Raw genomic sequence first — 57,671 nt, forward strand, 5'->3', positions numbered from 1 at the left:
GGGTGGCGGGGGCCCTGCGCGCGTACCGCGGTCGTCCCGATCACCTGCCCGTCATGGACGGCGACGAACAGCGCGTGGCGCGGCCGCCGCAGGTAGACCTCCTCCAGTTCGATGACGTCCCGGTGCCATTCGGGCCGGTAGCCGTAGCCGAGGTCGTGGTAGAAGGTGTCGAGCATGACGCTGCGCGCGCCGTCGAGGTCCTCGGCGCGTGCGGGGCGTACGTCATAGGTCATGGGGTGACTCCTGTTCCGGCCGATTCGCCCAGCAGGGCCTTGGTCAGCGGGTGGCCGGGCGACCGCAGGATCTGGGCGGCGGGCCCGTGCTCGACGAGCCGGCCCTGGTCGATGACGGCGACCCGGTCGGCGATCCTGGCGACCACGCCGAGGTCGTGGCTGATGAAGATGAGGATGAGGTCCAGGCCGGCGAGCAGGTCGAGGATGGCGGCCTGGTTGAGCGTGTCGAGCCCCGAGGTGATCTCGTCGCAGATGAGCACCTGGGGCCGGGCCAGGAGGGCGCGGGCGAGCGCCGCGCGCTGGAGTTCGCCGCCGGACAGGCGATGCGGGCGGTGCCGCGCCACCTGCTCGCCCACCCCCATGCGTTCCAGGTTCTCCAGCGCCTCCGTCCTGGCCTGGTCGGGCGGCAGGTTCCGCAGTCGCACGGCGGTGCGCGCGACCTGCTCGCCGACAGGGCGCCACGAGTCGAACGAGGCGCGCGCGTCCTGGAAGACGTACTGCACCAGGGCGCGGTGGGCCCGGGTGCGCCGCCGGGGTTGCGGCGGCAGCGGGGCGGCGTCGAGGATCACGTCGCCGCCCGTCCAGGAGTGGAGGCCGGAGACGCAACGCGCCAGGGTCGTCTTGCCGCTGCCCGATCTGCCGACGATTCCCAGCCGTTCACCCGCGGCCACGTCGAGGGTGACCTGGTGCACGGTGGGACGACCTCGATGCCCGGCGGTCAGCGCACGGACCTCCAGCCGGGGTGTCTCCGGGAGGGCCCGGGCCGCCACGGCGGCCCGGGGATCGGGCTGGGCGGCCACCAGGGCCCTGGCGTAGTCGCTGCGCGGTGCGTCCAGGAGGACGGGACCGGATTCGACGACCCTGCCGTCGCGCAGCACGACGATGTCGTCGGCCAGCGCGCGGACGACATCGAGGTCGTGGCTGAGCAGGACCAGCGTCACCCCGATGCCGCCCAGCGTGGTGACCAGCTCGCCGCGGGTGATGGCGTCCTGCCCCGTGGTTGGCTCGTCTGCCACGATCACCTTGGGGGCGGCGAGCAGGGCCTGTGCGAGGACGAGCCGCTGCTGCTGCCCGCCGGACAGCTGGTGCGGGAAACGGCGCAGGAAGGCCCGGTCTGCGGGAAGCCGCGCGGCCTCCAGCGCGTCGGGCACGGCCGTGCCGTGCAGCCGCGCCACCTCCCCGAGCGCCGAGCCGATCCTGCGCACGGGATTGAGCACGGACGAGGGGTGCTGCGGGATGTAGCCGACGGTGCCGGGCGGCGCGGGCCATGCTCCCGCGACCCGGATCGTCCCGGTGACCTCGGTTCCCGGCGGGTGCTCGCCAAGCAGGGCCAATCCCGTGGTGGTCTTGCCGCTTCCCGACGCTCCCACCAGAGCCAGCACGCCGCCTTCTGGAGCGGTGAAGCTCACCCCGTCCACGAGCGTCCGGGTGGACGAGCGGACCCGCAGGTCCGACACCTCGATCATCACTTCACCGCCTCCTGGGCCGGTGGCGCCGCGACTTTCCGCCTGCCGTCCAGCGCGCGGTCGAAGGTCAGGTTCAGCCCGACGGTGAGCATGACGATCAGCGTCACGGGGGCGAGCACTGACCAGGGATTGAGGAACAGGCCCGAGCGGTTGCGGTCGATCATCACAGCCCAGTCGGCGGCGTCGGGCGAAACCCCGATGCCCAGGAACGCGGCGGCGGCCACCAGGTAGAGGGTGCCGGTCAGGCGGGTGCCGAGGTCGGTGACCAGAGTGCGCAGCGCCGATCGGCCGACGAACAGCACGCCGGTACGCCACCGGCCCTCCCCCTGCAGCCGCATCGCCTCGATCGCCGTACCGCTGGCGGACTCCAGCGCCGCGGCCCGCGTCACGCGGGCGACGTCGGGCAGGTGGACGAGCATCAGCGCCCACACCAGGACCGAGCCGGACCCGGTGCTGGCCAGCAGGATCAGCAGGAGCAGCGACGGGATGGCCAGCAGCAGGTCCAGCGGGCGCATCAGCAGCTCGTCGACGGCACGTCGCCGGGCGGTCGCGGCGGCCAGCCCCCACGGCACCCCCAGCAGGTAGGCGCCCCCGGTCGCGGTCAGCGCGACCAGCATGAGGTTCTGGCCGCCGAGCAGCACCTGCCGCCAGACGTCCCGCCCCGCGAAGTCGGTGCCCAGCGGGCCGTCCTGGGCGAACGCCGGCCCGTTTCCCGCCGCGTCGGGCGCCAGCCACGGGCCCGCCACGGCCAGCACGAGCGGAACCGCCACCAGCAGCAACGGGATCGAGATCGTCAGCCGCCTCATGCGCGGGGCACCAGTCGGAACGCCACCAGGTCGGCGGCCAGGTTGACCAGGACGGTGGTGGTGGCGAACAGCACCGCCAGCCCCTGGATGACGGGCAGGTCGCGGTCGGCGACCGCGTCGACCAGCACGGTGCCCAGTCCCGGGATCACGAAGGCCGCCTCGACGACGATGACCCCGCCCAGCAGCCAGTCGACGGTGCGTGCCAGCTGCTGAACCGCCGGCGCCAGCGCGTTGGGCAGGGCGTGCGCGTACCGGGCGCGTCGCGTCGAGACGCCCAGCCGGAGCGCGTGGCGGGTGTAGCCGGCGCGCAGCGCGTCGATCATTCCGGCGCGGACCAGCCGGCCGGTCGACGACAGCGGCCGGGCCAGCAGCACGAGCAGCGGCAGCACGAGAACCGCCGGTCCGAGCCCGTCGATCGCCGTCGCGGGTAGCCAGCCCAGATAGGCGCTGAACACGGCGATCAACACCATGGCCAGGGCGAATTCGGGCACCGAGTACAGGGCGACGCCGGTGGAGGTCAGCGCCCGGTCCAGCAGGCCGCCCTCCCGGATCGCCGCGCTCACGCCGGCCACCACCGCCAGCGGCATCAGCAGCGCCAGCGTGAGCCCGGCCAGCAGCAGCGTGGGCTCCAGCGCACCCAGGACGATCTGCGACACCGGCAGCCCGGACACGATCGAGCTGCCCAGATCCAGTCGCGCGAGCCCCGCCGCCCATTCGGCGAACCGCTCGGGCAGAGGACGGTCCAGACCGAGCTCGGCGCGGATCTGCTCGACCCGGGCGGGGTCGGGCGCGTCACCCGCCAGGATCACCGCGGCGTCCCCTGGCAGCAGCTCCACCAGCAGGAAGATCAGCGTCGTGACCGCCGCCACCTGCGCGCCTGCCAGGGGCAGTCGTCGTACGGCGTAACGGGGCAGGCTCATGCCAGGCGGACCTTGTCGAAGCGCGCCCAGTCGAGCGTGTTGAAGGGGGCGCCGCGCACGCCGGTCACGTTCTCGGCGGTCGCGACGATCCCGTCGGAGAATCCCCAGATCAGCAGCCCGCCTTCGGCGTGCAGGATGCGCTGCATCTCGTGGAAGGCGTCCTCGCGGTCCTCCTCGCGGGGCGAGGAGACGGCCTTGTCGTAGAGGGCGTCGAACTCGGGGCGGGCCCACCTCGTGGCGTTGGTGGTCGAGTTCGACAGCAGGCGCTGGGAGATGTGCGTCTCGATCGGCATGGCGCCCGACCGGAAGCTGACCAGTGTGCCCTTGGTGAGGATGTCGGACCAGTAGGTGTCCTTGTTCCCGGTGATGAGCCTCACCTCCAGCCCTGCGGCGCGGATCTGGTCGGCGAACACGGTGGCGGCCTCCACGAAACCGGCCGACGCCTGGGACGTCGTCAGCTCGATGACCGTCCCCTCGGCCCCGGCCTTCCTGATCAGCGCCCTGGCGCGGTCGAGGTCCGGCTCGCGCTGCGGGATGTCGGCCGCGTAGTGCAGGTAGTCCTTGCCGAACAGGTCGTTGCCGATCTGCCCGGCGCCCTGCATCGTCGTGTTCACCAGTTGCGTGCGGTCGGCGAGCAGGAACATCGCCTCCCGCAGGTCACGGTCGTCGAACGGCGGCCGGTCGACCTTCATCGCGAACGCCTGGGTGTTGCTGTTGGGCGAGTGCACGAACCGGGCGCGGGAGCCGTGCTGGCGCGCGGTGGCCGACGTCAGGTCGTGGGCGTACTCCACCTGCCCGCTCAGCAGCGCGTTGATCCGGGCGGACTCCTCGTTGGCGATCAGGAACTCCAGCTCCTCAATCTGCGGGGCTCCTTCCCAGTAGCCGGGGTTGCGGGCGAGCACCACCGACCGGCCGGGTGTCCACGACTTGAACCGGAACGGCCCCGAGCCGACCGGCTGGGAGAAGTCGCGCAGCCCTTCCGGGATGATGTACGCCCCGAACGCGGCCATGACGTTGGGGAACTCGGCGAACGGCCGTTTGAGCACGAACTCCACGGTGCGGTCGTCCACCGCCCTGCTGGCGCCCAGGTCGATCAGGGCCAAGCTGGACTTCGCGCGGAAGGTGGCCGTCGGGTCGAGGATGCGCGCGTAGCTGGCCAGTACGTCCTGCGCCCGCACGGGCTCGCCGCCGTGGAAGCTCGCCTGCCGCAGCGTGATCCGCCATCTGCGCAGGTCGTCGCTCGGCTCCCAGCTCTCGGCCAGCCGCGGCCGCGGGGCGACGTCGTCCCCCAGGTCGGCGAGCTTGTCGAACATGGCCTTCGACCGGGCGGCCTCCACGAACAGGTTGGCCCGGTGCGGATCGAGCACCTCGGTGGCGCCGCCGCCCGCGAACGCAGCGCGCAGCCTCGCGCCGCCGCCGGACGACGAGCCCGTCCCGCATCCGGCGAGGAGGGCGGCGCCGGCGGTGGCTCCAAGGAAACCGCGTCGGCTGAGGTGGTCGTGCATGAGTGCTGCTCACTTTCAGTGATGACGTACGTCAAGGACCGGCAGTGGCCCGCGGCGCGGGGACAAGAGGAGTCGGGACATGCGGGGCGGAGGAGGTCACGAAGGCTCCGGCGCGCGGCGGCGGGCGTGTGCCGCGGCGCCGGCCGCGCACGTCAGGCCGATGGCCGCGCACACCAGCGGCCCGCGCGGCCCGGCCCAGCCGATCACGACGGTGCTCACGGCGGCGACGACCCCGGAGACCATGTAGAACATCCCGAAGTACGTCCCCGACCGGCTCGGCCCACCGGAGGAGCCGACCACGTCGTACACGAACGGCTGGGCCATCATCACGCCCACGGCCAGCGCGAGCACGGCCACCAGCACCGGCACGGGACCCGGCAGCAGCGCCGGCGCCAGGAAACCGAGCCCCATCACCGCCATGCCGCCCGCGATCGCCCCTCCTCTGCGCCGGTCCAGGAACCGGGTAATGGGCACCTGCAGGACCAGCGTGACCACGGTGGAGATCACGAACACCGCCGCCACCGCCTCTGGCCTGCCGGTGGTGCGCTCGGCCTCCAGAGGGAGCACCAGGTAGAGCTGGTTCTGCAACGCGTACATCCCGCTGAGTGCGAGGGCGAAGCCCAGGAAACGGCGGTCGGCCAGGCACGCCCGCCAGTCGCCGAGCAGGGAGGTGCCGCTCGGCGGGACGTCGCGCGCGGGCAGCACCAGCGCCTGCGCGACGGTGAGCACCAGGAAGATCAGCGCGGCGGTCACCGCGACGACGCGGAAGTCGGCGAGCAGCAGCACCGCGCCCAGCACAGGACCGCACAGCGCGCCCGCCTGCGCGAACACGTTGAACAGCGCGAACGCGCGAGCCCGGTCGGGAGCCTCCACCGCGATGTAGGCCCGCACTGCGGGATTGAACAGCGCACCCGCCAACCCGCTGAGCACCGCCGCCGCCACCAGCACCGCGAGGCCGTCGCCGAAAGCGAACAACCCGAAACCGGCGGCGCGGAGCCCGCAGCCCGCGATGATCACACGACGTGCTCCCAGCCGGTCGGCCGCCGTCCCGCCGATGATGAACAGCCCCTGCTGGGCCAGGTTCCTGACGCCCAGGACGATCGCCGTGGCGGCGACCGACATGCGCAGGTCTCCGGTCAGATGTGTGGCCAGGTAGGGCACCAGCAGGTAGAAGCCCACGTTGACGCCGAACTGGTTGACCAGCAGCAGCCGTACGGCCACGGGAAGATCGGCCGTCTCGCGAACCCTCCGCAGGCGGCGAGGCGCCGTCCACGGAACCTGCATCCGCCCGCCCTCTCCGTATACGTCATGGTCGCGCTCGGCGGATCCCGCCAAACGGCTGACATGCTAGCGAATATGGAAACCATTATCAATTTCTCGCGCAATGGTACATATGCCGCACATCGGTACCGGCGCTGATGACCTCGATGGGGCTTGGCTGCGGGTTACGCCGGACGCAGACCAAGCTGCACCAATGGGCGTATCACCCCCGATTTCCTGGCACTGCGGACGGATACACGGTCCCCACCAGCTCGAGGTGCCCCAGCACGGCACTCAACCAGAAGAGCCCCGCCACCGCGACCATACCGAGCGTCATCACGAGGGCGTCGAGCCAGGTGAAGCGGGTGGGGACGCGATCTTCGCGGGTCGGATGGGCGCCGAATCCGCGGGCGTCCATGGCGAGCGAGATCCTCTCGGCGTGCCGAATGGTTCCGGCCATCAAGGGGATGAGCATGTGGGACGCGCGGGTCAAGGCGCCCAACGGTCCCCGCCGCTCACGAACGCCACGGATCCGGTGTGCCGCGTTGATGATCGCGATGTCCCGGCGCAGCCGGGGCACGAAGCGCAGCGCCACCAGCGCGGGATACACGTACCGGTAGGGGATCTTGAGCTGGTTGACCAGCGCACCGGCGAGCTCCGGCCCCGGGGTTCCCGCGCCACCCAGTACGGTCAACGAGATCAGCCCGGTGACGCGCAGCACCGTCGCCGCGCCCGACTCGAGCGCGCCGGCGTGCACGGTCAGCGGCCCCACTTCCAGAACCACCTGAGTTCCAACGGAGATCTGCGGGGCAGTGGTCAGCGCGAACACGAGGACGGTCCACGTGAAGACCATGGCTGCGACGGCGGCGCCGATCAGGAACCTCAGCGGCCGGGGCCGCGTCACGGCGACGGCGGCCGTCAGGGCGAGCACGGTGAAGACCAGAGGCGTGAAGACGTCCCGGACGAACAGCAGCACCACCATCGGCGGCAGCACGATCGCAATCTTGGCCAGCGGGTTGATCCGGAGCCGGGGCCGTTGGCCCGGATGTCCCGCCGTTCCCCGGTCGGGAGCGGTCTGGGAGGCGTGGCCGGTGGCGATGGACTGTCCCGTCATCGCAGCCGCGGACTGAGGTCGGTGAGCCGGAACGCTGTCTCCCACCGGGGCCGGCCGGGGGCCACCGCGGTGGCAAGCCGGCGCACCGGCGGGGGAAGCAGCCCTGCCCTTTCCAGCAGCGCGTCATCGCGGAGTACGCCTTCGACCGGGGCATGAGCGAGCAGCTCGCCGTCGGCCAGCACCGCGACGTGGGTGGCGTGTTCCGCAACCAGTTGCAGGTCGTGGCTGACGATGATCACGGTGGTGCCCGCGGTGTGCAACGCGTCGAGCAGGGAGAGCAGCTCCGCCGCCCGCGCCCGGTCCTGGCCGAACGTGGGCTCGTCCAGCACCAGCAGCTCGGGCCCGCAGATCAGCGCCGTGGCCACCGACAGGCGGCGCTTCTCTCCGTGCGAGAGCATGAACGGGTTCACATCCTTGTATCGGGCCAGGTCGAAGCGCTCAAGCATCAGGGCGACCCGCTCGGTCACCTCGTCGCCGGGAAGGCCACGCACGAACAGCCCGTGGGCGAGTTCCTCGGCGACGGAACCGGTGACGAACTGGTGCTCGGGGTTCTGGAAGACGTATCCCACGCGATCACTCAGCTCCCGCGCCGAGAGCCTGGAAATGTCTGCCCCGTCGATGCGGACTCGCCCCGGGGGCGGCCGTAGCACGCCCGCCAGGCATCCTGCGAGCGTGCTCTTGCCTGCGCCGTTCAGCCCGATCACCGCGAGATAGGCACCGCGCGCAACCGAGAGCGAGACGCGGCGAAGCACGTCCGCGCCGCCCAGCCGGACGGTCAGGTCGTCCACTCCCACCAGGGTGGTAGCCATGATCTCGGTGGGGGACGACTGCGCGTCCCGCTCATCGACCTGTCCCCGTGAGAGATCGGTCACGGGTTCCTCACGCAGGACCGAGGCAAGGCCCTCCAGGGTCAGCGGGGCATCCCGCGGCGCGTCGCCGTACAGCCCGAGCCGCCGGGCGGCCTGCACGGCCGTGGGCCCGTACACCCCGAGTGCGTCGAGTTCGTCGGCACGCCCGGCGAGAACCTCGGCCGGGGTGCCCCTCAGCCGCACCTTTCCCTCCGCGTCGAGGACGACGACCCGGTCCGCGATGACGACGGCGTCGTCCAGGTCATGCTCGATCAGGATCACGCTCGTCCCGTGCTCCGCCACTCTCCCCAGAAGGTGGTAGAAGTCGCGGGTACTCCTGGGATCGAGGTTGGCGGTCGGCTCGTCAAACACCAGGACGTTCGGCCGGGTCGCCAGCGCACAGGCGAGCGCCAGCTTCTGCCGCTCGCCGCCGGACAACCGCGTCGGATCCCGCAGCGCCAGCTCCGAGGTATCAGCCAGCCCGACCTCGGCGAGGACGGCCATGGCACGCGGCTCGATCTCCGCTCGGGGGGTCAGCAGGTTCTCCAGGCCGAAGCACACCTCGTCCAGCAGAGTCGCGCAGACGATCTGGGCATCGGGATTCTGGAACACCATTCCCACCACGTCACACAGCCGTCCGGGCGGATGATGGGCGGTGTCCCGTCCAGCCACGCGAACCCTGCCGCGCAACTCGGCCGGGACGCTGTGCGGGACGAGCCCGTTCAGTGTGAGGGCGAGGGTGGACTTCCCGCACCCGGACGGCCCCAGCAACAGCACGACCTCTCCGACGGAGACGTCCAGGTCCAGCCCGCCTCCCACCCATCCGTCCGACGTGTCGTAACGGACCGCGACGCCTTCGGCCTCGATCAGGGTCATGGCGTCCGGCTCCGGCGGGGGCCGACCCCGATTCCCGCGGCAGCGAGGCGACCAACGGACAGGTACGACAGCCAGGCGCACAGGACGCAACTCGCCACCGCGCCGCCGACCACAAGGGCGACGATCACGGGCCGCATCTGCCCGAGCCCCAGCGGCCCCCACCCCATCGCGGCGTTGGCGAGGCCGATGAACGCACCGGTTCCCAGGAAGATGGCGACGGGAAACCGCCGGTATCGGGTGATCAGAAAGGGGAGTTCGATGACGAGTCCCCAGAAGAGCATTGTCGCCGCCAGCGCCCAGCCGTACCCGGTAAGCGGTCCGGAGACCAGCCCTGCGACGACGTTCGCCAGAATCCCCACGCCGAATCGGCGCAGCAATCCAACGGCCACGTATGCGGCCATCCCCCAGAGCCCCCACGTCACCGCCCCGAGTAACGGGTAGGTCATGGTCATCGCGAGGGTGTAGATATTGGCCGGGATGAGCAGCAGGCCGAACACCACTCCCACCGCAGCCGCGATCATGATGGTGCGTGTCGAGTAGCCGGTCATGAGTCTCTTTCGTTTGGTTGGATGTGGTGACCTTCAGAGCGCGCCTTCGTCCATGAGGTCGGCCCCCATGTCCAGGTCGTCGATCACTTCGAAGGCGGCCAGAGCGCCGGAATGCCGTACCCCATCGATGACCGTCTCGGGATCGAGTACATCGGCCGCGTAGTGCACGCCGGGCGGGATCCGGCCTTCGGCCACCGCGTGGGTCGTCAGGCCGGCGACCACGGCGATCAGCCGGTAGGCCTCCTCCGTCCGCAGCGCCACGGTGCGGACGGAGTGCCGGCCGGCGACGTCGCCCGCCATCCTGAACAGCAGGGCGTAGTACGGCAGGCGCCCGAACATGTCGAGATCGGCCGCGCGGGTGAGCTCGGCGACAGCCGCCTCCATCTCCTCGTCTGTCCACGGCGGCCGGCCACGCATGCCGGTGAAGGCGCTGAGCAGCCGGTCGCCAGCGAAGACGTTCCAGAAGTCCATCGACGCGGCTCCGATCGCGGAGGCCAGCCGTTCCGACTCACCGCCGAAGAACGGCTGCAGGGTGACTCGGTCGGGGAAGAAGGGCAGTTCAACGTCCGTGACGGGACGCAGCACCCCCACCTCGATCTTGCCGTTCCGCCAGCCGGCGAGGGCCTGACCGTAATGGTCCCCTGAGTCCCCCCGCATGCTGAGGATCATGTCGGTCGCGCTGCCTGGGCTGCACCGTTCGAGGCCCCCGATGTAGGTGGTCAGCGCGTCCACGCGATCGAAGCCGGCGGCCATCCAGCGGGGGATCAGCCCGGACAGCCCAGGCAGGACGCCCGCGGAGAGCACCGCACGGCGAGACGCAAGTCCGAGCACGGAGAGCCGTTCGTGCACCGGCTCGTCGCCCGAGACGTCGACGTAGTCCGCTCCCCCGCGCAGGGCCGCCCGCGCGAGGGCATCGAGGATCAGATACGAAGGGCCGGCACAGTTGAGCACGGTGTGGCAGCCCGAGCAGAACCGGTCCATGCTCTCCGGGTCGTCGAGATCGAGCCGGTGCACGCTCGCATCCGGGAGTGTGGCCGCGATCCGCTCCAGCTCGGCGGGGCGACGACCGCCCAGCCGGAGCGGTCCGGCACCAAGCCCGGCCAGCACCGAGACCGCGCGCCTTCCGACGGTCCCGGTCACGCCGGCCACACCGATCATCCGCCCGCCCGCAGGAGACCCGCCTGGAGCGTGAGCCGCTCGGCGGTCAGTCCGGTCTCGCGGGCGAGGTCGTCGAGGCCGAAGGTGTGCCACTGACTGGTTCCATGGACGGTGCGGACCTCACCCTCCTCACCGGTGATCCGCCAGGTGGTGTTCAGCACCATGAGGTCGTCCTCACCGGGCTCCCCGCGCAGCGTGGCCTCGTAGAGATGCTCCCCGATACGTTCTTTCGCGTACGGCATCGGCGGCAGCGTCTGTGGTTTCTCGATGGGAAGCAGCTCGACGACGACCGGGGCGCCGGGAGCGAGACGGGGCAGCAGCCTGTCCCACAGGCGCGCCCGCTCGTCGCGGTCGAGCATGCCCAGGACTCCGTAGAGCACGACGGCCGACAGCGTCTCCGGGATCGCCATCCCCTGTGCGTCATCGGCGAGGATGGTGACGCGGGACCGCAGATCGTCGTCGGCGACGACGCGGTGCGTGAGGACGGTTCGCATCACGAGGTCGGGTTCGACGGCGACGATCCGGGCGCCGGGCACCGCCTCGGCGATGATCTGGACTGTCCTGCCTGTTCCCGCGCCGACGTCGAGGATCGCACCGGCCGACGGGTCGACCTCGGCCAGGACCGAGCGCAGCGCGTCGCCTCCCTCCGAATGCGTGCGGGTGACGACGTCGTAGAACTCGACGGCCGGGGAAATGAGCGTGTCTTTCATGGAAGTCCGCCAATCATGGGGCCGGGGGCAGGGGGTCGGCGATCGGGCTGAGCGTCTCGGCGATGAGACCGGTCACGGCCCTGCGGTGTTCGTTCAGGAAGAAGTGGTCACCGGGAAATGTGCGCAGGCGCATCTCCCGATCGGTGTAGCGCGACCAGTCGCGCGCCTCGACCAGGCTGAGTTCCCCGTCGTCGATGCCGGCCAGCACGGTGATCCGAACGGGCAGCACGACGTCCGCGCCCGGTCGGTAGGACTCGATGAGCCGGTAGTCGCTCCGGATGATCGGCAGCACGAGCGCCGCCAGTTCCGGCTCGGCCAGCAGCTCCTTGTTGGACGGGCTCAGCCGGATCAGCTCGGCGGCGATCCCCTCGTCGTCCAGGCTGTGGACGGTGCCGTCGCGGTGATGGACGGGGGGCTCCCGTCCCGAGACGAACAGGTGCACCGGTGGCGGCAGGCCACGCTGGAGCAGCATGACCGCGACCTCGTAGGCGATGGCCCCGCCCATGCTGTGGCCGAACAGGGCGTACCGGCCCCGGGTGAGGGGGGCGACCTCGTCGGCGATCCTGGCCGCTGCCGTGGGGAGGTCGTGGACATGGGGCTCGGCGTATCGGTCCTCCCTGCCGGGGTACTGCGCGATGTGCACCTCGATCCGCTCGCCGACCAACGCGGGCCAGGCCCGGTAGGCGCTCGCCGAGCCGCCGGCGTGCGGCAGGCAGATCAGCCGGCAGCCCACTGCCTGGCGCGGCTGGTAACAGCGCAGCCACCGGCCCGCAGGCTCCGTCATCCTCCTCACCGTCCCTCCTCCTGCAGTTCGGCGAGCAGTTCCGGCAGCGGCAGCGGTTGGGGCTCCGGCGGGTGGATCGGCTCCGGCGGCCCGAGCCGGGCCGACAGGTCCTGCCACTGTGCGGTGAGGCTGAGCGCCCACTGCGACCACTTCGCCGGCTGGGGGGCATCCGCCGAGCCGGCGATGTCCTGCTGGAACTCTCGCAGGGCGTGCACCACGGCGTCCGGCCAGACCCGATCGAAGATCTCGAGAAAGGTCGGGTCCTGTGCCCCGGGCGCCATGGCACCGTCGAGGCGCTGCGTACTGGACACACCGAGGCGACCGGTCTCCGGGCCGCTGAGGACCAGGCGTCCGGTGGCGTCGCGTTCACCGTGCAGGCGCGGGCTCCACAGCACGGGCCCGTGGGTGTCGGCCAGAGAGAGCACACCGCCTTCGAAGCCCACACTGACCCGGTGCAGCAGCAGCGCATGGTTGTCGAGGTCGGAGGGGTTTATCTGGTTCTGCACGCGGAGCGTCACGGGCACTTCGCCGATCACCCCGTGGACGGTGGTGTAAGGAGCGGGCGTTCCCGCGAGCGCCGCCAGCTCCGGTGGGACGGTGTCGGGGTCGGCGAAGCGCCATGGCCGCAGCCCGCCCACCGCGCGCCCGACGATGTCCAACAGCGAGGGGAGCACCTGGATCGCGCAGGCCGCGTCGACGAAGAGCGGTCGCTGACGCCGCCGGGCCACCTCTGCGGCGTCCAGGAAACGGCGGACGGGCGCGAGGTGCGGGTGGAAGGCGTTCACCCGGTAGTGCACCCCGTGCTCACGGGCCGCCCGCAGGCACGACTCCAGTTCGTGGCGGTGCAAGGGAAGTTCCTGCATGACGTGGATCCCGCGGGCCAGCAGCCGCAGGGCCAGCTCGGTGCCGTCGCCGCCGCCGGTCCCGCCTGTAACGACCACGCAGGCGATGTCCACGTCTCCGGGGAGATCGTCGACGTCGGTGAAACAGGTGACGCCGTGCTCCGAGGCGATACGCCGGGACTGGTCGCTGCCCCGCGCCAGCACCCCCGCGAGCTCCACGTCCGGCGAGCTCTGCACGGCCCGCAGGTGAATGCGGCCGAACCCCGTGCCGCACACGATGACTTTCGGGCGCCGGGTCATCGCCCGGCCCTCGCGAGCAGGTGGGCGAGCTCAGGCGCGTTCGACGCGGACATGCAGCCGAAGTGATCGCCGGGGAGGTCGTGCACGGAGATGCCGCCCATACCGATTCGCTCCCAGAAGCGGCCTACATCGGCCCTCGAACCGGGCAGCAGGGTCGACGAGCCGCTGTTGCGCAGCAGCGTCATCGGTCCGGCGTAGGGGTCGGCGCGATGGCGGCTGACGGCGAGCATGCTCTGCCGGAAGACCTCGAAGAGGCGGGCGAACTCCGCGAGGGTATAGCTCCCGGAGTTGTAGGCGCCCTCGGGGGTGGCGACCCGGTGGATCGCGGCGAGCCGCCGCGGCCGGTCGTCTCGGGCGAAAGCCCTGAACGACGAGCCCACCGCGGCGTGCTCACCGTTCAGGGAGGTGAGGCAGCCGTCCGGGAGTCGCTCCGGCGTCGTCGCCAGGATCTCGCGCACCGCCCGGCCGATCACCTCGGCGTCATGCGGCAGCCCGAGGGCTTCGAGGTCGGCGCCCATCGATTGGGCGAACAGGTACTCCACCATCAACTCGTCGTCCACCGCCGGTGGCTGGTATGAGCTGATCACCATCAGCCCCTCGACGGTGGCACCCGCCTCGATGAGCGTGCGGGCCACCTCGGTCGCGAGCAGCCCACCGAGGCAGTATCCGACCACGGTGAAGGTGGAGCCGTGACCCAGCAGTTCGCGCGTGTAGTCGGCGGCCAGCCGGTCGATCACCGCCTCGGGAGGCAGCGCGAGGTAGCGATCGAAATCGGTGATCTCCAATCCGAGCAGCCCATCGCGGCCGACGGCTCGCAGCCTCGCCAGCAGCGGCTGGTACGGCTGGAGCGTGCCGGTTCCCGCGTGCACGAAGACGCACAGAGGCTCGCCGGATCCGGCGCTCTCGCTCAGCACGACGACGGGGCATTCCCGCTTCTCGGCCACCGCACCGGCGCCACCGGACGAGCGCAGGTAGCCGGCGAGACCCCGGACCGTGGGGTCATGCAGCATCCGGCGGGTCAGCAGTGCCCACTCCACTCCTGCGGCCTCGGGCACCTGTTCGCGGAGGCGTCCGACCATGCGTGACAGCAGGAGTGAATCGCCGCCGAGGGAGTAGAAGTCCTGTTCGCGGCCGACATGCTGGACGCCGAGCAGCTCACCCCACAGCTCGGCGATACCCCGCTCCAGGTCGTCGGCGAGCGTCTGGCCGGTGTCGATCACCTGGTCCCCTTGGCTCGCGGGGAGCAGGCTCGCGAGCGCGGATCTGTCGAGCTTTCCGTTCGCCGAGCGTGGCAGGGCGTTCACCAGCTGCACCGTCGCCGGCACCATGTACTCCGGCACCTGGGCCGTGAGGTGCGCCGTGACCTGCTCCGCCGTCGTATAAGCACGGCCTGCGTCGAACCGGGCGAGAAAGGCGCCCTGCCCCGCCAGGCCCAGCGCGCTGTCCTCCGGAGGGAGGCAGATCAGATCCTCTGCCCCCGTCTCAGCCAGAAGGTCCAGCCACTGGTCCCGTGTGAAGAACGCCCGCCCCGTGCGGACGCGGTCATCGGTGAAGCCCTCGCCCGTGAACTCGAACTCCATCGACACGAGCTGCGGATAGTTGTGCGGCCGGGTCGGCTCGATGAACACCAGCCAGCCGCCGGGGGCGAGCATCTCCCGCAGCCGTGCCAGCACCTCCGCCGCGTTCAGGGCGTTGTGCAGCACGTTGGCGCAGAGAATGACGTCCGCGCTGTTGGACGAATAGCCCTGGGCCCGGAAGTCGGCGTTGACGTCGAAAAGTCCGTACCGCATCCAGGGATGCTCGCCGAACGTCCCGCGCGCCTCGCTCAGGAAGAACTCCGAGATGTCAGTGAACAGGTAGTCGGGTGCGAGATCGGCCACAGCCGGCACCACGTCCGCCGTCGTCCCGGCTATGCCGGCGCCCACCTCCAGGATCCGCAGAGGGCCCGCACCGGCGGATCGCCGACCGTGCCGTTCGGCGATCCGCCGGAGGGCCGCCGCGACGATGCCGTTGATCCCCCGCGCGACCAGGTTCTCGCGGTAGACCGCCCTGGCGGCGCCGAACTCGCCGTCAGGGAAAAGGGCCTCGCGCACGTCGAAGTCCCCGCGGAGCAGGTCGCCGAGGCGGTCTCCACAGGTGCGGATCAACCGCATGAGGCCATCCCCGTAACCGACGCGCTCCTCCAGCTCGCTCACCCGATCCCAGGCCATCGCCACCGATCCCTGGTCGGCGGGGACGAGGTCGTGGAACGTGCCCGCCTCCTCGTCGAATCTCACGGCCTCCGCGGCGACCAGGGCGTCGAGCCAGCGCCGCAGGAGTCTCCGGTGCCGGTCCGCGACTCCGGTGGCGTCGGCGATCTCAGCTGCCGTGTGCCCGGCTCCGGGCGTGGCGAAGAGCCCGCTCGCGCGCAGCTGCGCTGCCATGGCCTGAACCGCGGCCGTGTCGGTCTCTTGCATGAGGACGGTGAACGCCTCGGCGTCCAACGCCTCCTCGACCGTTCGCCATGCCGTGGCTGCCGCGTCGATGACGACTGTGAACTCCTCAGTGCTTCCGGCCGCCTGATCGAGCACGTCGGCGGGCCCGAGCTCGGCGAAGGCGGCGAGCCTTCTGGCGTCGCCGTCGCCCACGGCGAGCACGGCCGCGTCGGCGAGGGCCGGATGGGACCGCAGCACCGCCTCGATCTCCCCGAGTTCCACCCGATGTCCCCGCACCTTGACCTGGGTGTCCTCCCGCCCCAGGAATTCGATCACGCCATCCGGCAGGTAACGTCCGAGATCACCGGTGCGATAGAGCCGGTCGCCGGTGACCGGATGGGTGATGAAGCGCGACGCGGTCTTCTCCGGATCTCCGAGATACCCCTGCGCCAGGCCGGCGCCGCCGATGTAGAGCTCACCGGCCACCCAGTCCGGGCGGTCACGCAGGGCGTCGTCGAGGACGTGGAACGTCTGATTGGCCAGCGGCCTGCCGTACGGGATGCTTCGCCAGCCGGGCCTGACCTCGTCGATCGGGTAGACGATCGACCAGATGGACGCCTCCGTGGCGCCGCCGAGCGCCACGATGCGCAGGCCGGGCAGATGTTCCCAGACCCGGCTGGGCAGACTCACCGGAATCCAGTCTCCCGACAGCATCGCCAGCCGCAACGTGGCGGCGCGCCCCCCTGCGTCGGCCAGATACTCCTGGAACATGCGCAGCTGGGACGGCACCGAGTTCCACAGCGTGACGCCGTGCATATCGATGAGATCCGCCCAGTGCGAGGGGTCGGCGCGCCGGTCAGCGTCCGGAATGACGACCGTGCCACCCGCGGCGAGGACGCCGAAGATGTCGTAGACGGACAGGTCGAAGCCGAGGTTCACGATGCTGAGCACGCGGTCCTGCGGCGCGACGGCGAATCGGGCGTTGATGTCCGCGATGGTGTTGGCCGCTGCCCGATGGCTGATCACGACGCCCTTGGGCGCGCCGGTCGACCCGGACGTGTAGATCACATAGGCCGGGTCGTCCGGCGAGGCCAGGCGGGCGGGAAGCTCGGGTGATGCGTCGTCCAGGCCGATCGCGTCGACGGCGATGGTGCTCATCTCGGCCGGCAGCTGATCGCCCGCCTCGCTCCACGACTGGGTCAGCGCGAACCGGACCCCTCCGTCGGCGAGGATCCGGTCGCGGCGCGCTCGCGGCTGCCCGTGGTCGAGCGGCAGGTAAACGCCGCCGACGAGCAGCGCGCCCAACACCCCGGCCACCTGCTCCACGCCCTTGCTCATGACCACTGCGACCCTGTCGCCGGGTTCGCATCCGGCGGCCCGCAGCCGGGAGGCGATGGCGGCCGCCCTCGCGTACAGCTCCCCGTAACTGAGCGTCGTCCGCGCGTCGGCGACAGCCGTACGGTCCGGCGTGTCCCGGGCATGGTTCAGGATCGGCTCATGCAGAAGGTGGTCGGGCAAGGGCGCGGAGGCGTCGTTCGCCTCGGTCCTGCGCACGCGCTGGCCGGGCGGCAACCGCACGGGGTCACCGTCCTCCCATGCCTGCTCCGTGGTGGCGAGTGCGGCGACCAGGGTGGTGAACGCCTCGAACGCGTCTTCGGCGAGCCCTTCCGGCAGCACGTCCCACCGGACATCCCAGACGAGCAGCGGCGGGCCGCCCTGCTGCACGACCTGGCAGTCGATCCACACCTGCGGCGTCTGCGTCAGGCCGTTCAGGAACCGGCCCATCGGCTCCCGTTCCGGAGAGGCGCCTGAACCCAGGGTGCTGGTGAACACGACGGGCATCAATGCCGGTCGGCCCCGCCGCCTGGTCAGCTCGGCCAGCACGTCCAGCCCGGTGAAGAGGCGATGGTCGAGGTCGTCGAAGAGCCGGGAGGTGAGGGCCTTGGCACGTTCGGCGAAGGACGGCCCCGCGTCCAGGTCGACGGCGAGCAGGCTCACGGTGGTGAAGTCGCCGACGACGGACTCGATCCGTTCGTGCAGCGGAAGACGGTTGAAGATCGGCAGGTTCAGGGTGAACCGGCGATTGCGGGCCCACCGGCCGATGGTCTCCGCGTAGGCGGCGAGCAGGGTCCCCGACTCGGTGACGCCGTGCCGCCGCGCACGTTCGCGCAGGCCTGTCCATTCGTCCTGGAACAGTTGCCGGCTCAGGCGGCGGAACCGGGCCGGGCCGACCTCCTGCCATGGTTCTGAACGCGGAAGCAGGTCGCCCAGCATCGGCAACTCGGGCGCCGGAGGCAGGTCGTCGATCCGGTCGAGCCAGTAAGCCCGGTCCCGGTGGAAAGAGGGGCCGTCGCGCAGCGACCGCTCCGCCATGACGTAGTCGCGGAACGTGGCCGCCGGTGCTCGTGGCGGCTTCTCGCCGAGCAGGAGCTGATCCAGCTCCGCGAGGAGAAGCTGCAGGCTCGCGGAGTCGACGACCAGGAGCTCGATCAGCAGGTGCAGCACGGTGACGCGATCGGTCACCGTGGTGTGCAGGGCGAACAGCGGCCAGGTGCCAGTGTCGCCGACGCTGTCATGCAGCTCTCGTCGGATGGCGGCGACATGGTCCTCGGCCCGGGCATCGGGCGCCCCGCTCAGGTCGGTGACCGGAATCGCGTAGTCGTCGACGGACGGGAGGATCCTCTGGTGTCCTTCGCCGTCCACGACCGCGCGCAGCATGTCGTGGCGCCGGACGAGCTCGTTCCAGGCACGTTCGAGGTGCTCAGGCGCGACCCCCTCGTAGGCGATCTCGAGATATCCGGTACAGGCGACACCGCCGTACTCGAACGTCTGGTGCCGTCCGAGCAGGTAGGCCGACTGCATCTGGGTCAGAGGAAACGGCTCGTACCGGGCCGCGGGGTCGGTGACCAGCGTGGCCGTGTCCGCCTGGAGGTAGGCCAGTAACTCGGCCTTACACGCGATGAGCCGGGCCTTGCGCTCTTCGGTGAGGACCCCGCGCGGTGCCCGATAACGAAGCCGGCCGTCCTCGGCCCACAGCCGGACACCGAGCTGGCCCAGCTCGGTGACCAGGTCACTGACTGTCATAGCGTTCCGTCCTCCAGAGCGTCCGATGCGATGAGCTGCTCGTCGATGTCGCGGGCGAGGACGGCGAGCACGGGAGCGGCGAAGAACGCACGCAGCGAGAGATCGACCCCGAACTTCTGGGCGGCTCGCTGGAGCATCCGGGTGCCGCCCAGCGAATCGCCACCCAGCACGAAGAAGTTGTCGGTCCGGCTCTCGGGGGCGCGGCCGAGCAGCTCGCCCCACAGCACGGCCAGACTTTGCTCCACCTCACCTTGCGGCGGGCCGTCGGGCCCCACGTCGTGCGCGGTCCTTACGTCCGCGTCGACCGGAGCGGGCTCAGCCATGGGTTCGAGCGCGCCGGGCATCGATGGATCGATCGGCCGCGTCCAGTCCGCCCTGGTCAGCCGTTCCACCAGCTCCAGGTAGGCGGTGAACGCGGTGTCCACCAGGCCGCTGGGGAACAGTTCGTCGACGCTGTCCCAGCTCAGCAACACGCCGTCCGGTAGCTCGACGGCTTGGTGGTCGAGCCAGACCTGAGGGGTCTGGGATCGGGTGTGGTCGGGCCACCGGACCGTGCGGGCCAGGGCGTCGTCGATGCCGAGCATGCTGGTGAAGACCACCGGAACCGCCTGCGTGAGCCCGGCGTTCTGGCGGGCCATCTCGCGCAGCACGCGCACGCCCGAGATCTCCTGGTGGTCGAGGTCGCGCCAGACCTGCTCCTGGAGGCGGCGCACCCGTTCCAGCCAGCTCTCCTCCGGCCGCCGGCGGTAGGCCACCAGCAGCAGCGAGGTGAAGTCGCCGACGACGTGGCCGATGTCGGGGTGGACGTCGCGCCGGTCGAACAGGGTGAGGTTGACGGTCAGGTCCGGCTGCCCGCTCCAGGCCGAGAGCACCTCGGCGAAACAAGCGAGCAGCAGCACCGACGGTGTGAGCCCGTTGAGCCTCGCCTGCTCGGTGAGGGCGTGCCAGGCCGCCCCGTCGATCTTGCTCTCTCGGCGGTGGAAGCGGGGGATCTCGACCTGGCCGGGGTCCTTCAGGACCGGCAGCCGCGGACCGGGCGGCAACTCGGCGGCCCGCCTCAGCCAATACGCCTCGGCCGCGGCGAGCCGGCTCTCGTCGGGTTGTGCCTGGAGCACGTAATCGCGGAAGGTGATGCCGATCGCAGGAAGCTCGACGTCCGGATCGGCGGTCAGGCGCTCCCACTCAGCGAAAATGATCAACATGGACAGCCCGTCCACCACCAGGTTGTCCAACGTCACACACAGCCGAACCGACCCGCCGCACCGCACAGCACGGATGTCGAACAACGGCCACGACCCCGGATCCAGCAGCCGCCGCGACATCTCCTCCCGGACCCGCTCCACCACCCGCGCGTCACCGTCCACGACCGCGAACCGATAGCGCGGCACCCGCGGCAGCACCCGCTGCGTACCGTCCTCCTCGACGACCGCCCGCAGCATGTCATGCCGGACCACCAGCCGATTCCAGGCCTCCTCCAACCGGCCCAGATCCCCCTCCGCATGCTCGTACTCCACATAGAACTGCGCGCCGACCCCACCCAGCACGAAATCCGACTGCCGCCCCAGCCAGTACGCCTGCTGCACCTCCGTCAACCCGAACGACTCGAACCGGCCCTCACGATCAGCCACGACCGACTTCGCCGGCGACGCCTCACCCCACTCCAACGTCGCGGCGAAATCCGCCAGCCCCGGCGACACGAACAACGCGGCCAGCTCCGCACCGCCCAACCCCGCCCGCCGCAACCGATCCACCAGCCGCGTCGCCAGCAAACTGTCCCCACCCAAGGCGAAGAACCCATCATGACGACCCACCCGCGACACTCCCAGCAGATCACCCCAGATCCCCGCCACCGTCTCCTCCACCACCCCGACCGGCGCCTCGAAACCGCGTTCCGGGGCACGGTCGGCCCTGCTGGTCAGCGCCGCCCTGTCCACCTTGCCGTTGGCCGTCAGGGGGAAAGAGGCGACCGAGATGATCTGCGCGGGTATGGCATGCGTGGGCAGTCGCTCGGCAAGGAACTCCGCCAAACCGTCGAGGCCACCGCTCCCTTGCACGAACGCGACCAGACGCCTGCGGTTCCGTTCTCCCGGAGCGACGCACACGGCCTGCGCCACTGCCGGGTGCGCCGCCAGGGCGGCCTCGATCTCCCCGAGTTCGATCCGGTGCCCGCGCACCTTGACCTGTGTGTCCCTGCGGCCAAGGAACTCCAGCGTGCCGTCAGGCCAGTACCGGCCCAGATCACCGGTCCGGTACCAGCGCCCCGCGTCGTCCTCGACGAACTTGTCCGCCGTCCGCCCCTCGTCGCCCCGGTATCCGGCGGCGACGCCGATTCCGCCGATCCACAACTCACCGGGCACCCAGTCCGGGCAGTCACGATCCTCCTGGTCCATCACGCGGAACCGCTGGTTGCGCAGCGGATAGCCGTACGGAATCGACGACCATTCCGGGTCCACGTACGTCACCTCGAAGGCGTTCGACCAGATCGACGCCTCGGTCGCTCCTCCCAGCGCGACGAAGTCGCAGCCCGGCACCAGCGAACGGAGCCGGCCGGGCAGGTCCAGGCCGACCCAATCTCCCGACACCATGGCCAGCCGGAGTGAGCCGGGCAGCGAGCGGTCCATCTCCGCCACGGTCACCAGCATCTCCAGCAACGCGGGCACGGTGTTCCACACCGTCACCCTGTGCCGGCGCACCAGTTCCACCCAGCGTTGCGCGTCGCGGCGATCGTCCTCACCGATCAGCACCAGCGCGCCTCCGGCGCCGAGCAGCCCGAAGACATCGAACACGGACAGGTCGAAGTCCAGTGCCGAGACGGCCAGGACCCGGTCAGCGGGGCCGACCCCATAACGCTCCACGATGTCGTCGACCGTGTTGACCGCACTGCGGTGGGAGATTTCCACCCCCTTCGGCTCACCCGTGGAGCCGGAGGTGAAGATCACGTACGCGAGTGCCTCAGGGGCGACCGCCACCGGGCTGGACAGCGGCTCGCACTGGTCCGCCCCGGCGAGGTCGTCGAGCACGGTGACGACCCCGGCTCTCTCCATCAGACTCCGGCGGCGCAACTCGGGCTGGTCCACCCCCACCGGCACATAGACTCCGCCGGCGGCGAGCGTTCCCAGGACCGCTGCGATCTGGTCCGGCCCTTTCGGCAGGCTGACCGCCACCGGATCCCCGGGCCTCACTCCTCGACCGGCCAGCAACGCCGCCACCCGCAGGGCCCGATCGGCGAGGACACCGTAGGACACCTGCTCCCCGTCGCGGCACAGCAGCGCCGTATGCCCGGGATCGGCCGCGGCGCGTTCGAAGAACGCCTCGTGGAGCAACCGCCCCGATTCCTGGCCGGTCGTCGCGTTCACCCGCTCCCGGGCCAGGCGCTGTTCCACGGGGAGAGCCATGACCGGACGCCGCGACCAATCCTCTTCGTCGCCCAGCCACACCAGCAGGTCCCGGTACGCGGCGAACATGGCGTCGAGCACGCCTGGCGGAAACAGCTCGTCGACGGCGTCCCACACCAGCTGGAGTTCACCTTCGTGTTCGAAGAGCTGGTGGTCCAGCCATACCTGCGGGGTCTGCGAGGCGCCCCCCACCCAGCGCGGAAACGCCTCGGGCAGCCCGGAGAACGGCTCCCCTCCCAGGCCGAGCGTGCTGGTGAAGACGACGGGGAACGCCGCGGAGGGGGCATCCGTGCCACGGGCCAGCTCGCGCTGCACCCAGATCGAGGACACCGCCCGATGCTCCAGGTCCCGGCCGAGCCGCGCCTGAAGCCGACGCGCCGCCACCAGCCATCCCTCCCCCTTCACGGGCCGGTACTCCAGAGGCAGCAAGGTGGTGAAGTCGCCGAGCACCCGGCCGATGTCGGGGTGGACGTCGTGCCGGTCGAACAGAGTGAGGTTGACGGTCAGGTCCTGCCGGTCGCTCCACCTGGACAGCACCCGTCCGTAGCATTCCAGCAGCACCACCGACGGTGTCAGGCCGTGCTCCCGCGCCCGCTCCTTGATCTTTTTCCACCGGCCGGCCGGCACGCCGGCCGCGCGTCGCGTGAACCGCGGGCGGACCGCGGCGGGATCGGCGTCGAGAGGCAGCTGAGGGCCGGGCGGCAATTCGGCCAGGCGCTCCCGCCAGTAGGCCTCGGCCGCCGTCCGGTCCGAGGGGGGTGTGTTCATCACGTAATCGCGGAAGGTCACCCCTATCGGGGGAAGCTCCGCGGCGGGCTCGGCATAGAGCTGCGCGAGTTCGGCGATCATGGTGTTGACGCTGAGCGCGTCGAACGCGACCGCGTCCACGCTCACGGCCAGCCTGGTACGGCCGTCACCGTAACGGACCGCGCGCACGTCGAACAGCGGCCACCGTCCGGGCTCACCGGCCCATCCGTACAGGAACTCCGGATCGGGGACGGCCGCGTCAAGGACCTGGATGGTGACCGGGGGCGTCTCGGGCAGGATCCTCTGGGTGCCGTCGTCCCCGATGACGGCTCGCAGCATGTCATGCCGGGCGACCAGCCGCTCCAGGGCCTGGCGCAGCCGGTCCAGGTCCACGCCCGCCCCGTCGAAGGTGAGCCGGAAGACCGCGGGAACGCCGCCGAGCGCGAGCCCCTCCGAGCGGCCCAGCCAGTACGCCTGCTGCACCTCGGTCAGCGGGAACGGATCGAAGCGGCGGCCGGCATCGGGGACGAGCACCGGCGGCGCCTCGCCCGCACCTGGGGTCAGGGCCTCGGCGAACTCGGCGAGTGCAGGCGTCTCGAACAGGTGGGCGATTTCAGCGCCCCTCATCCCTGCCTCGCGGAGCCTGTTCACGAGCCGGGTGGCGAGCAGGCTGTCCCCGCCCAGCGCGAAGAAGCCGTCCCGGCGGCCGACCCGTTCCGCACCGAGCAGCTCGCGCCAGAGCGCCGCCACCGTCTCCTCGACCACCCCCACGGGCGGCTCGAACCCGTCGTCCCGTCCGGCGAAGGCGAACGCCGCGTGGATGGCCTTGCGGTCGATCTTCCCGTTCCCGGTCAGGGGGAGGCCTTCCAGGACGCGAATCACTTCGGGAACCATGTATCGGGGAACCCGCTCACCGAGCCAGTGGCGCAGGGAATCCGCTTCCAGCCGACCCGGCGTTTCGGGGTCGGATGCCACGACGGCCGCGGCGAGCCGGGGGCCCGCCGCCACTTGCACGACAGTGGCGATCGCCCTGCCCACGCCCGGGTGGGCGGCCAGATGCGCCTCGATCTCCCCCAGTTCGATCCGATGCCCGCGGATCTTCACTTGGTGATCGGAGCGGCCCAGGAACTCCAGCGTTCCATCGGGCAGGTAGCGGGCCAGGTCACCGGTGCGATACCAGCGTCGGCCGTCCACCTCGACGAATTTCTCCGCTGTCCGTTCCGGATCACCCCGGTATCCCCTCGCGACGCCGGGGCCCGAGACCCACAGTTCCCCCGGCACCCAGTCAGGACGGTCCTCCCCTCGCGCATCAGCGACCCGGCACCGCATGTTGCGCAGCGGACGCCCGTACGGCACGGCCCGCCACGCCGGGTCCACCTGATCGACTTCGCGGACCGTGGTGTGAATCGCCGCCTCGGTCATCCCGCCGAGCCCGGCGAACCGGCAGCCAGGGACAAGTTCGCGCAGGCGCCCGGGCAGGTCGACGGTGACCCAGTCGCCCCCCAGCATGACCAGCCTCAGCCGCGATCCCGGAAGGTCCCGTGAGCCGGCCACGAGCAGCATGTCCAGCAGCGCCGGCACACAACTCACCACCGTCACGTCCCATCGGCGCAGCATTCGCGCCCACGCGCGTGCGTCCCGGCGCTGCTCCTCATGGAGTACGGCCACACTGCCTCCGCGGGAAAGGAAGGCGAACATGTCGTAGGCGGACAGATCGAAGTCGAGCGACGAAAGCGCCATGGTCCGGTCCGAACCGTCCACGCCGAACACGTCATTGACCGCGTCGATCGTGTTGGCGACGGCTCGGTGCGGCACCTCCACGCCCTTGGGCACGCCGGTCGAGCCGGAGGTGAACAGCACGTACATGACCGACTCGGGGTCGACGTGTGCGATGTCCGGCAGCGGCGCGAACCTGACCGCGTCCTCCATGGGGATCGATGTGATACCCGGCGGCCAGTCATGTTCCTGGTCGGTCAGAACATGCGTGACACCCGCCGCGCCGTACACCTGAGCGCGTCGCGCCGGAGGAACGTCGAGCCCGGAGGGCACGTACGCCGCCCCGGCGGCGAGCGCCCCGAGCACGGCGATCACCTGGTCCGGGCCCTTCGACAGGGTTATCCCGACCGTGTCCCCTGGCCGGATCCCACGGGCGTGGAGCAGGCCGGCGACCCGGCGGGCCCGCAGCGACAGCTCCCCGTAGGTCATCGATCCGTCCGTGCCGCCGTCCCCCGGCGTGGTCCAGACCAGGGCGATCCGGTCGGGCCCATCCTCGGCGAGCCGGAAGAACCGCTCCTGGAGGGGGACTCCGACGGTGGGACCGTCGTTGTCGTTGACCCGCTCGCGCACCGGCCGCTGGGCGGCGGGCAGACCGCGCGGAGCCGGCGCGTCCCACGAGGTGCGATCCACGATCAGCGCCTCGACCAGATCGACGAACGCCTTGAACATCTCGTCGAGGAGGCCGGGCGGGAACACCGATTCGCGGGCGTCCCAGTTGACCAGTAGCCCTTCGTCGAGTTCGGTCGCCTGCGCGTCCAGCCAGACCTGCGGCCCCTGCGAGATGATCCATGACGGCTGCCCGAAGCACCGCCGTACATCAGGTGCGAACAACTCGCCGAGCTCCAGCGCGCTGGTGAACACCACGGGCGCGAGCACGACCTCGCCGCCGTTCGCCCTGGTCAGATCGCGCAGCACCTCCACCCCGGTGTAGGCGGCGTGGCCCATCGCCTCCCGGAGGTCCTTCTGCACGCGGGCGGCCCGGGCGGAGAACGGCATCGCCTCGGCCAGGTCCACATCGAGCAGCACCGAGCTGGAGAAGTCCCCGACGAGCCGGCCCACGTCGTCGTGAAGAGGCTCGCGGTCGAAGGTCGGCAGGTTGAGCAGAAACCGGTCGGTGGCGCTCCACCGGGCGATCACCTCGGCGAACGCCGTCGCGAGGACCATCGCGGGGGTGAGCCCGCGCTGGTGTGCCCACTCGCGTAGCCGCTGCCGACCGGCCGGTGCGATCCAGTGATGCCTGCGTACCACAGTCGGCCTCGCACCCGCGCTGTCGTCGGGGACGACGGGGAGGGCCGGCGGCCCGGGAAGGTCGGCGAGCCGCTTCCGCCACCATGCGGCGGCCTGCTCGCGCTCCTGGCGGCTGGTCGCGGCACGTTCCGCGCGATACCGGGGATAGCTGTAGCCGAGCGGGGGCAGGTCGGCGTCCGCCCCGTTGGTGTACAGCTCGGACAGGTCCGCCAGCAGAACCCTCAGGCTGAGCGCGTCGGCCGCCACCATGTCGAGGTTCACGTGCAACCGGCTGCCGCCGTCGAAGAGGCTGAGCTGGATGTCGAAGACCTCGCCGGACGCGATGTCCATGATCCGGTGGGAGAGCGACTCCCTGGTGGCGGCGAGCCGCCGCTCGGCCTCGGCCGTCTCCATGCCTCGCAGGTCGTGAACGCGCAGGCCGGGCCAGTTCGGCTGCTCGCCGATCCGCTGACGCCCGTCGTCGCCGATCCTGACCCTGAGCATGCCGTGGCGGGCGAACAGGGCCCGCCACGCCGGTTCCAGCCGCCCCGGGTCCACGGCGGGGCCTCCGCTCGTGTCGAACTCCACGTCGAACTCTGTGTAGAAGTGCGCGGCGACTCCCCCCAGCCGCTGGTTCTCGGCCCGGCCGACCCAGAAGGCGTGCTGCATCACCGCGAGATCGAACGCCCCGGCCTCGTCGACGTCCGGGCGCGGCGCGGTGATCTCCCGGCGTCGGCCGCTCTCTCGGATGACCGACCACCATTCCCCGACCGTCGGGTGTTCGGCGAGGTCGGCGAAGCCCACGGCGACACCCTGCCGTCGCAGCCAGCCCACGAGCCGCATCAGCCTGATCGAGTCGAATCCGAGTGTGAAGAGGTCGGTGTCCTCTGACACCTGCTCCGCCGAAACCTCGGCCAGTTCGCCGACCGCGACGCGGAGATCATCCAGGCTGACGGACAGGGGCTCATTCATGTTCGATCCCAATCAGGTTCGGTGCGAATGGCAGCGACTCGACGCTAGATCTCTAGAAATTTCGGGCATGTCCGACTGATAATGATTACCATATCTATATTCATTGCTCCATCCGTTGCAAGGGCTTTGAGAGGCGGACACCTCATGCTCGAAGGCTGCGTCCCCTGGCCGCCCGAGTTCGCCGAGCACTACCGCAAGGCCGGTTACTGGCGTGGCGAGACCTTCGACGAGCTGTTAAGACGGCGCGCCCGGGACCGAGCCGACCACCCGGCCGTAGTGGACACCGCGAGCCGGATCACCTATGCCGACCTGGACGCCGCCGCGGGCAGGCTCGCCGCCGGCCTGTCCGGGCTCGATCTGTCGCCTGGCGACCGGGTCGTCGTCCAGCTTCCGAACGTCGCGACGTTCGTGACCGTGTTCTTCGCACTCCAGCGCATCGGGGCGGTCGCCGTACTCGCCCTCCCCCTGCACCGGCGCAGCGAGATCGTCCACCTGTGCCGGCAGTCCGGGGCCGTCGCCTATGTGATCCCGGACGAGCATGCCGGGTTCGACTACCGGGAGCTCGCGGCGGAGGTCCGTGACGACGTGCCCGGCCTGCGGCACGTCGTCGTCGACGGCGAACCCGGGCCCTTCATCGGCCTGAGCGATCTGGACGCCGCACCAGGACACGGCCACGGCGGAGCAGCCTCCTCGGACGTGGCGGTCATGCTGGTCTCGGGTGGGACCACAGGGCTCCCCAAGCTCATCCCCCGGACCCACGACGACTACCTCTACAACGTCCGGGCGAGCGCCGAACTGTGTGGGCTGGGTCCGGATGACGTGTACCTGGCGGCTTTACCGGTCTCCCACAACTTCGCACTGGCCTGCCCGGGTGTGCTCGGGGCACTGCACGCCGGTGCCACTGCCGTGCTCACCAACGCCGTCGCGCCGGACGAAATCTTCGACGTCATCGCAGGGGAACGCGTGACGGTCACCGCGCTGGTCCCGCCCACCGCCCGGATGTGGGCCGAGGCGACCGAGTGGTCGGGCTCGGATCTCTCTTCCCTGCGGCTCCTGCAGGTGGGGGGCGCCCGCCTGCTCCCCGAACACGCCAGGCTGGTGCGGCGCGCGTTCGGCCCCGTGCTCCAGCAGGTCTTCGGGATGGCGGAGGGTCTGCTCAACTTCACCGAGCCGGACGCGCCCGAGGACGTGGTGCTGCACACCCAGGGGCGACCGCTGTCGCCCGGCGACGAGATCCGCATCGTCGACGAGGACGATGCCGACGTCTCTCCCGGAGAGCTCGGCCACCTGCTCACGCGGGGGCCGTACACGCTGCGCGGCTACTACCGGGCGCCCGAGCACAACGCCGTCTCCTTCACCGAGGACGGCTACTACCGCACGGGCGACCTGGTCCGGAAGACCCCGACCGGCCATCTGGTCGTGGAGGGACGGGCGAAGGAACAGATCAACCGGGGCGGAGACAAGATCGCCGCCATCGAGCTCGAAGAACACCTTCTCGCCCATCCTGCGGTGGCCGACGCGGCGGTGGTCGCCGTACCGGACGACCTGCTCGGTGAGCGCACGTGCGCCTTCGTCATCGCCGCGTCCGGCAGCGCACCCATAGGGCGGAGCGAGGTCGCGGTGTTCCTTCGTGAGCGTGGCGTCGCGCCGTACAAGATCCCCGATCGGCTGGAGGTCGTCGACGCCTTTCCGGTGACCAGGGTCGGCAAGACCGACAAGCGGGCGCTGGCCGCCATGGTCGCGTCCCCTGTCGCGAAAGCCCGGTCATGACCGCCGGTTGGGCAGCCGCCATCCCGCGGCCGGCTCACGAGGCGCACGTGGAGTTGCCGGAGGACCCCGCCTCGGCCGCGGTACGGCTGGCCCAGTCGGGGATCGGCGACCAGTACGCCGTGTACGAACGCCGGGGTACGTGGCACTTCGCGACCGGTCTGGCCGGCTCGGTGACGGTCGACGCCGAACGGGTCCGGGCGTGGAGCGGCGGACACGGACGCGAGACCCCCACCGCGGGCAAACCCCTGGAGCGGGTCACCGAACTGCTCGCGGCCCTGCCGGACGCGGGCTGGCGCGGCTACGGATGGGCCTCCTTCGAGCTCGCGCATCTCCTTCGGGGGAAGGCCCCGGGCCCCGGCCCGTTGTTCCACCTCTTCCTCCCGCGGGTCGAGGCGGAGCTCACACGGGGCGGAGCCCGGATCCGCGCCGCCTCCGAGGCGGACCTGCGCCGCGCGGCGCAGCTTCTCTCCCGGGCGGAGGCCGCACCGGCCGTCCGTCCGCTGCCTGTCTCGCTGGACGCGGGCGCGCAGCCGTACCGCAGGGCGGTCGCCCGAACCGTCGAGGACATCAAGGCGGGCCGGCTCAACAAGGCGGTGCTGTCCCGGGTTCTGCACCTCCCGGACGGCCTGGACCTGTTCGCCACCTATCTCGCAGGCCGCGCGGCAGCGACTCCGGCCCGGTCATTCCTGTTCGACATGGGCGGATGGCGGGCCGCCGGATTCAGCCCGGAGACCGTCGTCGAGATCGGCCCCGACCGGCGGATCAGCACCCAGCCCCTGGCCGGGACCAGGGCGCTCGGCCAGGACCCCGGCGAGAACACCCGGCTCCGCGAGCAGTTGCTGAACGATCCGAAGGAGGTGATCGAGCATGTCATCTCTGTCCGGCTCGCCTTCGAGGAACTCACCGAAGTCTGCGACGGCGGGACCGTGTCCATCGGCGAGTTCATGGAGATCCGGAAGCGCGGCGCTGTCCAGCACATCGCCTCGCGAGTTTCCGGGAAGCTGCGGGACGGGGTACCCCCGTGGTCGGCCTTCGCCGCGCTCTTCCCGGCCGTGACGGCCACGGGTGTGCCCAAGGCCGCGGCCCTGGACGTGATCCGCGACCGCGAGAGCGCGCCGCGGGGGCTGTACGGCGGTGCGGTCTTCATGACCGACGCCGACGGCGCCCTGGACGCCGCCCTGACCCTGCGCACGGTCTTCCAGCGTGATGGCCGCAACTGGCTGCGGGCCGGTGCCGGAATCATGGGCCAGTCCACGCCTGAGCGTGAGTGGGAGGAGACCTGCGAGAAGCTCCGCAGCGTCGCCCCACACCTGCGGGCCCGTACGGAAGGAGCAACGAAGGCATGAGCACGGAAACCGTCGAACAGGCTTCGCCCCAGGCCGACGCTCCACCGCGGGCGGCATCGGAGAGCACCGTCGCGTCTCGGGTCGCGCTGCTGCTGCCGTTCGCCCGGGACGACGCCGGCCGGTACGCCCTGGCGGCGCTTCTCTCCACGCTGGGCACGCTGTGCCAGCTCGGGCCCTTCTACGTCATCTACCTCGCCATCAGCGCTCTCCTCGACGGGAGCGCCGGCGGGGATTACCTGTTCGGCCTTGCCTGGGCCGCCCTGGCGCTTGTGGTCGGCCAGTACGTCCTCATGGGACTCGCCATGCTGATCTCCCACCGGGCGGCGTTCGGGACGCTGTACCGCCTGCGGCTGCGGATCGGGGAACGGCTCGGCCGGGTCCCGCTGGGCAAGGTCATGTCGAAGCGGTCGGGGGAGATCCAGCGCACCCTGTCGGACGATGTCGAAAGGCTGGAGCTGTTCCTCGCCCACGCGATCCCCGACGTGGTCGCCGCGGTGGTCGTGGTGGTCGCCTCCACGATCTGGATGCTCGTCGTCGACTGGCGGATGGCACTGGCCGCCGTCGCCGGCCTCGTCGTTGCCTTCGCGCTGATGAACCACGGAATGCGGGCTTCCCAGGGCAAGATGGGCGGCTACATGGCCGCCATGGGGCGGATGAACGGCTCCATCGTCGAGATGGTGCGCGGGCTGCCGATAGTGCGGATGTTCAACCGGACGGACGCCACGTTCGCCGAGACCCAGGACGCGATCCACGGCGCCGCGAAATACCAGGCCGACTGGGGGAAGGCGTTCCTTCCCCTCTATACGGCGTTCTTCACGCTGACGTCGGCCACGGCGATCACGATCGTGCCCGTGGGCCTCCTGCTGTGGGCGAACGACGCCATCGGCGCAACCGAGCTGCTGTTCTTCTTCGTCATCGGACTCGGGTACGGCGGATCGGTGGTCAAGCTGCAGGACTTCGCGGCGCAGCTCACCGTTCTGTCGTACGGCGCGCAGCTCATCAACGAGCTGAAGGACGCTGGAGAGCTGCCCGAGGCCGACCACGACGCGGAATTTCGCGACGCCTCGGTGGAGTTCCGCGACGTGACCTTCGGCTACGGCGGGGCTGACCGCGACGCCCTGACCGGCGTGACCTTCCACGCGGCACCACGCACCATCACGGCGCTGGTCGGCCCGTCCGGCGCCGGGAAGAGCACGGTGGCCCGCCTGATCTGCCGGTTCTTCGACGCGCGGGAGGGTGCGGTCCTGGTCGGCGGGACCGACGTCAAGGAGATCCCGTTCTCACAGCTCATGCGGCACGTGTCGTTCGTCTTCCAGGAGACGTTCCTGTTCGACGACACCGTCGAGGCCAATCTCAGGCTCGCCAGACCCGATGCCACGGACGCCGAGCTGGAGGCGGCCTGCCGCGCCGCCCGTGCACATGAGTTCGTCACCGCCCTGCCGGACGGCTACCGGAGCAGGATCGGTCAGCACGGAAGCCGTCTGTCCGGGGGCGAGCTCCAGCGCCTCGCGATCGCCCGCACCCTGCTCAAGGGCACCGAGATCGTGGTTCTCGACGAGGCCACCGCGTTCGTCGACCCGGAGAACGAGGTGGCCCTGCAGGCGGCGATCGACACGCTGGTCACCGACCGGACAGTGATCATCATCGCGCACCGGCTGTCGACGATCGCGGGCGCCGATCAGATCCTTGTCGTCGACGACGGTCGCATCACCGAGCGCGGCCGCCACGAGGATCTCATCTCCGCGGACGGCCTCTACGCCGACATGTGGCGCGCCTTCCAATCCACCGAACGGATCGCCCTCGGCGAAGCGGTCCACAAGGCTGATCCGACCAGCACTATGGAGCCGACATGACGACGTACTACACGGGCACGGTGCGGACCCTCTGGCGGTTGTTCGGCCCGCACCGCCAGGCCTTCGTCTTCTCACTGATCGCTCAGATCCTGATGTCGCTCGCGGCTGCCGTCCCGGTGGTGACGCTGGTCTGGGTGATCGATCACATCCGTACGGAAACGCTGACCGGGGAGCGGGTCGGCCTGGCGATCGGCCTCGTGCTCGCCGGGGCTGCCGGGCAGTATGGCTTCGGCTATCTCAGCAACCGTCTGGCATGGACCGCGACGTTCTACGGAATCGGCGAGGCCCGGACCAGCACACTCAAACACATCCAGCGGCTCCCCCTGGGCACAGTGCGCGAACGCGGCGCAGGTGACGTGTCGACCATGCTCACCAGTGACATGGAGGCGGTCTCCACCTATGCGCACCATGGGCTCCCGCTCTGGTTCAGCGCTACCTCACTGCCGGTGTTCATCTTCGCCGGCCTGCTCAACGTGGACGTGCCGATGGCCTTCGCCGTGGCGGTCAGCGTCGTCGCCGCGCTGCCGCTGTACCGGTGGACCTCGCGCTACTTCGCACGCAGAGCGGTCGAAAGAGGCGAGCTGCTCGCCGCAGCGAACGGCCGGATGATCGAGTACGTCCGGGGAATCGCGGTCGTCCGCTCCTTCGACCGGGCCGGGGCCAGGCTGGAGTGGTTCCACGGCGCCCTGCGGGACATTCGCGACATCAACGACAGGCTGGCCGTCAGGCTCGTCCCCGCCGGACTGGCCACCATGGGGATCGTCCAGCTCGGCATACCGCTGACGATCGCCGCACTCGGCTACTGGTATGCTGGCGGGCGGCTGGACGCCGGAGCGGTTTTGATCTTCCTTGTCCTGGTCCTGCGCATCTACACCCCGCTGCTCCAGGTGGCGGCGAGCGGCGAGGAGTCACGGCTTGCCGAGGCCGCCCTGCGCCGGATCGGTGCGATCCACGACCTTCCCACCCAACCGGCACCCACCGTTGAGAAGACCACCATCGGCGCGCCGTCGGTGCGACTGGACGACGTCACGTTCGGCTACGACCCTGGCCAGCCCGTCATCAAGGGCCTGTCTTTGGACGTCCCGCCGAAGACCATGACCGCGCTCGTCGGCCCCTCGGGAGCGGGCAAGAGCACGATCCTTTCGCTGGTCGCGCGGTTCTGGGACGTCAACACCGGCTCGGTCCGCCTTGGCGACGCCGACGTCCGCGATCTCACGCCTGAGCAGCTCTTCGACGCGCTCACCGTGGTGTTCCAGGACGTCTACCTGTTCCAGGGCACGATCCGGGAGAACATCGCCTTCGGCCGCGAGGGGGCCGCCGAGGAGAGCATCGAGGCCGCCGCCAGGCAGGCCCAGGCGCACGACTTCATCACCGCACTGCCGCAGGGCTACGACACGCCGATGGGCGAGGGCGGCGCGACCCTGTCCGGTGGCGAGCGCCAACGCATCTCCATCGCCCGGGCCATCCTCAAGGACGCTCCCATCGTGCTGCTCGACGAGGCCACCTCCGCGCTGGACCCCATCAACGAACGGGCTGTCCAGCAGGCGTTCGCGGAGCTCGTCCGCAACCGCACGGTCATCGTCGTCGCCCACCGGCTGAGCACGATCCGCTCGGCTGACCAGATCGCTGTGGTGGACGGCGGCCGGGTGGTCGAACGCGGCCGGCATGAGGAGCTTCTCGCCTTGAACGAGCGTTACGCCAGGCTGTGGGCCGAACGCGAGAAGGCCAGCAGTTGGCGGCTTGCCCGTACATCGCCTGTGAAGTCCAGCGTGAGCCACAGTTCAGGTTCACCCGAATGACCGCGTGCCGGTCACCGCGCTCATCGGTTCGGCGAGCCGCTGTCGGCCAAGGACACCAGCACCGACGCCGGTGCGGACTTTCCGGTGGCGAGCGGACGCGTCACGTTCTGTGGTGCGGTGCCGCAGCGACCGGAGCCTTGCCGGCGCGGGCCCGTCGTCCTGGTGGTCACCGCCTGTCTGCGGGGGAGAGGAGACAGCATGTCGCTCACGGTCCCCCACGGCCTGCTCGACCAGGCCAAGGCCGGAGACATCGACGACACGGCCTTCGTCGCCTGCGTCCGCGACTCCCTCCCCTACGCCTGGTCGCTAATCAGCGAGCTCGTACGGCAGCGCGAGCAGACCCGAGGCGCGTTCGCCGACAACGAGGTCCCCCCGCCATCAGAAGGGGCCCGCGGACAACTCCTGCGCTGCATGGCCAGCGACGCCATTCGCGGCGCTCTCGAGCAGCACTCCGGTGTGCGCCTGGCCTTCCAGCCTTCGACAGCGCCGCCGCCGGGTGCCTCGGCGATACCGGCTGCGCGGGCGACCGGGCCGCAAGAAGAGGTGGACGCCACCTGGACGACCTGGACGCCGCCTCGCTCATCGGACGGGCACCCGCGCCCGCCGATCCGGCTCAGTGGCGGCCACCGGGTATCCAGCCGTGCCACCGCGCCCGGCTTGCTGATGCACGGCGGATGGCCCGGTGGCCGAGTCATCTCAATGGACGGTGATCAAGCCCCGCTGGTAGGCGCGGACGAGGCGCCGGGGCACGAGCAGCTTCCGCCCGTCCACGGTGATCGGGACGAGGTCGGGCGCCGCGGCCTTCCACTGGCTGCGACGGTGCCGGGTGTGGCTGCGCGAGGTCCTGCGCTTGGGGACGGCCACGGCTACCAGCTCGCCTTCGTGATACCGGGCAGCTCGCCACGGTGGGCCATCTCCCGGAACCGCACCCGGGAGAGCCCGAACTTGGTCAGGTGCCCGCGGGGGCGGCCGTCGACGGAGTCGCGGTTGCGCACGCGGGTGGCGCTGGCGTCGCGCGGCTGCCGGGACAGCTCGCGTACGGCGGCCTCCCGCTCCTGCGGCGTGCCGGTGCGGACGACCTCCTTCAGCCGCGCGCGCCGTTCCGCGTAGCGCAGGACGACGGCCTTGCGCCGCTCGTTCGCCGCGATCTTGCTCTTCTTGGCCATCAGACCTTCTCCCCCCTGGCACGGATCCGCGCGACGGCCGCCTCGACGCCGATCTTGTCGATGGTCTTGATCGCGCGGGCGCTGACCGTGAGCCGGACGTAGCGGCCCTCGCTGGGCAGCCAGTAGCGGCGCTGCTGGATGTTGGGGTTCCAGCGGCGCCGGGTGCGGCGGTGGGAGTGGGAGACGTTGTTGCCGAAGACCGGCTGCACGCCGGTGAGCTGGCAGCGCGCGGACATCAGGCCCTCCCGTAGCGCTGCCTGAACCGCTCGACGCGCCCGGCGGTGTCGAGGACGCGGCTGCGGCCGGTGTAGAAGGGGTGGCTCGCCGAGGACACGTCGACGTCCACCACCGGGTAGGTGTTGCCGTCGGCCCACTCGATCGTCTTGTCGCTGATGATCGTGGACCGGGTGAGGAACGCGAAGTCCGCGCCGGGGTCGCGGAAGACGACCGGCCGGTACTCCGGATGGATGCCCTTCTTCATCGTTCCTCCCGGAAGAGGACGTGCTGGCGAATGGTCGGGTCGTACTTGCGGAGGGTGAGCCTGTCAGGGGTGTTCCTGCGGCTCTTCCTGGTCACGTAGGTGTAGCCGGTGCCGGCCGTGGATCGGAGTTTGATCACGGGGCGCACCTCATTTCTGGCCAAAACGGTTCCTTCCCATGGGCGAACTCGTGCCATGATAACGACAACGGTTTTCATTTTTGCAACTGGAGGCTCCATGCCGACCCCCGTCGTCCTCGTCGCAGGCCTGCACGGCACGGCCCGTACGGCCACGACCGAGCGGCTGCTGGCGACGCATCCTGGAGCGGTCGCCGTCCACCACGACCTGCGTGACATCGCCGAGGGGCTCGTCCGGCGCAGCATCCGGGACAGCACGGGCGTGATCGGTACCGCCGAGGTGCGGCTCGCGCACGGCTGCGTCACCTGCACCGTGCGCGAGGACCTGCTGCCCCAGCTCGTCAGGCTCGCGCCCGGCTCCGAGCTGCTGATCGCCGACCTCTGGGACTCCGTGGAACCCCGCTCGGTGGCCGAGGCCGTCGACTGCGACGAGGCCCAGGAGATCCTGCGTCTCACGGCCGTGGTCACCGCGCTCGACGCCGCGGCCATGCCCGACGACATCACCCGCGGCGAACCGCTCAGCGAGGTCGGCAAGCCCGCCGCCGCCGGCGACCGGCGCTACCTGGCCGAGGTCCTGGCCCGGCAGATCGAGTACCCGACCGCCCTGGTGCTGCACGGCGGCGACGAGGAAGACCACGAGCTGTCCCGCACGGTGCTCACCCACCTCGCCCCCTTCACCCCGGTCCACCCGATCGGCGCCCTGCCGCCGGTCACCGGCGCCCGGATCTGCTCCGGCGAGCTGGCCGACCGCCTGGACCCGGCCACCGCCCAGCTGCCCGGTGACACCCAGACCGACGAGATCGTCACCGCCGTCTGGCGCAGCCGCCGCCCGCTGCACCCCGCCCGCCTGTTCGACGCCGTGGACGAGCTGGTCACCGAGTCCGTACGCTCACGCGGCCGCTTCTGGCTGGCCAACCGCCCCGGCCAGCTGCTCGCCTGGGACGCCGTCGCCGGCATCGTCTCGGTCGAGGACGCCGGCCCCTGGCTGGCCGCGCTCCCCGGCGCCGCCTGGGACCTGGTCTCCCCCGCCCGCCGCACGGCCGCCACGCTCGACTGGGCGCCCGGCTGCGGCGACCGCGTCCAGCACCTGGTTTTCACCGGTCCCGACCTCGACGCCGCCCGCCTGCGCGCCCTCCTCGGCTCCTGCCTGCTCACCGAGGAGGAGGAACGCGCGGGGCAGGACGCCTGGGCCCGCTTCGACGACCCGTTCGCCCCCATCCTCGTCAAAGAGACCGCGTGATCAAGGAGACCGCATGAAACCCCGCCGCACCCCGCGCAAGAAGCCCAACCCGCTCCTGCACGTCGACCGCATCGACTACAAGGACACCACTCTGCTGCGCAAATTCATCTCCGACCGAGGCAAGATCCGCAGCCGCCGGGTCACGGGCGTCACCGTCCAGCAGCAGCGGCTGATCGCCAAGGCCGTCAAGAACGCCCGCGAGATGGCCCTGCTCCCCTACGCCTCGCGCACCAGCACTTGAACCCGTTGGAGGCACCGTGCCCATTCCCGTCGCCCTCGTCGGGGGCCTGTACGGCTGCGCCCGAGCTGAGGCGGTCGATCGGCTGCTGCGCCGCCATCCAGGTGCCGTCGCCGTCAGTCACGGCATCACCGCGGGCCAGGTCGAACGGGCGGCCCGCGCGTCCGCCGGCGCGCCGCTGCTGATCATCGACCTCTGGGACTCGGTCGAGCCGCGTCCAGCGGCCGAGGCGCTGGCCCGTGCCGGCCATCTCCGCCTGGCCAGCGTGCACACGGCGCTGGACGCCGGGCACCTGCCCGTGGACATCTGCCGGGGCGACCGGCTGGCCCCTTACACGCCGATCGTCACCGTCCCCGACCCCACGGGCCCCACGCTGGACGTCCGCGAACTCGCCGAACGCGTCGACCCGGCCACCGCCCAGTTCCCCGCCGACGGGCAGACTGGCGAGGTCACCACGGTCGTCTGGCACCGGCTGCGCCCGCTCCACCCCGGCCGGCTGTTCGACGTCATGGACCAGCTCGTCACCACCACGGTCCGCTCCCGTGGCCGGTTCTGGCTGGCCAACCGGCACGAACGCATGCTGGCGTGGGACGCCGTGGCCGGGGCGGTCTCCGTGCGGGACGCCGGCCCCTGGCTGGCGGCGCTGACTGCTCGTGCTCAATGTCCTCGCCGCCCACCGGCTGCCCGTGGCGGCGCAGCGCGTCCACGGTTTCCGGGCCGAAGCGGTCTACGGAGTCTGCGCGACCTGCGAGCGGCGCTGAATCCGACTCGGGCCGCGGGCGGTAGCACGATGCTCCACCACAACGGGCCATCCAGAAACGACCGAATCCCGATGAAGGCGGTCTATCGCTGCGATATCAACCGTTACTCTGCTCACCCGAGGGGCGGGTCCCCACCGGAGTGAGGAGGGCGATGACGCAGCCGAGCACGACAGATCCACCAGACCAGGAGAGCCACCTCCCATCGCCTTCCGCGAAGGACTCCGTCGGGATCCGGTTGCCGTGGGCGTTCGTCGTTCTGGTGGCCCTGCTGGTGGTGGGCCGGTTCGTGCTGGCGCCGTACCTGACGGCTCCGGCGTTGCAGACCTGGGCGACGGTGTTCGTGGCGGTGTGCGTGCAGGCGCTGCCGTTCCTGGTCTTCGGGGTCGCGCTGTCGGCGGCCATCACCGCGTTCGTCCCTGCCTCGTTCTGGACCAGGGCGCTGCCACGGCGTCCTTACGCGGCGGTGCCCGTGGCCGGCATGGCCGGGGCGGTGCTGCCCGGCTGCGAGTGCGCGTCCGTACCGGTGGCCTCCGGGCTGATGGCCAGGGGCGTGGCGCCGCCCGCGGCGCTGGCGTTCCTGCTGGCCTCGCCGGCGATCAACCCGGTGGTGCTCGTGTCCACTGCGGTTGCCTTCCCTGACCAGCCCTCGATGGTGGCCGCGCGGTTCGCCGCCTCCCTGACGGTGGCGGTGCTGGCCGGGTGGATCTGGGCGCGGTTCGGACGCCGCGCGTGGGCGCCGGCGCCGCGCCGCCCGGCCGGCACCGGACAGGGCAGGCTGAACACCTTCCTGGACGCGATGCTGCACGACCTGACGCACGCCGGCGGATTCCTCGTGGTCGGCGCCCTGGCCGCGGCGACGCTGAACGTGGTGATCCCCCGCTCGTGGCTGGCGGCCGTGGCCGGGGTACCGGTCGTCTCCGTGCTGGTGCTGGCCCTGCTGGCGGTCCTGCTGTCGATCTGCTCGGAGGCCGACGCGTTCGTGGCCGCCTCGCTCACGGCGTTCTCCCCGACGGCCAAGCTGGCGTTCCTGGTGGTCGGGCCCATGGTCGATCTGAAGCTCATCGCGCTCCAGGCGGGCACCTTCGGCCGCGCCTTCACCTGGCGGTTCGTCCCGCTCACGCTGACCCTCGCGATCGGCGTCAGCTTCCTCACCGGCTGGGCCCTGCTGTGAGCCGCCAGACGCAGGGAGCTCTCCTGCTGATCCTCGGCGCGGTGCTGCTGACCGTCTCCGCGTTCTCCACGATGTACCTGAACTACGTCAAGCCGGGTTTCCGGCCCTTCCTGATCGCGGCGGGCGCTGTGCTGGTCGTCGTGGCGGTGGCCACGCTGGTCGAGGAGCGTCGCAGGAGTGTCCTCGCCGGTCGCCAGGCGCTTCTCGCGAACGCCCGCATCGCCGAGGACGTCCACCTGGCGCGGTTGACCGGGCGTGAGCCCGCCGCTCCCCCGCAGGACCGCTCGCCCGGCCACGAACACGGAGAGGGCGGCAGGGTGGCATGGCTGCTGGCGGCTCCGGTCGCCGTGCTCCTGCTGATCTCTCCACCCTCCCTCGGCTCGTACGCCGCCCAGAGGGCCGAGCAGGCTCCTCCGCCGCCTCCACCGGCCGTCGTGGACCCGGAGCCGGTCAGGCCGCTCAAGAGCGACCGTGTGAACGTCCTGACCATGGGCGAGTTCGCCGACCGTGCCTGGTACCGCCCGAGGTCGCTCGCCGGCAAGACGGTCCGCCTGTCGGGGTTCGTCCTGCCGTCCGCCCGGAAGGGCGAGTGGTACCTCGCGCGCATGCGGATCGGCTGCTGCGCCGCCGACGCAATGACCATGAAGGTCGTCGTCAGAGGAGCGCCCGCCCCGGCGGCCGACACCTGGGTACGGGTCACCGGCACCTGGGTCCCCCGCGAGGGCCCGCCACCGGACACGTACGTGCCAGAGATGACCGCTTCCGACGTCCAGCGGATCTCCTCTCCCGCCGAGCCGTACGAATAGCGGATCTCCTCTCCCGCCGAGCCGTACGAATAGTGGCGCCTCCAGGCGTTCCGCGTCTCCAATTCACCGCACTCGCCGCGCGTCCGCTGCATCGAAGTCGCTTCAGGTCAGCCGCAAACGGACAGATGTGCTGCGGGTCGTCGTGAACGCGACCAGGAAGATCAGGCCGCAGATCAGGGCGACGGTGGCACTGGTGGCGATGCGGTAGGTCATGGAAAGCGCCAGGCCGCCGGCTCCGGCGGCCTGGCCGAGGAGAGCGGCGAGCACCACCGCGGGCACCAGCCGGCGGGCCCAGAGGAGCGCGGCTCCGGCCGGTCCCGCAAGCAGAGCCAGGGGGAGCATGGAGCCCACCGCCGGGACTACGGCCACGACGACCGCGCCCAGCAGGAGGAGGACGAGGGCGTCGAGCCACCTTGCCGGATAGCCGAGCGCCCGCAGGCCCACCGAATCAAACGCGGCGAACGTGAGTTCCTTGGCCAGTACGGTCACGGTGATCACGTCCGCCAGTCCTATGGCGGCGAAGACCGCGATGTCGGAGGGGGTCGCGGTGAGCGGCGAGCCGACCAGCGCGGCGGCGAGATCGACCCGGTTCGACCCGGTGACGGCGGGTGCGCAGGGGTACCGCACGCGGCGGCTGGACCTGCTGCTCAACGTGCTCGTCGCGCTGGTCGTCGTGGCCGGTGCCAGGGCGATCGGCACGCTGCTGATGATCGCCCTGCTCATCGTTCCCGCCGCCACCGCCCGGCTGCTCGGCCATCGTCTGCGGCTGATCGTCCCGCTCGCCTGCGCCGTGGCGGGCGCCGCCTCCTGGGCGGGCCTGGAGATCAGCTACCAGGCCTCCGACGCGTACGGCTGGCGCCTGGCGTCCGGTGCCACCGTCGTGCTCGCCCTCATCGCCCTCTTCCTGGCGGCACAGGCCGCCCCCCGACGCCCATGGCGCGTCGCCAGGCGGCGCTGCGGAGCAGGCGCAGCCCGTTGAGTCCGACGATGACGGTGGATCCCTCGTGCCCGGCCACCCCCAAGGGCAGGGGAAGGTCACCGAAGAGGTCCCAGGCCACGAGCACGGCGATGAAGCCGCCGGCGATGACCAGGTTGGCCACGACGACCCGGCGCGCCCGGCGCGCGAGGGCGATGACCGCGGGGACGGCGGTCAGATCGTCGCGGGTGATGATCGCGTCGGCGGTGTCCAGAGCCAGGTCGGATCCGGCGCGGCCCATCGCGATGCCGACATGCGCGCCGGCCAGTGCGGGCGCGTCGTTGACCCCGTCGCCCACCACCGCCACTCGCGCGCCCGCGCCCTGCAACTCGCGCACCGCCGTCACCTTGTCGGCCGGCAGCAGGTCGGCTCGCACGTCATCGATGCCGGCCTGCGCGGCCAGGTGAGCGGCTGCTCGTGCGTTGTCGCCGGTCAGCAGCACAGGAGCCGTCCCGGTGAGCGCCGTCAGACGGGTCACGGCCTCGGCGGCGCCGGGCCGCATCCGGCCGGCCAGGGCCAGTACTCCGGCCAGGACACCGTCCACGCGGACCAGGACGGCCGTGTGCCCGCCGTCCTGGAGCCCGGCGACCACCTCGCGTATGGAACCACCGCCGCCGTCGAGCAGTCGCGCCGGGCCGACGACCTCGACGAGGCGGCCCTGCACGCGTGCTCGCACGCCGCGTCCCGGTTCGGAGACGAAGTCCTGTCCTGGCGCGACCTCCAGTCCGGCCTCGCGGGCGGCGGTGACCACGGCTCGGCCCAGCGGGTGCTCGGAGGACTGCTCGGCCCCAGCGGCCAGCGCGAGCAACCGGTCCTCGGTGAGGTCGGCGCCGGGCAGTGCGTACACGCCGGTCAGCTGCGGCCGGCCTTCGGTGAGCGTGCCGGTCTTGTCGAAAGCGACCCGGGTGACGCCCCCGAGCTGCTCCAGCACGACGGCCGACTTGACGAGCACGCCGTGCCGTCCTGCGGTGGCGATGGCGGCGAGCAACGGCGGCATGGTGGCCAGCACCACCGCGCACGGGGAGGCGACGATCATGAAGGTCATCGCGCGCAGCAGGCTTTCCTCCACGGCGGCCCCCCACAGCAGCGGCAGCGCGAACACCGCGATGGTCGCCGCGACCATGCCGACGGAGTAGCGCTGCTCGACCTTCTCGATGAACAGCTGCGTGCGTGCCTTGGTGGCGCCGGCCTGCTCGACCATGGCCACGATGCGGGCGATCACCGTCTCCTCGGCCGGACGCGTCACCCGTATCCGCAGGGCGCCGGTGCCGTTCAGCGTGCCGGCGAACACCTCGTCGCCGGCGAGCTTGTCGACCGGCAGGCTCTCGCCGGTGATGCCGGCCTGATCGACCTCGCTGGCTCCGGACAGCACCTCGCCGTCCGCACCGATCCGTTCCCCTGGCCGCACCAGGACCACGTCGCCGACCTGTAGCGTGGCGGCCTCCACCCGTTCCTCCGCCCCGTTCGCGTGCAGTCGGGTGGCCTGATCGGGAGCCAGATTCAGCAGGCCTCGCACGGAGTCCTCGGTGCGCTTGGTGGCCAGCGCTTCCAACGCTCCAGAGGTGGCGAAGATGACGATCAACAGTGCGCCGTCGAAGGCCTGCCCCATCGCCGCCGCGCCGATCGCCGCGACCACCATCAGCAGATCCACGTCCAGAGTGCGCTCACGCAACGCCCGCAGCCCGGACAGGCCGGGCTCCCATCCTCCGGCGGCGTAGCAGGCCAGATACAGGCCCCACCACAGCCAGGCGGGCGTACCGGCCAGTTGGCATACGCCTCCGGCGGCGAACAGCGCCGTCGCGGCCGTCGCCCAGCGCACCTCCGATATCGACCACATCCGCGATCGCGACGGAATGGCGGCCCGCTCCCGCGCAGGGAGGCGGAGGGCGCGGGCATCGGAGGCTCTCGGTTCTACTGTCACGCTGGCATCGTATATGCGTACTCACGCACATACGTAATCAAGCAGCCCGCGGAGTAGGCTTGGACGCATGCACACATCGCTGTCGGACTTCGCGATGCCGGACGAGGAGCAGGTGCACCTGGCGGCCGAGTCGTTCCGGCTCCTGTCCGATCCCACCCGCATCAAGATCTTGTGGGCACTCCTGCAGGGCGAGTCGTCCGTCGCCTGCCTGGCCGAGCTCGCGAACGCGGCTCCCTCCACGGTCAGCCAGCACCTGGCCAAACTCCGCCTGGCCGGCCTCGTCAAGGGCCGCCGGGAGGGCACGTTCGTCTATTACACGGCCGCCGACGAGCACGTACGCCGCCTATTGACCCAGGGCCTCTACCACGCCGACCACTTCGAGGCGGGCGATGCGCATTGCCCGGCCCCCGCCCATGCGGACAGCCCCGCGCGAAGCGCCTCCTGACACCTCTTCGCGGACGCCGTCAGGAAGGCTGCGGCGCGAAGAGGCGGGACAGCCGCTCGGCGAGCTCCGTGTAGGGGCCTTCGGCGGCCACGCGCCCCTCTTCCAGGAGCACGATGTGGTCGGCTTCGCGGATGGTCGACAGACGGTGGGCGATGACGAGGGTGGCGCGGCCGGCGGCGGAGCCGCCGCGCACCCCGCCGACCGGAACCGCGGCCAGGAAGCCCGCCGTCCTGGCGGCCAGGGCGAGCCCGAGGCCCGTGGCGGTGAGCGTGTGATCCAGCACCGCCAGTCCGAGCACGAACGGCAGCGCCCAGGTCGCCAGCCCGGACGCCGTGGTGCCCGCCCACAACCGCACGAAGGCGGGGTCACGCAGCACCGAAGTGCTGGTCATCTGTCGAGTTCGCGGAGGTAGGCGGCGAACTTCTCCAGGCCGTCGATGTTGCGCGGCCCGCTGATGCCCTCGTTGTAGTCGAGGATGTGGAACCGGTCGTTGACGACGGCGGGCAGCTTGCTCGTGGCGGGGAACTCCTTCAGGAACTTGATCTTCTCCTGCGCCGGCTTGTCGCCGTAGTCGAGGATGATGATGATCTCGGGCTTGGCCTCGACGACAGCCTCCCAGGTGACCTCCGTCCAGCGTGCGTCCAGGTCCCCGAAGACGTTCCTGCCGCCGGCGAAGCGGATGATGTCGTTCGGCGGCACCTGGCTGCCGGCGGTGAAGGGCTTGTCGGTGCCGGAGTCGTACAGGAACACCGGCACCGGGTCGCCCTTGGGCGCCTGGGCCCGCACGGCCTCGACGCGCTTGCGGTAATCGGCGATCAGGGACTGCGCCTTGCCCTCGACTCCGAAAATCTTCCCGAGACGTTCGAGGTCGGTGTAGAGCCCCTCGAACGGCGTCACGCGTTCCGGGTAGCCGGGATAGTTGAAGCACGACTCCGCGTGCATGAAGCTCTGGATCTTCAGGCCGTCGAGAATGGCCGGGGTGATGCCGCGCTGATCGCTGAAACCGGAACGCCACCCCGCGACCACGAAGTCGGCTTTCGCGTCGGCGACCAGCTCGCGGTTGAGGAGGTCGTCGCTGAGGAACTTGACCTTGGCGTACTCGGCCGCCCAGGGGGACTCCTGGACCGGCGGGTTGGCGGGCGGCATCACGTACCCGTGGACATGCCGGGTGAGCCCGAGCGCGAACATCTTGTCCGCGCTGCCGCCTTCGTAGACGACGGCGCGACGCGGAAGGGTGTACTCGACCTCCTGCCCGCACCTTTTGACCGTCACCTTCCTGGCGGCCGCGGAGCCGCCCTCCACCTGCGCGCCGCATCCGGCGAGCAGCAGCATGCCCGCGATGGCCGAGGCCGCCAGCGGGCGGAGACGAGACGGAAAACGCGTGGTCACGCGGGGGTTCCTTCCCTTGAGGTGGCCGAGCCCAGGTCGTAGAGCACCTGGGGGACTCCGGTGAGCGGATGGGGGACGACCCTCGCCTCGACGCCGAAGACGTCGCGCAGGAGGGCTTCGGTGAGGACCTCGCGAGGCGATCCAGAGGCCACGAGCCCTCCCTGGGACAGCACCGCCAGCCGGTCGCAGGCGGACGCGGCGAGGTTGAGGTCGTGCAGGGTGACCAGCACGCTCAGCTCGCTCTCCCTGAGCATCGACAGCAGCCGTATCTGGTGGTGCAGGTCGAGGTGGTTGGTCGGCTCGTCCAGGATCAGCACCTGCGGCTCCTGAACGAGGGCGCGGGCCACCAGCACCCGCTGGCGTTCACCGCCGGACAGCGACAGCACGCCGCGCCCCGCCAGGTGCAGGACCTCCATGCGCGCCATGGCCTGACGGCACAGCTCTCGTTCGCGCGCGCTGAGCGGCCGGTTACCGCGCAGATGAGGAGCACGGCCGAGGCCGACGATCTCCTCGACGGTGAAATCCAGATCCGCGCTTCCCTCCTGGGTGAGCGCGGTGATCAGCCGGGCGCTGTCGCGCAGCGGCATGCCGTGCAGATCCTGGCCGTCGATCCGCACCGCGCCGCCCGTGGGCCGCAACGCCCGGTAGACGCACCGTAGCGCCGTCGTCTTGCCCGAGCCGTTGGGGCCGACCAGCCCCACGATCTGCCGCGGTTCGACCGTCAGCTTCAGATCCCTGACGATGGCGGCGCCATCGATGGAGACGGAGATCTCGTCCAGTAGCAGGCTCATCGTCACCGGCCTCCGAACAGGTAGCCGCGGCGGCGCAGCAGCACGACGAACACCGGCACACCCACTAACGCGGTGATCACTCCGATGGGCAGCTCCCGAGGCGCCACCAACGTCCGCGCCACCAGGTCCGCCCACACCATGAAGATCGCTCCCACCAGCGGAGCGATCGTGAGCACGCGGACGTGCGCCGCCCCCACCCACAGCCGCACCAGGTGCGGCATCACCAGCCCGACGAACCCGATCGCACCGCTGACCGCGACCATCGCCCCCGTGGCCAGCGACGTCAGCACGAACAACCCTCGGCGCAGCCTGACGGTGTCGACCCCCAGGCTCACCGACGTCTCATCGCCCAGCGCCAGCACGTCGAGGCTCCGGCCGAGCCGGCGCAGCACCACGACGGAGACCACGGTGACAGCCGCCACAACCGGCAGGGCTCCCCACGTCGCCGCCCCGAAACCGCCCATCGACCAGAACAGCACCGTGCTCGTCGCCTCGCCATCGGGCGCGAAATACACGATCATGCTCATCACCGCCTGGAAGCCGAACGCCATCGCCACCCCTGTCAGCACCAGCCGCAGCGGCATCAGGCCGCCCGCGCCACGCGAAGCCAGGTAGACCAGGACGCTGACCAGCAGCGCCCCCAGGAACGCCCCGGCCGACACCGCGTAGATCCCCATCACGGTGAGCGCGCCGGAGACGCTGACGAGCACCGCCCCCGCCGACGCCCCCGACGAGACCCCCAGGACGAACGGATCGGCCAGCGCGTTGCGCACCATGGCCTGGATCGCCACACCGACCGCGCTGAGCCCGGCGCCCACCAGCACCGCCAGCACCACACGCGGGGTCCGCACCTGCCAGATGATCTGGTACGCCGTCACCTCGTCCGCCGTGATCGACCCACCGGTGAGAGCCACCCACAGGTAACGGAGAGTCTCCCCAGGCGGCACGGCCGCGGCGCCCAGACCGATCGCCAGCAGCACCGACACCGCAAGGGCGCAGACCAGCGCGAAGACGATCAACGGCATCGGCCATCTCGTCGTGGATGGGGGATCTTCGGCCGTGGGGTCGGCGGGCGTCTGGGGGAGCTGCGCTTCGGTGGCCGGGGGTCCTGTCGCAGAGAACGATCCCAAGAACGACTCCTGAAATGAGAATCATTTTCGCCAGACCATACCATCGCGAGAGCGCACCGATCAGCCCGGCTTCCTCACGAATGTGCCGACGTGACCATCGCTGAACCCCTGGAAGGTGGGGATATGTCCAGCTCAACCGTGTAGTCGGTGCCGGCTCTTGCCAGCGCCGCCGTGATCGGCTGTGCGATCCTGACCGGCCTCAGGTTGCTTGCCGGTTTGGCGCCGCTCGTCGCCGTGGTGGAGATCAGCCGAGAACCTCCGAACGGGGGCACACACGTGCGGCGGGTCATCGCCGTCGCACAGGCGGCCCTGGTCGTGAAGCAATTCGGCACGTTGGCCGGTGGAGGTCACGGCGTCGCGTTGCATGGGTGGCGGCAGGGCCGCCAACCGTCTCGCCGGAGCCTCGGCCTGGCGCTCGCCTCCTGTCTCCAGACGAACAGGAGGTCATCGGCCCCGGGCCGTCCCCAGACTCTTTCTGGCGCTGTCGAAGTGCAGCTCGGAATTCAGAAGCGGCTCAGAGCCAGGAGCGGTATCGAGGCGGCCGGACAGGCCGACTGTCTTGACGAAGCGACCCGATCTGCGAGAGGGTGCTGCCGCTGGGCAGCGATCACGCGGCCGACGAGTATGGGTTCGGCGACGGCCACGTTCGCGGCCAAGGAGGCGAGCTTGCCAAGCAGAGTCCATGGCAGGACTCCCCCGTGGCACCCGTACCGGCCGTCAGCGCGCTCTCCCCCGTGCACGAGCGCCAGATCATGCATGTGAACACCCCCACGCCCGTGACGGACCGCGTCACCGAACCGCCTCCGGGCCCCATCACCCCGCACCTCGCCTTCTCCAACGTGCGTTTCCGGTACGGCACGACGCTGCCCGGCGCCTGCACCACGCTGATGGCCGCCCAACTCACCGGATCCGGACGGAGGTCGGCGCCACCACCACGATGAAGGCCGGACAGCGCTAGCGGGTGTGCCAGAGTCATGCCGTGACGCCCTCGCCCGATCGCTCCCGGCTTGGGAGCGATCGGGCGGCGGCTCCATCAGCGGGCGTCGGCGCTGCGGACGGTCAGGATCCGGACGTGGCGCTCCCCGGTGTGCGCGTCGCGACCGTGCCAGCAGCGGTAATTGTCCAGCACCAGCGTCTCGCCCTCGGCCAGGGTGAACCTGGGCAACGCCGCGTGCATGTCTTGCACCGCCTCGTCGAACCGGCCGATCAGCTCGCGTGTCCGTTCGGCGTCAGGGTCGCGGTGCAGCGGTACGGCCCCCTCGACGCGGCGGACGATACGCCGCCCGGTGCGGGTGTATTCGACGTGCCTGCCGACGCGCGGAGTGGCGGGCAGCCCGCGCACGTTCGCCCACGCTCCATAGAGGTCGACGTCGGCACCGGTGAGGAAGTCCCACAGGTCCGGGTCATGCCGCTGCAGGTTGTCGGCGAAGCGGTAGGCGTCGGCGACGAAGGATTCCCCGCCGGCGTCGGGCGTACGGACGGCTTGGATGAAGACGTAGTCCTCGTCGGGATCCCGCCGGCGGGCAGGTACGCCGCCCACGTCGACGACCACGTCGAAGCTGTCGGCGTGCAGGTGCACCGGGCCTGAGTCGCGGGTCGGCCTGCTGCGGTACGGGAACACCTGCCGCAGCCGGTGCCCCAGCACGAGCGCCGCCGCCACGACGAGCGCGTCCGGAGTGGGCGCGAGTCCGGTGAGGATGACCGCGCCTGTCTCGGCCAGCAGGTGACCGGCACGATCCGGGCTGTGGCCGTCGACGCGGGCCGGAACGACGCCGAAGGACATCTCAACTCCTCCCGCCGCGGGAGAAGTCACGGCTGCTGGGCACCGCGGCGGCTACGGCCGGGGCCAGGAAGCACACCAGCGCGCAGACGGCCAGCACAGGCTCCCAGCCGAAGGCGTCGATGGCGGGCGCGAGGAAGGCGAGGCCGACGGGGGCCAGGCCGTAGGAGACGAGGAAGTCCAGCGACGACACCCGGGCGAGCAGCCGCGGCTCCACCTCGCGCTGGGTGGCGGTGAACCAGGGCACGTTGAACACCTCTATGCCCAGCCCGGCCAGCGCGTAGGCGGCGAACACCACCGCCGGGTGCACCGGCAGCAGCAGGCTGAGCGGCGCGAATCCGTACAGCGCCAGACCGGTCAGCGCGGCCCAGCCCTTGGCTCGCGGCTTCCACCGCGCCACGAGGACGGCCCCGGCGAGCGCGCCGAGGGTGTAGGCGGTGAGCGCCGCCGCCAGGACCGCCTCGGTGCCGTAGCGGTCGCGGCTGACCAGCGGCAGCGCCACTCCGGTGGCGGAGTAGCCGGTGAAGATGACAGCCGCCAGCGCGCCCAGCCCGGCCAGGAACCACGGGTGCCGCCGCGCCTCGCGCACGCCCTCGCCGAACTCCCTGAAGAACCGCGCACGCTCGGCTGCGCGCTCTGGGCCAGGCAGGCCCCGAGGCGGCAGCAGCGCAGCGACCGCCCACAGCAACCCGGTGCCGACCAGCAACCACCAGGCGTCCAGGACGGCCGCCAGCAACGCCGTGCCCGCCGGCGCGACCAGGGTGGTGACGCGCACGGCCAGCGTCATGGCGGCGTTGGCCTGCTGGCGCCGCTCGCCGTCGACCACTTCCGCGGTGAGCGCCTGGAAGGCGGGCCGGCACGCCCCCTGACCGGCGCCGACCACCGCCGCCGCCACGGCCATGAGCAGGACAGAGCGGCCGAGACCGAGCACGATGAACGGGGTGGCGAGCGCGGCGGCCAGCCCGGCCCACAGCACGACCGCCCGCCGCGAGTACCGGTCGGCCAAAACTCCGCTGATCGGCACCGCGACGAGGAAGCCCACGGTGCGGGTGGCCAGCACGATCCCGAGGCCGGCGGCGGTGAGCGTACGGTCCAGCACCGCGAGCCCGAGGACGAAGGGCAGCGCCCAGGTCGCCAGCCCCGAGGCCGTGGTGCCGCACCACAGCCGGATGAATCGCCTCTCGCGCAGGATGGATCGTATGGGAGGCAGGGACGCCTCCGTGTCGGTGGGCGTCAGTGCGGTCACAGCGGTACTCCGTACGAACCTGGCATCGGGGCATTGAGGACGATCTCGACAAGATAATAGTGATAACGACTATCATTCTGAATCTATGAGGGTCTCCCGCAAACCCCGCGAAACCGTGGTATTAGCCGGGCTCGTGCTGCTTCTGACGGCGACCGGCTGCGGTGGCGATGCCGATCCCCCATCACCATCGCCGGCCGCTCCCGCGGCATCAGTGACGGTGGGAAGCTGCGGTCAGGAACTCTCGTTCACCGGCCCTCCGGAGCGCGTGGTCACGCTGGATCAATCCTCGACCGAGACCCTGCTGGCTCTCGGGCTCCAGGACCGGATGGTCGGCACCTCTAACCTGAAGACCAGGGTGGCACCGCAGTACCAGGGCGCCTACGACGGCGTCCCCGTACTCAATCCGAAGATCCTCACCGCTGAGCAACTCCGTGCCGCCACCCCGGACCTGGTCGTCTCCTCCTTCACCGCGCTGTACACCAAGGACCGGGTCGGTACCCGCGAAGAGCTGCACCAGCTCGGGTTGCCCTCCTATGTGAGCGCGGTGGACTGCCCGGATGCCTCCGATTCCAGCCTGACCCCGTTCGACCTGCTGCTGCGGGACTACGAGAACCTGGGCAGGATCTTCCGCGTGGAGGACCGGGCCGCGAAGCTGATCGCCGAGCAGCGCCATGCCATCGATCAGGCGGCCAAGGTCCGGTCCAGCGTGACCGGCGAACCCACAGTTGTCTGGCTGTACTCGGTGTACGCGGGTCTGCCCTACGTCGCGGGGAACGGCGGCATGCCCAGCGCGATGGGCAAGCTGGTCGGCGTCCGCAACGCCTTCGACGACGTGAAGGAGGACTGGCCCGAGGTGTCCTGGGAGGAGATCGCCGAACGTGACCCTGACATCATCGTGATAGGCGACCTGTCCGAGCGTGGAGCGCCCGGCGACAGCGCGGCGGAGAAACTCGGGGTGATCCGCAAGGACCCGACGATGGCACAGCTCACCGCCGTGAAGGAGAACCGCATCGTGGAGGTTCCCGGCATCGAGATGGACCCGTCGGTGCGGACGGTGAACACGCTCGGTCTCTTAGTCGAAGGGCTGCGGAAACACGGCCATGTCCGCTGACACCGTCGACCTGTCGATTCTCCACCCCACCGCCAGAGACCGCCGGTCGCCCGGCGACCCGGGCCCTGCTCCGCCGGACCGTCCGCGGGCGCCCGTACCGGTGCTGTTCCTGGCAGGGATCGGGTTGCTGATCGTCTCCGTGGCGGCCTCGATCATGATCGGCACCTCCGAGGTCAGCGTCACCGATCTGGGCCGCGTCTTCGGCACCCGTCTGGGCTTGCCGGTGGAACCGCTGCCAGGCCTGCGCGACTCGCTGATCTGGGACCTGCGCGTGCCCCGTGTTCTGCTTGCGGCGCTGGTGGGCGCCGGGCTCGCGCTGTGCGGCACGGTGTTACAGGCGGTCACCCGCAACGCGCTGGCCGACCCCTACCTGCTGGGGATCTCCTCCGGGGCGTCCACCGGCGTGGTGGCGATCGTCGTCCTCGGCCTGGGCTCGGGCGCCTTCTCCGTGACCGGTGGCGCGTTCGCCGGCGCGCTGCACCGGGTGCTGCTTCCGTTCACCGCCCTGGCCGGCGCGATTTTCCTGGTTTGGACCGACGCGCTCGCCCGCGTCAGCTTCGCCCCGCAGGAGGTGCCGGTCGGCGTGTTCACGGCGCTGCTCGGCGTCCCGCTGTTCCTTCTGGTCCTGCGCAAGCGAGGTGAGCTGTGAACATCGACGTCGAGGGCCTGTCGTGGGGCGTTCCTGGCAAGACCATCGTCCGGGACGTCACCGTGCGCATCGCCTCGGGCGAGACCCTGGGCCTCATCGGCCCGAACGGCTCCGGCAAGTCCTCCCTGCTGCGCTGCATCGCGGGCCTGCGCAAACCGACTACGAGCGTCATCCGCTACGACGGCCAGGACATCCAGGGCTGGAGCGCCCGCCAGATCGCGCGGCAGGCCGCCTACGTCGAGCAGTCCGCCGACTCCGACAGTGACCTGCAGGTCTCCGACGTCGTCGCGCTCGGCCGCACTCCGTTCCGCAACCCGTGGAAGGCACTCGACCGGACCGACCGACTCGTCATCGACGCCGCGCTGGAACGCCTCGACCTGACCAGCCTGAGATCCAGGGCGTGGAAGACTCTCTCGGGCGGCGAACGCCAGCGCGCCCACATCGCGCGTGCCCTGGCCCAGCAGCCCTGGTGCATCCTGCTGGACGAGCCGACCAATCACCTGGACCTGATTACTTCTTACTCGAACACCGCGCCCCAGGTGGAAGAGTTGCGGCGAGCGTTGGAGTCCCTCATTCACAGGTGAGCGCCTCGTCGCGTCGACCGGGACACACGCTCCAATCCTCACTGCTCATTAATAGAACGTGCGGTGGCCACCTCGAACCTGAAGGTTCGAGGTGGCTGCACTGCTGCCCACACCACCCTGCCACGATCTTGCAGGCCCTCCTAGTTCCGCAACTCATCGGGCATTCGGCTACACAGAGAAAGTGCTTCGTACAAACGTTTGATTACGGCCATCGGCTCTCCAGGCCGGGTTCGGGGAATGTAACGCTTGCGCCGAATCTCGCGATAGCCATGTAACGAGAGGGGAGACATGACCGACTACCGCCTGGATGGGCTCTCTACCCGAACTTTTGAGCACCTCATTCAAGCGTTAGCGGTTGGCGAAATATCAACATTAGTCACCCCATTCGGCGATGGCCCCGATGGCGGTCGCGAGGCCACTTTCGATGGCCTAACCGACTATGGCCCAAAGGACGATAAGTGGTCCGGATACGGCGTTATTCAAGCAAAGTTTCTGAGCCGCACCCGCTCCTCGCGCCACGACGGCCAGTGGGCCCTTAAGGCCTTACGGAAAGAACTGGCAGAATACAGCAAAAAAGACTCCTCACGCAAGATGCCTGCCTACTATATATTTGCCACCAATGTAGTTCTAACCCCAACTGACAGCACAGGCAGCAAAGATCAACTTTTATCACTTCTGCGACAGTTTGCCAACCGACACAATCTGCGAGGGTATGACATCTGGGATTACGACAAGATTCGGATACTTATCGACAGAGACATCAATGAGGGTGTTCGTCGCGCATATGCGGCGTGGATAACACCCGGAGATGTTCTTGCACAACTGTCGGACCACTTAAAGGGAGCAAGCAAGGATTACTATAACCTTCTTGTGAACTTCTTGCAGAAGGAATTAGTCGGAGATCAATATGCACGCCTGGAACAGGCGGGGAATTCCGCCGATGAAGCGATACCTCTCTCGCAAGTATTTATCGACCTACCTACAAGCGTAGAACCCGTAGATGGAGCAAGAGAGCGAGCACACTCTGCTACATCCCGGCAATTTGTCGCATTCATAATTGATGAAGCGCGTAACTTATTCGCTACCTCAAATAATGTTCCAATGCCTCACACGGGGCCCACCCCTGGACGCTATGTTCTGATTGGTGGACCAGGGCAGGGGAAGACTACGGTCGGGCAGTACGTATGCCAACTATTCCGAGCATCGCTTCTTTCGGACGTTTCTCCCGAACTTCTGAGCCCTGAGGCCCGCGAAACGCTCGCCGCCGTAATTTCTACCTGGCAACGAGGAAAGGGATTAACCCAAACGGCGCGCCGCATACCATTTCGAGTTGTTTTAAGTGAATTCGCTGCAGCTCTTGCCGAAAATACTGTGAATGGGCTCCTCGAGTTTCTCGCTCTCAAATTTTCCAAGCGCGCAGGAACAACCGTAAGCCAAGCTCAGGTCCAAAGGCTACTAGAGCAATACCCATGCGTTCTAGTGTTGGATGGCCTAGACGAAGTTCCTGGCTCAACAAATCGCGACGATGTCCTGGGTGCTGTAAGTGATTTTTGGGTAGATGTTGCCACGAGCGAAATAGATGCGCTAGTTATTGCGACTAGTCGTCCGCAGGGATATAATGATGACTTCTCGCCTGCCCAATATAGCCACCATTATCTTATTCCTCTAGATAAATCTACGGCTCTACTTTACGGAAAAAAGCTAGCCGAGGTGCGCTTCGGCAGCGACGATGATCGGTTAGCTCGTGTCTGCTCGCGGCTGCAGCGGGCCGTAGAAACACCAGCTACAGCGCGATTGATGCGCAGTCCTCTGCAAGTCACGATCATCACGTTACTTGTGGATAGGATAGGACAGCCCCCCGAGGAGCGCTGGGCCCTGTTCCGGGAGTATTACAAGCTTATCTTCCATAGGGAGACGGAGCGAGACATTCCTTCAGTACGCGTTCTCAAAGAGAATTCGACTGAAGTTCACGCAATTCATAGGCGAGTCGGCCTTCTCCTGCAAACGGAAAGCGAACGATCGGGTGGGACAGAAGCTCGCTTAACTACTGAGCAATTCACAAAGATGGTTGAAGAGTATCTTATCGAGGAGGGCTATGAGGGCGAGGCTCTCGTCCAGCTAAAAAAGGATATTATAGAGGCCGCTGGACAGCGGCTGGTATTCCTTGTAGGCCTTGAGCTGGGACAAGTAGGTTTCGAGATTCGCTCCCTTCAAGAGTTCATGGCCGCCGAAGGGCTCATGGAAGGCAGCGACCACGAAGTGCAGGCGCGCCTCAAAGAAGTGGCCGCATCAAGTAACTGGCGCAACGTCCTGCTCTTCGCCGCAGGTCGCGTATTCGAGGAACGTCAATATCTTCGGGACACGATTGAATCTATATGCGTGAACATGAACGACGATCCCGATGATCCGATATCGCCGACAATCTTGGGAGGGTCCGACCTGGCATTAGATCTCCTCGAAGATGGGCCAGCTCGACGCCAGCCGAAGAAGCGTGGGTCGCTCACTCGACTTGCTCTACAATTGCTGGACAAGCCTGGAGCGCACACGGTCCGTAGGTTAGCCGACATTTATCTTCCGCAGACTGATGCTATATTCATGCAGGAGATAGAAAAGCGCTTGGAAAGCAGGAACGAGATCAGCCTCAGGAGCGCGTGGCAATGCCTTGCTCTATTACTAGACCAATCTGAGTCCAAGGTAGCGGAGGCAGGTAGGGCTTTTATTATAGACAATATTTCTCGCCCCGACGTATTCCGTTCTCTCATTAACGCCGAAGGGATACAAGACGAATGGCTCGCCGATCGCTTGCTTGAAGAGTTCCCGAGCCAAGCCGCTATAGGGCCGGTCTTGGAATCATTCTCAATGCCACACGCTCATCAGGAACCACGCACGTATGGGCCGTGGTTGCTATCGAAGGCTCCCCCTTGGCTCGCGTGGTATGCGAAGTATGAGCTTGGCCATTTTCTTTCACTGAGTGAGTCGCATGCCGTCACTGTAAATCTTAAGCAGGGTGGCAGGCTCATTGGGAGTCTAGCTAGCCTAAGGTCAGCGCATCCATCTCGATCGAGTAACCTAGTTCCGCCTCCCGACTTTCCAACTTCGACCCCCGCTTGGAGGTGGATAAAGGATGCCGGCGACTTCTGCCTGAATCCTAATCATGAAATGTTGGCGAGTCTAATAAATGCACTTGGCGATCCTTTCTTGGCCCAGATTATCAGTAGGCAAGCTTATCGGCGCTATCCCTGGCCACTCGCTGAGTGTCTGAATGCGGTGAGCGCCGGAGCAGCTCCGAGCGCGGTGGCTGAATGTGTACACTCAGGAAAGTTCGGAATGTCCGGTGATTGGATCCGTTTAGAGGAAAGATGGCATCGAGAGGGACTGGACATCTCGGAGCTGCTCGATGCTGAGCCAATTCTGACTTTGGATGACGAACCACACTTGTATCTGCTCCCTATACAGTCGATGATGGGCCCTTCGCGTATCCAGAAGTCGGCTATTCCGAACGTGGTAAGTGCCTACACTGCTGCTACGCCAGGGCCCATCCGTAACATGTTAGGGCACTGGTTAATCGAACGCGAAATCGAAGCACTTCTGAGGGGAGCTCCCACCCGTCGAATTCCTCATCTAGACAACATTATCTATGACCTACTCGCAAAGAATTCCTATGTTACTAGCATGTTGTGGGAATTCCTTGGAGTGCTTGATCTAACAGACAGGCGGTGGTCCGATAGTTTTGCCACACTCGATCCGGGAGATGCTCTATACTTCTTTCCTGGACGTCGCGACAGGCTTGCCGAAAATATTGAGCAGATATTCGCCAGTAATACTCAACTCCAAGGCCTCTTGATTCCACTTTCGCAGACTGAGCGAACAGACTCAAGCGCTGGTCGGTTGATCCAAGCGCTTGCAGAAAATCTTTCGGATACTGATACACCGGCGGTTCGCTGCGCAAAGCTTCTGATACTGCTGCAGAGCGGCTTTGATGTGGCTAGCCTGCAACACGAGATTGCTCCTATTCTAGTTAGCTCCCCTACGGTTGCAGTCTATTTCGCTGAGGCGATCTCGAGTCGTGGCGGCCCATATTCTCGCGACAGCTCTGATCTCGTTTCACTGCTGTCTCTCATGCCGGAAGGGTCGATCAAGAGTCTTTTGAGCTTTTTCCAGATCATGGGAAACCGGCGGCGGAGCCGCTTGGGTGAACGTGAAGTTTGGTCCGCACTCGGGTTGCCTGGGCACCTTCTCGACGTGCTGTAATTCCAGATTCTGATAGCTGATTTATCTAGACGGCGATGATACGTGTAATGCCTTGTCTTTAGTATCCGTCAGAAGCCCGCCATTTTCCGCTCGGTCCTCGACGGCTACGTCGCAGGAGGCGGAGCGCTGCCGCCGTGGGGTCCGAGCTGGTTCGTGTTCTTGGTCAGCGGCTGGCTGGGGCACACGCGGTGGAACATCCTGCGCTGCCTCGCCGGGGTCGAGGCCGGCACCGGCCCTGACCTCGCGCTGTCGCACGAGTCGGTACGCGACGGGGTGCGCGGCCTCCCCCAACTGTTCGGCCGGCTTCCCGAACTCGAGGCGCTGCTGGGGTGACAGTGACCCGCCTTGGCGCCGGGTGCTCGGCTCGGACGCCTGGCGGGTGCCCACCGCGGCACGCACAGCGGAACCCGGTCAGGGGTGATGGCGCAGGCCGTCAAGGATGACGCGCAGGAGGCGGTGGGCGCGCGTGTCCCACTCCGCGGGCTCCAGGCGGGTCAGATAGCCGATGAGGAGGATGACGTCGCGGGCGTCGATGTCGGGGCGGATGGTGCCCCCGGCCTTGCCCGCGTCGAGGAGCGTGGACAGTGCCTCGCCGATCGGGCCGAGGCTGTGCGCGGACAGGTCCTGCCACAGCCCCGCCTCGACGGCCGCGAACACCCCTTGCTTGATCTTCGCGTACTCGGCCACCCGGTCCAGCCAGCGGGCCAGGGCGGGCAGCGGCGAGTGCTCGGCGAGCAGGGCCGGCGCGGCGGCCACGAGGTCGTCCACGTCCTTGCGGTAGACCTCGGCGAGCAGGGCCTCCCGGGTCGGGAAGTGGCGATAGAGGGTGCCTTGCCCGACGCCGGCCCGTTTGGCGATCTCATTGAGTTTCACCTCTTCCGCGTTCGCGACGACCTCTCGTGCGGCCTGGAGGATCCGTACGCGGTTCTCGGCGGCGTCGGCTCGGCGGCGGGGTGCGTTCATCGGTCCTCTGCATGACGAGTTCGGTTAAGCGGACACGTGTCCGGTACGGTGGGAGCAGCCAACCGGACACGTGTCCACTTTATTGCGGAGGATAACTTTTATGTCAGCCATCATGGGCAGGGTCGTGGCCATCACCGGGGCGAGCAGCGGGATCGGCGAGGCCACCGCGCACCTGCTCGCCGAGCGGGGCGCCGCCGTCGTGCTCGGCGCACGGCGGACGGACCGCCTCGACCGGATCGCCGGCCAGATGCGCGACCGTGGCGGGCGCGCCATCGCCCGCGCCGTGGACGTCACCGAGCGCGAGGACCTCGAACGACTCGTCGGCCTGGCCGTGACGGAGTTCGGGCGGCTCGACGTGCTGGTGGGCAACGCCGGCATCAGCAAGATCGGTCCTGTGGCCGACCTCGACGTGGCCGGCTGGTCGGCGATGATCGACGTCAACCTGCGCGGTGTGCTGCACGGCATCGCCGCCGCGCTGCCGGTGTTCCGCGAGCAGGGGCAGGGCCACCTCGTGACCACGGTGTCGACCGCCGGGCTGAAGATCACACCCACCATGGCGGTCTACGCCGCGACCAAGAACGCCGTACGTACCCTCCTGGAAGGGCTGCGGCAGGAGTCGACCGACGGCGTGTTGCGGACGACGGCGGTCTCACCGGGCTACGTGCGCACGGAACTCGCCGGCTCC

At 69.4% G+C, this 57,671-nt stretch carries 47 protein-coding genes and 1 pseudogene (1 of these 48 running past the window's edge); 19 read left to right on the top strand and 29 right to left on the bottom strand.

Annotation, left to right across the window (positions count from 1 at the left end):
- The 15 genes from E1295_RS10180 to E1295_RS10250 all read right to left on the bottom strand — a co-directional run.
- The coding region (locus E1295_RS10180; protein WP_484213998.1) for a GNAT family N-acetyltransferase at positions 1 to 233 on the bottom strand (233 nt) is incomplete at its 3' end.
- Positions 230 to 1,699 (bottom strand): ABC transporter ATP-binding protein, encoded by a 1,470-nt coding sequence (locus E1295_RS10185; protein ID WP_132629962.1) that lies wholly within the window; start codon positions 1,697 to 1,699, stop codon positions 230 to 232. The genes E1295_RS10180 and E1295_RS10185, both read right to left, overlap by 4 nt.
- A complete protein-coding gene (locus tag E1295_RS10190; RefSeq protein WP_132629964.1) occupies positions 1,699 to 2,505 on the bottom strand; it encodes an ABC transporter permease subunit in 807 nt (268 codons plus the stop codon). Before E1295_RS10190 ends, E1295_RS10185 begins: the two co-directional genes overlap by 1 nt.
- Positions 2,502 to 3,425 carry an ABC transporter permease gene (locus tag E1295_RS10195; protein WP_132629966.1) on the bottom strand — a complete coding sequence of 308 codons (924 nt, stop codon included), beginning with the start codon at positions 3,423 to 3,425 and terminating at the stop codon, positions 2,502 to 2,504. Before E1295_RS10195 ends, E1295_RS10190 begins: the two co-directional genes overlap by 4 nt.
- On the bottom strand, positions 3,422 to 4,930 hold the full coding sequence (locus E1295_RS10200; protein WP_132629968.1) for an ABC transporter substrate-binding protein: 1,509 nt from the start codon (positions 4,928 to 4,930) through the stop codon (positions 3,422 to 3,424). Before E1295_RS10200 ends, E1295_RS10195 begins: the two co-directional genes overlap by 4 nt.
- 96 nt (positions 4,931 to 5,026) lie before the next feature.
- Positions 5,027 to 6,214: an MFS transporter gene (locus E1295_RS10205; protein WP_132629970.1), complete on the bottom strand. Its 1,188-nt coding sequence runs from the start codon at positions 6,212 to 6,214 to the stop codon at positions 5,027 to 5,029.
- Positions 6,215 to 6,413: 199 nt separating this feature from the next.
- Positions 6,414 to 7,304 carry an energy-coupling factor transporter transmembrane component T gene (locus E1295_RS10210; protein ID WP_132629972.1) on the bottom strand — a complete coding sequence of 297 codons (891 nt, stop codon included), beginning with the start codon at positions 7,302 to 7,304 and terminating at the stop codon, positions 6,414 to 6,416.
- Positions 7,301 to 9,028, bottom strand: a complete 1,728-nt coding sequence (locus E1295_RS10215) for an ABC transporter ATP-binding protein (RefSeq protein ID WP_132629974.1) — start codon at positions 9,026 to 9,028, stop codon at positions 7,301 to 7,303. Before E1295_RS10215 ends, E1295_RS10210 begins: the two co-directional genes overlap by 4 nt.
- Entirely contained in the window at positions 9,025 to 9,576 is a 552-nt protein-coding gene (locus E1295_RS10220) for an ECF transporter S component (RefSeq protein ID WP_132629976.1), read from the bottom strand. Before E1295_RS10220 ends, E1295_RS10215 begins: the two co-directional genes overlap by 4 nt.
- Before the next feature lie 33 nt (positions 9,577 to 9,609).
- On the bottom strand, positions 9,610 to 10,716 hold the full coding sequence (locus E1295_RS10225; protein WP_166427163.1) for a saccharopine dehydrogenase NADP-binding domain-containing protein: 1,107 nt from the start codon (positions 10,714 to 10,716) through the stop codon (positions 9,610 to 9,612).
- Between the two features lie 14 nt (positions 10,717 to 10,730).
- The gene (locus tag E1295_RS10230) at positions 10,731 to 11,444 is read right to left on the bottom strand and encodes a class I SAM-dependent methyltransferase (protein ID WP_132332493.1); all 714 of its coding nucleotides are present in this window, start codon (positions 11,442 to 11,444) and stop codon (positions 10,731 to 10,733) included.
- Between the two features lie 13 nt (positions 11,445 to 11,457).
- On the bottom strand, positions 11,458 to 12,228 hold the full coding sequence (locus tag E1295_RS10235) for a thioesterase II family protein (RefSeq protein ID WP_132629980.1): 771 nt from the start codon (positions 12,226 to 12,228) through the stop codon (positions 11,458 to 11,460).
- A 5-nt stretch (positions 12,229 to 12,233) separates the two neighbouring features.
- Positions 12,234 to 13,370: a Gfo/Idh/MocA family oxidoreductase gene (locus E1295_RS10240; RefSeq protein ID WP_132629982.1), complete on the bottom strand. Its 1,137-nt coding sequence runs from the start codon at positions 13,368 to 13,370 to the stop codon at positions 12,234 to 12,236.
- Entirely contained in the window at positions 13,367 to 18,868 is a 5,502-nt protein-coding gene (locus tag E1295_RS10245; RefSeq protein WP_132629984.1) for a non-ribosomal peptide synthetase, read from the bottom strand. Before E1295_RS10245 ends, E1295_RS10240 begins: the two co-directional genes overlap by 4 nt.
- Positions 18,865 to 26,985, bottom strand: coding sequence for a non-ribosomal peptide synthetase (locus E1295_RS10250; protein ID WP_132629986.1), 8,121 nt, complete (start codon positions 26,983 to 26,985; stop codon positions 18,865 to 18,867). Before E1295_RS10250 ends, E1295_RS10245 begins: the two co-directional genes overlap by 4 nt.
- A gap of 144 nt (positions 26,986 to 27,129) precedes the next feature.
- Here E1295_RS10250 and E1295_RS10255 point away from each other — a divergent pair, with 144 nt between their 5' ends.
- The 5 genes and pseudogenes from E1295_RS10255 to E1295_RS50055 all read left to right on the top strand — a co-directional run.
- Positions 27,130 to 28,755, top strand: a complete 1,626-nt coding sequence (locus E1295_RS10255) for a (2,3-dihydroxybenzoyl)adenylate synthase (protein WP_132629988.1) — start codon at positions 27,130 to 27,132, stop codon at positions 28,753 to 28,755.
- Entirely contained in the window at positions 28,752 to 30,101 is a 1,350-nt protein-coding gene (locus E1295_RS10260) for a salicylate synthase (protein WP_132629990.1), read from the top strand. The genes E1295_RS10255 and E1295_RS10260 overlap by 4 nt, the downstream gene beginning before the upstream one ends.
- Positions 30,098 to 31,954 (top strand): ABC transporter ATP-binding protein, encoded by a 1,857-nt coding sequence (locus E1295_RS10265; protein WP_132629992.1) that lies wholly within the window; start codon positions 30,098 to 30,100, stop codon positions 31,952 to 31,954. Before E1295_RS10260 ends, E1295_RS10265 begins: the two co-directional genes overlap by 4 nt.
- A complete protein-coding gene (locus E1295_RS10270) occupies positions 31,951 to 33,753 on the top strand; it encodes an ABC transporter ATP-binding protein (RefSeq protein WP_132629994.1) in 1,803 nt (600 codons plus the stop codon). Before E1295_RS10265 ends, E1295_RS10270 begins: the two co-directional genes overlap by 4 nt.
- 198 nt (positions 33,754 to 33,951) lie before the next feature.
- Positions 33,952 to 34,215, top strand: a pseudogene (locus E1295_RS50055) (SCO5389 family protein); the annotation flags it as partial.
- Positions 34,216 to 34,449: 234 nt separating this feature from the next.
- Here E1295_RS50055 and rpmF read toward each other — a convergent pair.
- The 5 genes from rpmF to rpmG are packed head-to-tail and all read right to left on the bottom strand — an operon-like array spanning position 34,450 to position 35,561.
- Positions 34,450 to 34,617: a 50S ribosomal protein L32 gene (rpmF, locus tag E1295_RS10280; RefSeq protein ID WP_132629996.1), complete on the bottom strand. Its 168-nt coding sequence runs from the start codon at positions 34,615 to 34,617 to the stop codon at positions 34,450 to 34,452.
- Between the two features lie 2 nt (positions 34,618 to 34,619).
- Positions 34,620 to 34,919 carry a 30S ribosomal protein S14 gene (gene rpsN, locus E1295_RS10285; RefSeq protein ID WP_132629998.1) on the bottom strand — a complete coding sequence of 100 codons (300 nt, stop codon included), beginning with the start codon at positions 34,917 to 34,919 and terminating at the stop codon, positions 34,620 to 34,622.
- Positions 34,919 to 35,155, bottom strand: a complete 237-nt coding sequence (gene rpmB / locus E1295_RS10290; RefSeq protein ID WP_132630000.1) for a 50S ribosomal protein L28 — start codon at positions 35,153 to 35,155, stop codon at positions 34,919 to 34,921. Before rpmB ends, rpsN begins: the two co-directional genes overlap by 1 nt.
- The gene (locus E1295_RS10295; protein WP_132630002.1) at positions 35,155 to 35,400 is read right to left on the bottom strand and encodes a type B 50S ribosomal protein L31; all 246 of its coding nucleotides are present in this window, start codon (positions 35,398 to 35,400) and stop codon (positions 35,155 to 35,157) included. Before E1295_RS10295 ends, rpmB begins: the two co-directional genes overlap by 1 nt.
- Positions 35,397 to 35,561, bottom strand: a complete 165-nt coding sequence (rpmG, locus tag E1295_RS10300) for a 50S ribosomal protein L33 (RefSeq protein WP_132630004.1) — start codon at positions 35,559 to 35,561, stop codon at positions 35,397 to 35,399. Before rpmG ends, E1295_RS10295 begins: the two co-directional genes overlap by 4 nt.
- Positions 35,562 to 35,634: 73 nt before the next feature.
- Here rpmG and E1295_RS10305 point away from each other — a divergent pair, with 73 nt between their 5' ends.
- From E1295_RS10305 to E1295_RS10325, 5 genes are read left to right on the top strand one after another with little or no spacing between them, the layout of a single operon-like run.
- Entirely contained in the window at positions 35,635 to 36,774 is a 1,140-nt protein-coding gene (locus E1295_RS10305; RefSeq protein ID WP_132630006.1) for a CobW family GTP-binding protein, read from the top strand.
- Positions 36,775 to 36,787: 13 nt separating this feature from the next.
- Positions 36,788 to 37,015, top strand: a complete 228-nt coding sequence (gene rpsR / locus E1295_RS10310) for a 30S ribosomal protein S18 (protein WP_132630008.1) — start codon at positions 36,788 to 36,790, stop codon at positions 37,013 to 37,015.
- A gap of 16 nt (positions 37,016 to 37,031) precedes the next feature.
- Positions 37,032 to 37,916: a CobW C-terminal domain-containing protein gene (locus tag E1295_RS10315; RefSeq protein ID WP_132630010.1), complete on the top strand. Its 885-nt coding sequence runs from the start codon at positions 37,032 to 37,034 to the stop codon at positions 37,914 to 37,916.
- Positions 37,917 to 37,924: 8 nt separating this feature from the next.
- A complete protein-coding gene (locus tag E1295_RS10320; protein WP_132630012.1) occupies positions 37,925 to 38,944 on the top strand; it encodes a permease in 1,020 nt (339 codons plus the stop codon).
- Positions 38,941 to 39,750, top strand: a complete 810-nt coding sequence (locus E1295_RS10325) for a TIGR03943 family putative permease subunit (protein ID WP_132630014.1) — start codon at positions 38,941 to 38,943, stop codon at positions 39,748 to 39,750. Before E1295_RS10320 ends, E1295_RS10325 begins: the two co-directional genes overlap by 4 nt.
- Before the next feature lie 102 nt (positions 39,751 to 39,852).
- On the opposite strand, the gene E1295_RS10330 is transcribed toward E1295_RS10325, so the two are convergent.
- A complete protein-coding gene (locus E1295_RS10330; RefSeq protein WP_132630016.1) occupies positions 39,853 to 40,377 on the bottom strand; it encodes a metal ABC transporter permease in 525 nt (174 codons plus the stop codon).
- Between E1295_RS10330 and E1295_RS10335 the strand changes: the two genes are divergently transcribed.
- On the top strand, positions 40,262 to 40,729 hold the full coding sequence (locus E1295_RS10335) for a metal ABC transporter permease (RefSeq protein ID WP_132630018.1): 468 nt from the start codon (positions 40,262 to 40,264) through the stop codon (positions 40,727 to 40,729). The genes E1295_RS10330 and E1295_RS10335 overlap by 116 nt on opposite strands.
- Here the strand turns inward: E1295_RS10335 and E1295_RS10340 are convergent.
- Positions 40,641 to 42,563, bottom strand: coding sequence for a heavy metal translocating P-type ATPase (locus E1295_RS10340; protein ID WP_132630020.1), 1,923 nt, complete (start codon positions 42,561 to 42,563; stop codon positions 40,641 to 40,643). The genes E1295_RS10335 and E1295_RS10340 overlap by 89 nt on opposite strands.
- Positions 42,564 to 42,714: 151 nt before the next feature.
- Between E1295_RS10340 and E1295_RS10345 the strand changes: the two genes are divergently transcribed.
- Positions 42,715 to 43,092 (top strand): ArsR/SmtB family transcription factor, encoded by a 378-nt coding sequence (locus E1295_RS10345; RefSeq protein ID WP_132630022.1) that lies wholly within the window; start codon positions 42,715 to 42,717, stop codon positions 43,090 to 43,092.
- A 19-nt stretch (positions 43,093 to 43,111) separates the two neighbouring features.
- Here E1295_RS10345 and E1295_RS52390 read toward each other — a convergent pair whose 3' ends face one another.
- The 4 genes from E1295_RS52390 to E1295_RS10365 are packed head-to-tail and all read right to left on the bottom strand — an operon-like array spanning position 43,112 to position 46,297.
- Positions 43,112 to 43,483 (bottom strand): hypothetical protein, encoded by a 372-nt coding sequence (locus tag E1295_RS52390; protein WP_425465334.1) that lies wholly within the window; start codon positions 43,481 to 43,483, stop codon positions 43,112 to 43,114.
- Positions 43,480 to 44,424 carry an ABC transporter substrate-binding protein gene (locus E1295_RS10355; RefSeq protein ID WP_132630058.1) on the bottom strand — a complete coding sequence of 315 codons (945 nt, stop codon included), beginning with the start codon at positions 44,422 to 44,424 and terminating at the stop codon, positions 43,480 to 43,482. Before E1295_RS10355 ends, E1295_RS52390 begins: the two co-directional genes overlap by 4 nt.
- Before the next feature lie 53 nt (positions 44,425 to 44,477).
- Positions 44,478 to 45,272 (bottom strand): ABC transporter ATP-binding protein, encoded by a 795-nt coding sequence (locus tag E1295_RS10360; protein WP_132630024.1) that lies wholly within the window; start codon positions 45,270 to 45,272, stop codon positions 44,478 to 44,480.
- A gap of 2 nt (positions 45,273 to 45,274) precedes the next feature.
- Positions 45,275 to 46,297, bottom strand: coding sequence for a FecCD family ABC transporter permease (locus E1295_RS10365; protein WP_132630026.1), 1,023 nt, complete (start codon positions 46,295 to 46,297; stop codon positions 45,275 to 45,277).
- 803 nt (positions 46,298 to 47,100) lie between these two features.
- Here E1295_RS10365 and E1295_RS48610 point away from each other — a divergent pair.
- Positions 47,101 to 47,343: a hypothetical protein gene (locus tag E1295_RS48610; RefSeq protein WP_166427164.1), complete on the top strand. Its 243-nt coding sequence runs from the start codon at positions 47,101 to 47,103 to the stop codon at positions 47,341 to 47,343.
- Between the two features lie 92 nt (positions 47,344 to 47,435).
- On the opposite strand, the gene E1295_RS10375 is transcribed toward E1295_RS48610, so the two are convergent.
- Both E1295_RS10375 and E1295_RS10380 read right to left on the bottom strand, forming a co-directional pair.
- Complete coding sequence (locus tag E1295_RS10375; protein WP_132630028.1) at positions 47,436 to 48,185, bottom strand: TauD/TfdA family dioxygenase; 750 nt, start codon at positions 48,183 to 48,185, stop codon at positions 47,436 to 47,438.
- A gap of 1 nt (position 48,186) precedes the next feature.
- Positions 48,187 to 49,428 (bottom strand): MFS transporter, encoded by a 1,242-nt coding sequence (locus E1295_RS10380; protein ID WP_425465335.1) that lies wholly within the window; start codon positions 49,426 to 49,428, stop codon positions 48,187 to 48,189.
- 211 nt (positions 49,429 to 49,639) lie between these two features.
- On the opposite strand from E1295_RS10380, the gene E1295_RS10385 reads away from it, so the two are divergent.
- The 5 genes from E1295_RS10385 to E1295_RS10405 all read left to right on the top strand — a co-directional run bounded on the left by E1295_RS10385 (position 49,640) and on the right by E1295_RS10405 (position 56,356).
- The gene (locus E1295_RS10385) at positions 49,640 to 50,539 is read left to right on the top strand and encodes an ABC transporter substrate-binding protein (protein WP_220448637.1); all 900 of its coding nucleotides are present in this window, start codon (positions 49,640 to 49,642) and stop codon (positions 50,537 to 50,539) included.
- Positions 50,529 to 51,188, top strand: coding sequence for an iron chelate uptake ABC transporter family permease subunit (locus tag E1295_RS10390; RefSeq protein ID WP_132630030.1), 660 nt, complete (start codon positions 50,529 to 50,531; stop codon positions 51,186 to 51,188). Before E1295_RS10385 ends, E1295_RS10390 begins: the two co-directional genes overlap by 11 nt.
- Entirely contained in the window at positions 51,185 to 51,772 is a 588-nt protein-coding gene (locus E1295_RS10395) for an ABC transporter ATP-binding protein (RefSeq protein ID WP_132630031.1), read from the top strand. The genes E1295_RS10390 and E1295_RS10395 overlap by 4 nt, the downstream gene beginning before the upstream one ends.
- A gap of 288 nt (positions 51,773 to 52,060) precedes the next feature.
- Complete coding sequence (locus E1295_RS10400) at positions 52,061 to 56,023, top strand: NACHT domain-containing protein (protein WP_132630032.1); 3,963 nt, start codon at positions 52,061 to 52,063, stop codon at positions 56,021 to 56,023.
- Positions 56,024 to 56,176: 153 nt separating this feature from the next.
- Positions 56,177 to 56,356 carry a hypothetical protein gene (locus E1295_RS10405; protein WP_220448638.1) on the top strand — a complete coding sequence of 60 codons (180 nt, stop codon included), beginning with the start codon at positions 56,177 to 56,179 and terminating at the stop codon, positions 56,354 to 56,356.
- Positions 56,357 to 56,434: 78 nt separating this feature from the next.
- On the opposite strand, the gene E1295_RS10410 is transcribed toward E1295_RS10405, so the two are convergent.
- Entirely contained in the window at positions 56,435 to 56,986 is a 552-nt protein-coding gene (locus E1295_RS10410; protein WP_132630033.1) for a TetR/AcrR family transcriptional regulator, read from the bottom strand.
- A 100-nt stretch (positions 56,987 to 57,086) separates the two neighbouring features.
- Between E1295_RS10410 and E1295_RS10415 the strand changes: the two genes are divergently transcribed.
- A protein-coding gene (locus E1295_RS10415; protein WP_132630034.1) for an SDR family oxidoreductase crosses the window boundary here: on the top strand, positions 57,087 to 57,671 show its 5' portion. Its footprint extends 156 nt past the window's final position; only the first 585 of its 741 coding nucleotides appear in the window; its start codon is at positions 57,087 to 57,089; its stop codon lies beyond the right edge, outside the window.

It is taken from the genome of Nonomuraea mesophila (assembly GCF_004352805.1).
In the GTDB taxonomy this organism is placed as follows: domain Bacteria; phylum Actinomycetota; class Actinomycetes; order Streptosporangiales; family Streptosporangiaceae; genus Nonomuraea; species Nonomuraea longispora.

Excerpts from the sequence above, each read along its gene's own strand:
- E1295_RS10270 (WP_132629994.1), top strand. The coding sequence starts at position 31,951 with ATGACGACGTACTACACGGGCACGGTGCGGACCCTCTGGCGGTTGTTC.
- E1295_RS10340 (WP_132630020.1), bottom strand. The coding sequence starts at position 42,563 with ATGTGGTCGATATCGGAGGTGCGCTGGGCGACGGCCGCGACGGCGCTG.
- E1295_RS10410 (WP_132630033.1), bottom strand. The coding sequence starts at position 56,986 with ATGAACGCACCCCGCCGCCGAGCCGACGCCGCCGAGAACCGCGTACGG.
- E1295_RS52390 (WP_425465334.1), bottom strand. The coding sequence starts at position 43,483 with ATGACCAGCACTTCGGTGCTGCGTGACCCCGCCTTCGTGCGGTTGTGG.
- E1295_RS10390 (WP_132630030.1), top strand. The coding sequence starts at position 50,529 with ATGTCCGCTGACACCGTCGACCTGTCGATTCTCCACCCCACCGCCAGA.
- E1295_RS10260 (WP_132629990.1), top strand. The coding sequence starts at position 28,752 with ATGACCGCCGGTTGGGCAGCCGCCATCCCGCGGCCGGCTCACGAGGCG.
- E1295_RS10215 (WP_132629974.1), bottom strand. The coding sequence starts at position 9,028 with ATGACCCTGATCGAGGCCGAAGGCGTCGCGGTCCGTTACGACACGTCG.
- E1295_RS10230 (WP_132332493.1), bottom strand. The coding sequence starts at position 11,444 with ATGAAAGACACGCTCATTTCCCCGGCCGTCGAGTTCTACGACGTCGTC.
- E1295_RS10190 (WP_132629964.1), bottom strand. The coding sequence starts at position 2,505 with ATGAGGCGGCTGACGATCTCGATCCCGTTGCTGCTGGTGGCGGTTCCG.
- E1295_RS10240 (WP_132629982.1), bottom strand. The coding sequence starts at position 13,370 with ATGACCCGGCGCCCGAAAGTCATCGTGTGCGGCACGGGGTTCGGCCGC.
- E1295_RS10375 (WP_132630028.1), bottom strand. The coding sequence starts at position 48,185 with ATGTCCTTCGGCGTCGTTCCGGCCCGCGTCGACGGCCACAGCCCGGAT.
- E1295_RS10345 (WP_132630022.1), top strand. The coding sequence starts at position 42,715 with ATGCACACATCGCTGTCGGACTTCGCGATGCCGGACGAGGAGCAGGTG.
- E1295_RS10195 (WP_132629966.1), bottom strand. The coding sequence starts at position 3,425 with ATGAGCCTGCCCCGTTACGCCGTACGACGACTGCCCCTGGCAGGCGCG.
- rpsR (WP_132630008.1), top strand. The coding sequence starts at position 36,788 with ATGAAACCCCGCCGCACCCCGCGCAAGAAGCCCAACCCGCTCCTGCAC.
- E1295_RS10305 (WP_132630006.1), top strand. The coding sequence starts at position 35,635 with ATGCCGACCCCCGTCGTCCTCGTCGCAGGCCTGCACGGCACGGCCCGT.
- E1295_RS10210 (WP_132629972.1), bottom strand. The coding sequence starts at position 7,304 with ATGACGGGACAGTCCATCGCCACCGGCCACGCCTCCCAGACCGCTCCC.
- E1295_RS10360 (WP_132630024.1), bottom strand. The coding sequence starts at position 45,272 with ATGAGCCTGCTACTGGACGAGATCTCCGTCTCCATCGATGGCGCCGCC.
- rpsN (WP_132629998.1), bottom strand. The coding sequence starts at position 34,919 with ATGGCCAAGAAGAGCAAGATCGCGGCGAACGAGCGGCGCAAGGCCGTC.
- E1295_RS10205 (WP_132629970.1), bottom strand. The coding sequence starts at position 6,214 with ATGCAGGTTCCGTGGACGGCGCCTCGCCGCCTGCGGAGGGTTCGCGAG.
- E1295_RS10185 (WP_132629962.1), bottom strand. The coding sequence starts at position 1,699 with ATGATCGAGGTGTCGGACCTGCGGGTCCGCTCGTCCACCCGGACGCTC.
- E1295_RS10335 (WP_132630018.1), top strand. The coding sequence starts at position 40,262 with ATGGCGGCGAAGACCGCGATGTCGGAGGGGGTCGCGGTGAGCGGCGAG.
- E1295_RS10245 (WP_132629984.1), bottom strand. The coding sequence starts at position 18,868 with ATGACAGTCAGTGACCTGGTCACCGAGCTGGGCCAGCTCGGTGTCCGG.
- E1295_RS10355 (WP_132630058.1), bottom strand. The coding sequence starts at position 44,424 with ATGCTGCTGCTCGCCGGATGCGGCGCGCAGGTGGAGGGCGGCTCCGCG.
- E1295_RS10320 (WP_132630012.1), top strand. The coding sequence starts at position 37,925 with ATGACGCAGCCGAGCACGACAGATCCACCAGACCAGGAGAGCCACCTC.
- E1295_RS10220 (WP_132629976.1), bottom strand. The coding sequence starts at position 9,576 with ATGACCGGCTACTCGACACGCACCATCATGATCGCGGCTGCGGTGGGA.
- E1295_RS10235 (WP_132629980.1), bottom strand. The coding sequence starts at position 12,228 with ATGACGGAGCCTGCGGGCCGGTGGCTGCGCTGTTACCAGCCGCGCCAG.
- E1295_RS10365 (WP_132630026.1), bottom strand. The coding sequence starts at position 46,297 with ATGCCGTTGATCGTCTTCGCGCTGGTCTGCGCCCTTGCGGTGTCGGTG.
- rpmB (WP_132630000.1), bottom strand. The coding sequence starts at position 35,155 with ATGTCCGCGCGCTGCCAGCTCACCGGCGTGCAGCCGGTCTTCGGCAAC.
- E1295_RS10295 (WP_132630002.1), bottom strand. The coding sequence starts at position 35,400 with ATGAAGAAGGGCATCCATCCGGAGTACCGGCCGGTCGTCTTCCGCGAC.
- E1295_RS10250 (WP_132629986.1), bottom strand. The coding sequence starts at position 26,985 with ATGAATGAGCCCCTGTCCGTCAGCCTGGATGATCTCCGCGTCGCGGTC.
- E1295_RS10265 (WP_132629992.1), top strand. The coding sequence starts at position 30,098 with ATGAGCACGGAAACCGTCGAACAGGCTTCGCCCCAGGCCGACGCTCCA.
- E1295_RS10400 (WP_132630032.1), top strand. The coding sequence starts at position 52,061 with ATGACCGACTACCGCCTGGATGGGCTCTCTACCCGAACTTTTGAGCAC.
- E1295_RS10200 (WP_132629968.1), bottom strand. The coding sequence starts at position 4,930 with ATGCACGACCACCTCAGCCGACGCGGTTTCCTTGGAGCCACCGCCGGC.
- E1295_RS10255 (WP_132629988.1), top strand. The coding sequence starts at position 27,130 with ATGCTCGAAGGCTGCGTCCCCTGGCCGCCCGAGTTCGCCGAGCACTAC.